Source organism: Saccharibacter sp. EH611, assembly GCF_009834765.1.
Lineage (GTDB): Bacteria > Pseudomonadota > Alphaproteobacteria > Acetobacterales > Acetobacteraceae > Saccharibacter.
Window position 1 is genome coordinate 1 of the sequence record NZ_WVHP01000022.1, and the last position, 57323, is coordinate 57323.

The following is a 57323-nucleotide window of genomic DNA, read 5'->3' on the forward strand; positions in this document are numbered from 1 at the left end:
GTTGCCCCCATTGTCCAATATTCCCCACTGCTGCCTCCCGTAGGAGTCTGGGCCGTGTCTCAGTCCCAGTGTGGCTGATCATCCTCTCAAACCAGCTATTGATCATCGCCTTGGTCAGCCTTTACCCAACCAACTAGCTAATCAAACGCAGGCCCCTCCTAAGGCAACAAAAGCCTTTGACCCTCAGGTATCATGCGGTATTAGCACCAGTTTCCCAGTGTTATCCCCCACCTCAGGATAGGTTCCTACGCGTTACTCACCCGTCCGCCACTAACCCCGAAAGGTTCGTGCGACTTGCATGTGTTAAGCATGCCGCCAGCGTTCGCTCTGAGCCAGAATCAAACTCTCACGTTCAATCCTACCAAAACGCACAAGCATTCAAAGCATCTAAACTATGTCAGAATACATCAACACTTGCGTCCTAGCGTCTAAACACTAAAACGCCGCCAATATATCCCTTCCAGTCTCTTCCTATTCAACTTTCAAAGATCAGCATCTCTACCGGTCAACCCCGCCGCGTTTCCGCTCCAGCGCCGCCGGTGAATGGGCTTATACACCATCAGAAAAACTCAACAACCCCCTAAATGCATTTTTCTTCAAAAAACTGTCATGTTTTTCATATTAGATGGGAAACGCGCTCTCAAAAGGCCCAGAAAACCTTATATTTCTGCTGGTTATTCATTCCCCCTCACCATCACCCTTCAATCAAAGCCAGCAGGATTCATAGGAGAATCGCTTTAGAGAAACCGTGCAGACATAAGACCGAAGCTTATTGTGATGAGGCCTTCGCTCCAAAAGCCGCGCTCTCTACAGAATCCCCCACAACCAAACCAAGACGCTCCGTCGTTCCCCCGGGAAGTTCAAGCACACTTCCAACAATACCATGGCTACTGATAATCCCTTCGCTTAACGGAACCGCATTTTCTTCGATAGCGTGGATACGATGCTCTATGTCGATGAAAACAAGATCAAGCGGAACAAACGTATTGCGCATCCACATCGCACTCTCCTGAGGCTTGCTCCATAAAAAGAGCATTCCATGATCGGGTGCGATATGTTTACGGAACATCTCACCAATCTCTTGCTCTTGGGGGGTTCGAGCAATTTCTACCGTAAAGCGGTGTACTTCTCCGTTATGCCCCGTAATCGTCAGCGCTTCTGTCGGGAGCTCTGACTGAGCCTGTGTAATCTCAGCATCTGCATACCCAGCAGAAAGCGACAGAGTAGCCCCTGCTATTAAGATGCATAGTCCCACGCGTCTTATAAGGCCTCTTCTCATAAAGCGCCCTCCTTTTAAATTATGGTGTGGTTAAAGATAACATCATACTGAACGCCTTCCTTGAAAGGCTGGGTTCGTCCGCCGCTCCGTGCCAATCATTGTTGGCAAGCCATGACCACTTAGAACAACGGTATCATCGGGCAAGCAAAAAAGCTTTTGCTCAATATGACTGAGAAGCTGTTCCATACTGCCGTAGGCAAAGTCTGTTCGTCCAACAGTGCCACGAAACAACGTATCCCCTACAATAGCCCTTTTATCTAGACGGTCGATAAACACAACGTGACCAGGTGTATGACCAGGCACATGGGCTACTTCTATGTCGTGCCCAAGCAACTGTAATGTATCGCCATCGCTAAGATACCGATCCGGCTCAACATGGGTCATACCAGACAAACCAAAAGCAGCGGCTTGTTTCTCGATAGATTGAAGAAGAAATGCATCCTCGCGGGTGGGGCCCAATATTGGAACAGCTTTCCCTTGGCTCATTTTTAGGAGATCTCTGAGAGGCCGCGCCCCACCAGCATGGTCGAGATGGCCATGTGTCAGGAGAATCGCTTCAACATGAAGATGAGCCACCTCTTGAAAGATTCGGTCACTCTCCCCACCAGGATCAATAATAAAAGCATGTCCTGCTTCATTTGAAAAAATCGTACAATTCTGGCGGAGGGGCGTTACCGATAATCTTCGTAAGGCCAGCGTCATCACATTTTCTTTCCTATGTAATCAATAAGATAAGGCCATATTGCCCGTTTCTTTATCCGTCTTAGCAAAAACTGCTTGTATTTTGTGAAGAGGCCAAATGCTCTTATGAAATAACCCTCCATGAATATGAACATCTTTTTGCCATAATGACGGCCAATGAATGGAACATCTCTACCAACAGCAGGAAACAGCCAAAAATAACAGTTTTTTTAGGGAGCGAGCCTTGCTTTCTCAAAGGAAATTCTGATAGGTAGATGCAATCATTTTACATAGCTGGTATGGCGAATTTCGAGCGAATAGGACATCTGCGATGCTGAGACGCGGCAAGAGACTGATTTTTTCTTCCCTAACACTCTCCGCGCTCGTCTTATGCGTTCCTCAGGCTCATGCTCGCCATAGCCAAGTTTTCCATCATCGGCACACATTGCACCACACACGTTCTTACCGTCACGTTCTGCAATGCGTTGGTTTTGTGCATCAAGCGACAGATTTCCATATTCGTGGAAACGCCCGTGACTGGTGGCAGCGCGCAGCTGGCCTCTACGCACGAGGGAACACACCAGCTTCTGGCGCTGTCCTCAGCTTCCTTCCACGACGTCATATGCGCCTTGGTCATGTGGCCGTGGTTCGTTCTCAAGTTGATAGCCGCACAATCCTTATTGACCAATCTCATTGGGGCCATAATGGGATTGATCGTAATGTCCGCGTTGTGGATGTTTCACCAAATAATGACTGGACAGCAGTCCGTGTTGCGCTACGCGGGCACCAAGACAGTTTTGGAAGCATCTATAAAACCCACGGATTTATTTACAACCGCCCAGAAGGCAAAGCTCCTGCCCAGGGGAACATGCAAGACGTCTTAGCTTCTAATAATGACGGGCTACAGACAGCTTCTCTTCCTGATAATGCCCCTACACAGGAAGTTTTTGTTGACGATGCTCCTAATCGCTCCATTCGCTGAAACAGCATATTCCGAAAAGGAAAAGGCCTCACTCCTAGGGAAGTGGGGCCTTTTTTATAACCTCGTCTAAGGGCGTCCGGCCTTGTGATAAGGATGACCACTTAAAATTGCTTGAGCCCGAAAAAGCTGCTCTGCCAACATGACGCGCACCAGCATATGCGGCCAAGTAAGCTTCCCGAGCGATAACAACGCATCAGCGCGCTGAACAACGGCACGATCCAATCCTTCTGCTCCACCAATCAGAAAGCATAAAGGGCGACCTGTTTCCTGCCATCGCTGATAATGTTGAGCTAAGGTGGGGCTATCTATAACTTTCCCACCTTCATCTAAAGCGATAATAAAGGCATTGCTCGGACACGCTCCTAAAAGAGCATCAGCCTCGCGCCGTTTTTGCTCTTGGGCCGCTCCCTTCCCTTGTGCCACCTCCACTACCGTTAATGCAGGACGAAGACGCCCCATATAACGTGTGAGCAAATCGCGCTCAGGGCCCGCTTTCAGCTTACCAACAGCAATAAGCTTCATCAGCTCAACTTAATGTTGTGTTGAAGAAGACTGACCAACGGTGACTTCCTCATCAGCTTGGTCAAAGTCACTGCCCCACATACGCTCTAGGGCATAAAGCTCGCGACTTTCTGGCATAAAGAGATGAACGATCACATCGCCAGCGTCCAGCAACACCCAATCGCTATTCTGGTCACCCTCAACACGCACACGTGCCAGATTTTCTTCTTTCAAACGGCGTTCAATATGCTGTGCCATCGCCGCAATCTGACGTTCAGCAACACCAGAAGCGATGATCATACGGTCTGCAAAACCAGCACGACCGACCAAGTCCAATGTAACGATGTTCTCCGCCTTATCTTCATTTAAGCTTTCGGCAATCACCTCAAGCGTACGAGTAAGGGCCTCTTCTGGAGAAAGATCGGTCTGGATAGGCGATGTATTCATAACAGTGATGATGGCTCTCATGTCTGATCAGCGAGGCGGAAATGCCCAGCCTTACGTAATGCTGTAGAAGATATAGCGTTCTGTGCAGCGGAAAGAAACGTCCATCCCGGTTTCCCATGCGTTTTTAATAAAACAGACGCTTCTCGTGGTCGATGCCGACGATGGCGCAACACAGACGCAGCCGGCCCTCGTAACGCTGGCATAACGCTGCCCGGACGTGGAAACACAACAATAGGAACCAATTCTGCAAGCCGCCTCCAGCGGCGCCAACGTGCGAAATTAGCGAGTCCATCGGCCCCCATTAGCCACACAAATTGGCAATGTGGGAACTGCGTTTTCAACCGGTCAACTGTACGCACAGTGTAACGCTCGCCCATTCTCTGCTCAATATCCGTCGCAACGATGCGCCGCCCATCGGCTATTGCCTGCGCTGTTTTCAGCCGTTCCTTAAAAGGGGCCATCCCACGAGCGGGTTTCAGTGGATTCCCTGGCGATACCATCAACCAGACTTGATCCAACTGCAAACCACTCAGCGCACGCTTGGCAAGCTGTCGATGCCCTTCATGGGCTGGGTTAAACGACCCTCCGAGAAGGCCAATACGCATTCTTCGCCCATCGCCAAAACGCGACACCGCCGTGCAAGAAGGCGCTTTAACCACGCACCTGCCCTTTCCCACGAATTTCGTACCGATAGCTTGTAAGCTGCTCGAGCCCTACAGGGCCGCGTGCATGGAGTCGCCCTGTAGCGATGCCAATTTCAGCCCCGAATCCAAACTCACCCCCATCACAAAACTGCGTTGAGGCGTTCCACATCACAACAGCGCTTTCTATCCCATTCAGAAAGCGTTCAGCCGCGTGTGGATTTTCCGTCACGATCGCCTCAGTATGACCGCTGCCATAACGCGCAATATGTGCAAGTGCTCCCTCCACATCATCCACTATAGCAATCGAAAGAACTGGCGCGAGCCATTCTGTCGCAAAATCATCAGGCTGAGCCGCTGGCAAAGTGGGCACAATAGCTTGAGCGCACTTATCTGCGCGAAAAGAACAGCCCTTTTCACTCATCTCTGCCACTAAAGACGGAAGAAAAACAAGTGCAATGGCACGATCCACCAAAAGCGTTTCTGTCGCACCGCAAATACCCGGCCGACGCAGCTTCGCATTCATGACAATCCGCTGCGCCATCTCTAGGTCTGCGTCCTGATGTACGTAAGTATGACAGAGCCCTTCGGCATGGGCCAAAACAGGCACACGAGCATCGCGCTGTACCCGCTCGACAAGCCCTTTTCCACCGCGAGGAATAATGACATCCACACCATCCACCGCTTGCAGCAACGCCCCGACAAGCGCACGGTCAGCCGACGGAAGAATCTGCACAGAGCACGGATCGAGCCCTTCTTGGCTCAACCCCTCAACCATTGCTTGATGAATAACACGCGCAGAATGCAAGCTCTCCGCTCCACCACGCAAAATGACCGCATTGCCTGAACGAATACATAAAGCCGCGGCATCTGCCCCCACATTAGGACGGCTTTCATAAATCATCCCAACCACACCAAGAGGCACCGCCACGCGTCGGAACTGCAAACCGTTCGGCTGTGTCCACTCTGCGAGCACGCGTCCAAGCGGATCTGGCAATAAAGCAACAGCTTCAACACCGGCAGCCATCGCCTCAATCCGCTCTGGTGTCAGGGTGAGACGATCACGAAACGCCTCGCTACGCTCAACCGATAGACCCATCAGGTCTTTTCGGTTGGCATCTAGCAGGGCATCCGTCTGCGCTCGAAGCGCACGCGCTGCCCCGCGCAAAGCCCGCGCCCGCTGTTCATCAGACGACCGCGACAAAGATACCGCTGCATGACGAGCAGCCTTTGTCAGAGTCGTTAAAACAGCGGACTCGGAACCAGACATAGGGATGATCCCTCAGACATTGAAGCGGAAGAGCAGGACATCACCATCCTGCACCACGTAGCTTTTCCCTTCAATACGAAGTTTCCCCGCCTCACGTGCGCCGGATTCGCCGCCATATTCAATATAATCATCGTAAGCAACGGTTTCGCACGCAATGAAACCGCGCTCGAAGTCATTATGAATAACAGCAGCCGCTTGTGGGGCTTTTGTTCCTTCTGTGATGGTCCAAGCACGCGTCTCTTTTGGCCCAACAGTGAAGTAAGTTTGCAGCCCCAAAAGGCGATACCCCGCCGCAATGACGCGATCGAGCCCACTATCACTCAGACCCAACCCATCTAAGAACTCACCGCGTTCTTCACTATCGAGCTGGCTCACTTCGGCTTCAATCGCAGCAGAGACGATGACCACACCCGCCCCTTCGGCTTCAGCGCGCTTTTTGACCTCATCGGAATAGCGATTCCCGGTAGCAGCAGAACCTTCTTCCACATTGCACACATAAAGCACAGGCTTTGTGGTCATCAGCTGTAACCGTGCGGCTTCACGCTCCTGGCCTTTCGGCACCGCCGTACGCGCAGGCTGCCCGTTTTGCAGAGCCTCAATCAGCGGTTTCATCAGCTCAAGCTGATCTTTCGCCTCACGATCATTCCCACGAGCGCGCTTTTGCAACGTGACTTCCCGGCGCTCAAGGCTCGCAAGATCCGCCAGCATAAGCTCGGTTTCAATAATCTCCGCATCACGCACGGGGTCCACGCCCCCTTCAACATGCGTAATATCGTCATCATCAAAGCAACGCAGCACGTGAATAATCGCGTCTACTTCACGGATATTAGCAAGAAACTGGTTCCCCAGCCCTTCACCCTTCGACGCGCCACGCACCAAGCCTGCAATATCAACAAACTCAAGGCTTGTTGGGACTTCTTTTTGAGAATGGCCAATCCGTGCCAACTCACCCAGACGCGCATCCGGCACCGCAACACGCCCTGTATTGGGCTCAATCGTGCAGAAAGGATAATTCGCTGATTGCGCAGAAGCCGTCTGCGTCAGGGCGTTGAACAGGGTGGATTTGCCGACATTGGGGAGGCCGACGATCCCACAATTGAACCCCATTCGTGCTCTCCATCTTTCTATCAGCGCCATCTAATACAGTGCGCTGTGGTTATCTCTTTTGAAAAACAAGGGCTCTTGCTCTGGAGCCCCTCTATCCGTTTTGGCGACCTAACGCGACCTTCGTCATAAAAGCATCATGCTGCTCTTGCGCGAGCAGAGGTGCCGCATCGGCAAGATCATCCAACCAATAGCCAAGCTCCGTCCGCTCAGCACTGGCAAAATCACCCAGCACGTAATTATGAACTTTATCACGACTTCCAGGATGACCAATCCCCAAACGAACACGCCAATAATCTGGCCCGGGTAGGGATTTATCCATCGAACGCAGCCCGTTATGACCTGCAGCCCCTCCGCCACGCTTAATGCGCATACGGCCGAAGGCTAAGTCCAGCTCATCATGAAAGACGAGAATATCTTGCTGGTCGATTTTATAAAAACGAGCGGCTTGCTGAACACTGTCACCCGACAGATTCATAAAGGTCATCGGCTTAAGAAGGATGATTTTTTCCCGCCCAATCACGCCTTCAGAAGTTTCCCCCCGGAAACGCTTACGCCACGGGGAAGTCCCGTGGCGCGCAGCGATCGTATCGACCGCCATAAAGCCGATATTGTGGCGGTTGCGGCTCATCCCTGACCCAGGATTGCCGAGTCCGATCCAGAGCTTCACAACCTTATGCCCTCTTACTTATCGCCTTCAGCACTTTCTGCGGATGCCGCTTCGGCTCCTGCCGCTTCAGCAGCATCAGCCTCTTCGTCCACTGTTGGTGGTGCGATAGACGCGATCACGAAGTTCGGGATCTGAAGCATTGGGGTCGCTTTTTCTGTACCCTTCAGATCATCCCAACGCACATTGTCATGAATGTCGAGCTTGCTGACATCAACAACGAAGTGCTCAGGAATATCTTCCACAGGAACACGCACATCAACAGTGTGACGAGCGATGTTCAATGCACCACCACGTTTAATGCCTGGGGACTCTTCTTCACCTTCAAAGACGATACCGACCTGAACATGAACCTTCTGGCCAGCAACCAGACGCAGGAAGTCGATGTGCAATGCTGCATCGCTAACAGGGTGGAACTGAATGTCACGGATCAGGGCACGAACTTCTTCACCACCGATCTCGAAACGATACAGACGGGACTGCCAACCACCACGCTGCAACTCTTTCATGATGATGCGCGGGTCGATCGAAATCAGGGTCGGCTCTTTTTTACCGCCGTATACCACGCCTGGCACCATGCCATCACGTCTCGTGGCGCGCGCTGCCCCCTTACCTGCTTTCGCGCGCTCGGAGATATTGAGGTTTGTCAATTTAACCACTTTATTACGCTCCTGCGTCTAAAAAATCCAATTCCTATGGCCTCCAGGGGTGCCAATAGGTGCGTTCGCACTAAACGACTTTGAAGAAAAAAACAATGTTTATTCGCTCATCCCCCGCGAAAAAGCCCGGATCGCAGAGAGCTGACGCCCTGTGCGGGCATCCCCTGCTAAGCACGCTTGGCGATGGCTAAAGAAGCGTGCGTCGTCACGCGTATCCACCCCCATGTTTTCAACCTGCACATCTGCACAAAGCTGCAAACGCCACGCACAAAACCCAGGCAGGTCAAAGAAGACATGATGCGCCCGCACAGCAGGAACAAAAAAACGCTCTGCTTGAGGATGCTGTGCGATGATCTCTGTCTTCATCTCCTCACCAATTTCATAAGAACTTTGGGCAATAGATGGGCCAATAACCGCTGTGATCCTCCCGGCCCCGAGAGCACGCATGTTCTGTACCGTTGCCTCAAGCACCCCTCCAACGGCACCGCGCCAGCCCGCATGGGCGGCACCAACAACACGCCCATCATGGGACGAGAACAGCACAGGCGCACAATCGGCTGTCATCACCGTCAACACCACATCTGAACGCGCACTCACCAAGGCATCAGCTTGCGGCCGCTCTGCCACAGACCATAACGGCATTTCGTCATCCACAGTGATAACGTGGACGCCATGCACCTGCTCCATACTCAGCAACGCTTCCGGGAGCACACGCATATGCGCGGCATAGCGCCGCCAGTTTTCCGCGAGAGCATCGGGATGATCGGCCGTGTTCCAGCCAGCATTCAACGTCTCATAAGGCGGGGCTGACACACCCCCCTCTCGCGTGAAAAACGCATGGCCTACCGGCAAAGAAGACGCTGCTAAACAGGGCAAAATACCCTTCATGATGGCTCATCCAACGCTAAAGGCGTACGCTTAAATGAGCTGCTCATGAGCCATAGGCCAAACAGCGCCATCGGAATACAGAGAAGCTGCCCCATCGTGATGTGACCCGCTAGGAAACCAATATTCGCATCCGGCTCGCGGAAAAGCTCACAAAAAGCACGGGCACAGGCATAGCCGAACAGAAACAAGCCCGATAGAAAGCCTGGACGCTGCCGGATCGAGATTTTCCCAGCTGTCAGCAACATGACGATTAAGAGCAACACGCCTTCGGTCAGAGCTTCATAAAGTTCAGAAGGATGACGCGGTTCCGGCCCAACAGCAGGAAAGACCATCGCCCATGGCACGCCCGGCCCTGCTGGACGCCCCCACAGCTCGCCATTGATGAAATTCGCACACCGTCCCAAAGCCAAACCAACCGGCACAACCGGGACAATACGATCTGCAAACGCCAAAAAGCTAAGCTGACGCCGCCACGCAAAAATCGCCATAGCGATAATGACACCCAGCGCCCCACCGTGGAAGGACATACCGCCCTTCCATGTTTGCACAATCTCTAAAGGATGGTGGAGGAAAAAAAGTGGACGATAAAAAAGCACATAGCCCAACCGTCCCCCAAAAAGAACGCCAAGCACGGCATAGAAAAGGAAATCATCCACCGCTTCACGGTCTGCCACCTTTGGTGGAAGCGCCATAAGAAGACGCGCCACAGGAAGCGCCATAATGAACGCCACGATATAGGCCAAAGCGTACCAACGTACGACTAATGGGCCAAGGTGAAACGCAATTGGGTCAATCGCAGGGAAGATCAGCGGTGCGCTCACAAATAGTACCTTTCATTGGCAAGATAATGGTCAATATAGCGAGCGACCCCTTCTTCAAGCGAGGTAAAACTCTCTTGATAGCCAGCACGCCGCAACGCGCTCATATCAGCGCATGTATAGGACTGATATTGCCCACGCAAAAAAGCCGGCATGTCGATAAACTCAATATCACGCGCTTTGCCAGCGGCATCACACACCGCATAGGCAAGGTCACGATAGCTTCGCGCTTGCCCTGTGCCACAGTTAAACAAGCCACTGACAGAAGGATGCTCCCATAGCCACAGCAAAACCTTGACCACATCACCAACCCAAATAAAGTCTCGCTTTTGCTGGCCATCCTCCAAGCCCGGCACGTCAGAGCGGAAAAGGCGTGCGGCTTCCCCGCGCCTTAACTCATCATATTTCACCTTAACGACCGAAAGCATCCTGCCCTTATGATATTCATTAGGGCCGTAAACATTGAAAAATTTTAGCCCCGCCCATTGAGGGGGATGAGGCAGGCCGCCCTCAATTTGATCTCGCACCCAAAGGTCAAACGCCTGTTTAGACCAGCCATAAAGATTAAGCGGTCGCAGCGTATCAATAGTCCCAAACCCATCACAGAATCCGCCGTCATGGCTTGCACCACCATAGGTTGCCGCTGAGGAAGCATAAATAAAAGGCACTTGCCTATGCGTGCACCAAAGCCACAAAAATTGTGACAAAGCGACGTTACTTTCCCACACGAGGTCACCATCACGCGCGGTAGTCGCGCTGATCGCTCCAAGGTGGAAAACAGCCGTGATCTCCTCTGCCTCTTCCAGAAAAGAAGGAAACGCTTCAGGGGACACAAGTTGATGAGGTGGATGCGTCGCTAAATTGCGCCACTTCCCCTGATCACGCAAACGGTCCACAATGACAATTTGCTCCCCTCGCTGATAGAGGGCTTCCTGAAGACACGAACCAATGAACCCGGCACCGCCGGTGACGATAATCATTCTTGTTGTATAGTCTGGACATCCGCAGGTTCCAACAACCAACATAGGCATGCGTCCAGCACGGACATTAAGGAGAGTTTTCTATGGCTGACCGTCCCCGTTTTTTTGATGATCTCACCGGTTTTGCCGGTACCGCCTTTTCCGCTATGACAGGAGCACGTGAAGAGGTGCATTCGCTCGTTCGTAGCCGCGTTGATGAAATCCTTTATTCTCTCAACCTCGTTCGTCGTGATGAATTTGACGCCGTCCAAGAAATGGCTAGTCGCGCGCGTTTGGCTCAGGAACGCAGCGAGAGCCGCCTTACTGAACTCGAAGACCGCCTTAATGATTTAGAACAAACGCTCACAGAACCTTCCTCGGAGCGTTAAGTTCACTCTCCTTTTCCCCCTTTTTGTTGGAGACACTCTTATGACCTCCCCAAACGTGCTTCTTATCGGCTGTGGCAAAATGGGCGGCGCCCTTGCACAAGGCTGGATGGCCGCTCAAAACCCACCAAAGCTCATGGTGTTAGACCGCAAGCTGCAACAAGCCCACGGTGGTAGCCCCATTGTCCGCACAGCATCAGACATTCCTGCCGATTTCCAGCCTGACATCATCGTTCTCGCTGTAAAACCAGCTGGTGCCGATGCTATGCTGGCTACTCTCCGCGATGCCCTTGGAGAACGCCTCCATAAGTCTGCACTCCTCTCTGTCATGGCCGGCAAAACATGCGACCACCTCGCTAAAGCGTGCGGATGGGATGATATGGCCGTCATTCGTACAATGCCGAATACCCCATCCAGCGTTGGAGCCGGCACGACGGGTCTCTATGCATCCCCTCATGTCTCTGAAGCACAAAAACAAATTGCGATCACGTTGATGCAACAGGTCGGCACGGTAGTTCCCGTTTCACGTGAAACCGACCTTCGCAGCGTCATCGCCATTGCAGGTTCTGCTCCAGCTTATATCTTTTTCCTTACCGAACTGCTGGAAAAAACGGGTGTTGAGCTGGGGCTAACAGCTGAACAATCGCGTGAATTAGCCCGCAGCATGATGTATGGTGCTGGCAAAATGCTACATGACCTTCCCGAAGACGCGTCAACATTGCGCAAAAATGTCACCAGCCCAAATGGCACAACCGCTGCTGCTTTGGCCGTCTTTATGGACGAGAATAACTGGCCACGCACAGTAAAACTCGCCGCCCAGGCCGCTGTGCGCCGGTCAGAAGAACTCGATAACTGACCTAGAGGAGCCCCCATCGCCATGACGGCTGCAATTGATCCTAAAGTGCTCGACCATGCCTTGATCGAATCTGCCCTCTTCTTGGTTGGGCAGCACGGATGGCACCGCCTGTCTCTCGTTGAGGCTGCACGCGATGCAGGCCTCCCCGTTGACCAAGTGCGGGCACGCTACCCTTTCAAAGCATGCGTGCTTACAGCGCTCAGCCGTCTGGCCGATGAGGCCGCTTTACAGGGAGATCACGAAGGCCTTCCCCTTCGTGATGTGCTCTTTGATTTACTCATGCGTCGTTTTGATGTTTTCCAAGAACATCGCACAGGCTTGCGCACGGTGCTGCACACTCTTCCGCGAGACCCAGCCCTTGCCGCTCTTATCGCTACAGCGACACTCGACAGCCTTCGTTGGGTAGCAGACTATGCAGGGCTAGACCGACGCGGTCTCAGTGGAGCAATACGCCTCAACAGCTTGGGTGTTGTATGGACACACGCCGTTCGTGCTTGGGAAAAAGATGATACGTCTGACCTCAGCAGCACCATGAATGCTCTTGACCATGCCTTAAACCGCGCAGAACGTTTTGGCATGCTAAAATCTCTCTATACGCAAGAGACAGAGGGAGACACGGAAGAAGACAGTGGCCTACCAGACTACGTCCCAGCTGACGATGAGTAACAGCTTTATGGACGTATTTTTTCTAAAATAATATTTTCTTCCCCCTTTACGGCGCGATAGGTTCAAGCTAAAAGATCCTCATCGTTGGGATGTAGCCAAGCGGTAAGGCAGCGGATTTTGATTCCGCCATGCGGAGGTTCGAATCCTCCCATCCCAGCCAATTTTCCTAAAAATATCATCAGAAGATGCGAATTCCCCAAGGGAATATCGTTATGCTCGTTTCTTCTAACCTAATACGTTTAGGCGACAGGCTTATTCTGAGCATAAAAAAGCCCACCACACATAGATGGCGGGCTTTTAGCCGTATATCTCAACCAATTTCAGAAGAATCTACGGATTAAAATCCGTGGAAATCCGTTGGTTTCAGATGCGTTGTATGTAGGAAGGTGATCTTTGTCTGATCATCCAAACTAATCGTCGTATCACCACCACTCACAGTGGCAGAATCGAGGATATGCTGGATATTCCCCATATTCGAAGACGAAATACCGACAGTATTTCCAGCAGCACTGCCGAAGTCCGTAATCGTGTATTGCCCGCCTTTGTCATTCAGGAACTGGAACAGGTTTGGCGCCCCACTTCCTCCTGACAATGTCGCAGCATCGTGTTCGTTCATATTATGAACACTGATCGTGTCGGAGGCAGAACCACCCTGTATGGTGTCCCCGTTGCCAACATTCGCAACAAGGGAATTATGCGACGACGACGCGTCAAAGAGAATATGCCCTCCGCCTCCGGTCGTATTTTTACTATCAAAATGAGTAATCCCCTTAGAATCGGGCTGCTCACCATTGAAGTAAAGCTGCGTCGCACCTTGGTTCGTTCCGACATAATGGTAGGTACTATTGCCCGTCCCATAAATGGTTGCATTCTCGGACTGAAGAACGGTATCCCCTGAGCCACCCAAGAACGTTAGCGGCCCATTAACGGTGATATGGTTACTAACTCCGCCGTTAACCTGAAGATTGCCCGCAGCAGAAATTGTATCCTGAACCCCGCCGGTTATCGTATCATTGACGCCAGCATTAAGGTGGTTTCGGCCTGAAGAGTTATCAGCAACAGCAACGTCGTTCCCACCAACCGCAAAGACACTATTCCCCTGCGTAATCGCCCCCGGCGTTGTATCCGCACCAGCAGCCGCAGACGTTCTGTCATCTGACCGCGTTTCTACAGCAGATCGCTCAAACGCACGCCCCATCGAACGCTCAAACGCGCGCCCCATACGGCTTGAACGCTGCCCAGAAAATGGAACAGAGAACGGCCTGTTAGAACCGCCGATAACAGTGACGACTGGCATAAACCCTCCTCTTTCATTAATGAGCAACGCCCGACAATAAGGCATCTTCCCTCACAGGGAGACACGAATGACAAAAGCCATTATGGGCAAATTTTATTGGGTGAACTAGCCTATAATAGCGCTTCCCTGCAAGGGATTGTTTCACGTCACTCTAATGAATTAGTACTAAGGTAGTCGGTAAAAAGAAATTTTCAAGCTTCTAACATCAACTTTACAAAAACCGAGGAGACAGTTGCTGCCCATAAAAGGATTTTAAAGACACACCCAATCTCTACTGTTTTTGTCTGGGAATTACCCTTCTTTCATTCACGAGGACTTCCTTCGCAAATCCCGTCAAGAGACCGCAGCCATAAAGACGCCTGCCCATCTGACGGCGCACGCCAATCACCACGTGGTGAAAGAGACCCTCCTGCAACCACTTTCGGCCCATTAGGCATTGCTGAACGCTTAAACTGGCTACTCCCAAAGAAACGCCTTACAAAAACCCTCATCCAACGCACAATGTCAGAAAGCTCATAGGAAACACGCTTATCAAGCGGGTAATGTACAGGCCACTCCCCTCTTGTGACGTTACTCCATGCTTTTTCCTGCAAAAAAGCAATACGTCTGGGAGAGAATCCGTAACGCAGCACGTAATAAAGCGTGAAGTCTTGAAGCGGATACGGCCCAATCATCTGTTCTGTACTCTGCATGCCCGCCCCTTGGTCGGGCACAAGCTCAGGCGAGATCTCTGCATTCACAACTGCCTCAAGCGCCTCACGACATTCTTCTGAAAAATGACCATCCTGACGCGCAGCCCAGCGGATCACGTGTTGGATAAGCGTTTTTGGCAAACCCGCATTGACATTATAATGCGCCATCTGGTCGCCCACACCATAGGTGCACCACCCCAACGCCAGCTCCGACAAATCACCCGTGCCAATGACAATCCCTTGATGATGGTTTGCTAAACGGAAAAGAAAGTCCGTGCGAAGCCCCGCCTGAACATTTTCAAAGGTCACGTCATACACAGCTTCACCACGCGCAAAAGGGTGCTCAATCGCTGCTAACATCGCCTGTGCTGTGTCGCGAATATCCAGCACGCCTCCATCAACAGAAAGGCTATTCATGAGCTGATGAGCGAGACGTAAACTCTCTTTCCCCGTTGCAAAACCCGGCATTGTCCGCGCTAAAATCGCCTGCCGTGGCCACCCCATCGCATCGGCAGCCCGTACGGCAACAAGCAACGCTAACGCACTATCCAACCCACCAGAAACACCGATGATCATCCGTTTCGCATGAGCAGCCTTCAGCCGTTGGCACAAGGCTTGCACCTGAATATGCCACGCTTCCTCACAGTCCTGATCTAAACGCTGCACCTGCAACGGCACGAAAGGGAACCGCGCGATCGTGCGCATCAAACCACGATCCTTCACTTCTGGCGCTAAGGTAAACTCAATACGTCGATACGTATCGTCTTTCGGTGCAAAATACCCGCTACGCGTCCGCTCCTGACGGAGCTTAACTAAATCAACATCGGCCAAAAGCTGCATCGCATCTTCTTGAAAGCGTGGAGAAGAAGCCAATATTTCGCCCGCCTCATGCACCGTCAGCTGCCCATCCCAAGCCAAATCTGTCGTGGATTCCCCCACACTCGCCGCCGCATAAAGATACGCGCTCATAGTGCGCATCGACTGTGACGCACAGAGAAGAGCACGCTCTTCTGCTCGCCCTACCGTCACAGGAGAAGCGGAAAGATTAGCCAGAACCGTCGCGCCAGCTTGGGCATGCTGCGTACTAGGCGGTGACGGCGCCCAAAGATCTTCGCAAATCTCAACGCCCAGCGTCAGGCTGTCCACATCCTTTGCCGCGAAAAGCAAATCCGTTCCAAAAGGAATATCCTCTCCACAAAGACGAATTGTTCCCCGGCACTCTTGCCCACTTGAGAAATAACGCGGCTCATAAAACTCACGATAGCGCGGCAAAAAGCTCTTCGGCACCACTCCTAAGAGACGCCCACGATGGATAATTACCGCACAATTATACAGCGCATCTCCGCGCCGTAAGGGGGCCCCTACAACCGCCACACTCATCAAAGACCGGCTTGCATCAACCAGCTCCGACAAAGCGTGCTCAACACCCTCTTGGACAGCTTGCTGAAAATGAAGATCGTCCAACGTGTAGCCACTCAAGCTCAGCTCAGGGAACACGGCCACCGCCGCCCCTTGCTCCGCACAGCGTCGCCACGCGTGCTCAATCGTGCGGGCATTATGCTGCGGGTCAGCCAAAACCACAGGCACTGTACAGGCCGCAACACGTGCAAAACCTTGTTGATAGAGACAATGGAAACGCGACGCTGTCATAAACCGTGCCTTATTAATGCTGACGCTTCACGTCACGAAAGAGGTGGCGCAACCCCCATAACGACAAGACAAAAACGCCGAATGCATAAACCCCCGACAGGATCGTAAGAGAAATCGGCAATCCGAAAGGATAATCGGGGAGGTCGCAGGGTTTCGCAGGACGAAGCGGCATCGTCTGCATCCAATTTTCAAAGCTCTGACCATACACAACATGGGCCTGACACTCCGCAGCCGGGCTAGGCCACCATCCCTGCTCGACACCTATATGCATGGCAGACAACCCCACGCTGACCAACACACACAAAACCCCAAACAACGCAGGCCACCGCGCGTAACGTGGGCCAAGCACAAGAACGAGCACGCCAAAAGCGATCAGCACCTTCCAAGGCCGCCGCTCCCACAAACACAGCTCACATGGTTCAAGGTGCAAAATATGCTCAGCACCCATCGCTACAAGCAACGCGAAAAGGCCAGACAGCACAAAGAGACCGCCAATCATCCATACGCTTTTGAACTGACCTGCTTTCAATAACAACATCGCGCTTCACCTCTCACTCTTATGCCTTACTCCCAACAGACTTTACCGCCCGCTTGTAGGAGGAGCTCCTGCGCTCGGTGGCGCTGGTGGCGGCAATGGAGCCCCACCGGTCGACGGATCAGGTGCTACGGGTGGCAACAACGACATAGGGCCACCTGTTGATGGTGTTTGAGGCGGCTGAGGAGGGTGATAAGCCCCATCCCCCTGTGTTTCCTGATGATCTGCATCCATATGAGGCGTCACAATCGCCCCAAGAGATGGCGCTTTAGTTGGCGGCAATGCTCCCGGCTGTGGCTCCATATTTTGACCTTGGCAGCGCACTGCCTGCACATCATAGAGCGGATTACCATACACCCCAAGAGACGGCTGCGTCGCGAGCATCCATCCGTCAAAAACCGGGACATTCTGTGCTTTCATCTCCTCAATATGAAGATGCACAGCAGACTCCGCCGGTAAGGTGGGCGGACGTTGCACACAAGCCACCACACGCACCGTTAGGCTGCGGTATGTCACTTCTTTCCCAACAGGGATCGTCACGTCATTCACATGTGAATCGAGGCGATTAAGCACACGCACTACCGCTTCTGAACGCCCCTGCCACGCCGTGGCAGGGTAAGTTGCCGGCGGAGCAACGCCATACACCCCCCCTCCATCGCCAGCCCAAGCACCATGAAGAGCACTTACACTGCTCGCCAGCGCTAAAAGCGGGAGAAGCCTCATCACACGCTGTGTCATGACGGATCCTCCGTTGTTGCGCTATCTGCTTCCTTTTTACGGAAAGGACTCTCCATTTTTTCCACCAAAGCCCCAAAACGCGCCTTGATAATCAATGGATCAACCCCGAAAAGAAGCGCATCTTCGTAAGCATCCTGCATCACCTGATGCAGTTCGCTTTCATTCTCGCGCAATGTCCGAAGTTTCTCCGTACATGTAAGCTTTTGCCCGTGCTCATCAGCCCAAAAAGGCATTTTATCATCGTTGCTCACGGCGTTTTTGTCCCCGTCGTTGTCTCTCCCGCCCCTCCTGATGAAGGAGAAGCGACAGCAGGATGATCTTTCTTTTGTAATGAATCCGTTACTGAAAAAATAAACTTGCTTAATAGCTGCTCAAGGCTAATCGCCCCCTGCGTTTCACTCACCATGCTTCCAGCATGCAGCATCGCCGTGTCACCACCGGGGTTAAGCGCGATATATTTCCCCCCCAACAAGGAGTCCGACGTAATAATAGCACCACTATCAACAGGAAGCTGCACGTCTGGTGCGACAGAAAACGTGACTTGTGCCTGATAATGACGCGGATCAATGGCTGTGCTCACCACGTGCCCAACTGTCACACCCGCAAGCCGTATGTCAGACCCGACCGACAAGCCATCAATATGACTAAATGCGGCCTGAAGCACATAACCCTGATCATGCGATTGATGCCGCCCCAACAAAGCCATCGCCACTAAAGCGGCTAATGCTATCGCAACAACCAAGCCCACACCAAACTCTAAACGTGTCTGTCGGGCCTGTTTTGTGGAGAGCCCGTCGCTGGAGATCCCTGTCACCATGCTTCCTCTCTTACGTTCTGACTGTTTCTATGTGCCTCATTGGCTTCCATAGCAGCAAGAGACGCCCTGCCTATTAAGGCTCTAGCGAACTCTACAGCACACGTCCAATCATCCCTCTTTTATCATTCTTTGCAGGTTATCCCCTATATCCCCATCTTTATAGCTATCTTTTCCCAAGAATACTGCTCTCCCACGGTTTGCGTCAGCTATTTTGAGTACTAGAATCATCCTTATGAAAGCGCACCTTCACTGGAACGGCGTTCGTATGAGAACGCTTCAGATCAGCACGGACCCGGACAGCGCCGCATTGCGTTCGGTCACGCTCCCGTCTGCCTGGGGCGATAACGCCGCCCAGGCGCTCACTCAACTGACACCGACATGTGGCGGCCCGCTGCGCCTCTCTACCGAGGCAGCACGCTGGGTTGATATGATCGACGCAACCCCTCCATTACCAGGCACTCCCAAAGAAACCCCATCTCCTGGGCGGAGCTTGTCGTGCCTTCTGCTCATGCAGCACATGGCTCCCAACCTCGCCCTTTGGCGACGCCAGCCCGACGAACAGCCTGGTTTTGTCGTCCGCCTTTCAGGCTTCGTGCAAGAAAACTGCTTCTCACCTGAACATTTTGTAGCCTGCCTCACACTCGCCTGTGACAGCTTACGCCGTCTCGACGCCGCTCAACAGGCAGAACAAAGTGGCGAACTCCCTTTGTTTGATGACACGCCACCCTACACAGCATCCCACCATCCTGCGGGGATCGTGCTCCTTACCGACCTAGATGCCTGCCTCGCTGCTATCGGTTTGGACTATGATAGTGATGAAGGGCGACAGATGGCACGCGCCATTACCGGCCTTGCACGTATCGTTGCACGGGCTGGAACAAAAGAACCAGCTCCCCTCTTCTCGACCCCCAATTTTCCTGAATTCGAGCGCGTTGCCGTTTCCGTCTCAACAGCAGCGGCAGCCCACTCTGATCGCGCGCCCGTCGAAACGGGCTTTTCATCACCCGGGCCAAGTGATGCACTCTTAGAGGTGGAAGCCTGTGGCCTCGCACCTATCTTCTCTCTCCTTGACGATGAAGGGCATCTCCGCCCTTCTACTCTCAATCGTCTCGCCCACCGCGGACTCACACCAGAAAAAGCCTTGGCATTAGCTCTGGGAGGCACACAGCCGCTTCCTCTAACAAACAGCCAAGGCCATGCCCGTATGCAAGACGCGCTGTCCGGCCTCTGTGACTATCTACCACAACGGCCTGAACCAGAAACTGAAGCGACTATGAGCCGTCTTGAACGAGGCGTTAGGCGCCACCTCCCCATGCGTCAGGGTGGCTTTACCCAACGTGCCTCTATCGGTGGGCATCGGCTCTTTATGCGTACGAGCGAATTTGAAGACGGCTCTCTAGGCGCTCTCGCCCTCTCCCCGCCACGCGAAAGCCCTATGGCCCGCGGCTTAATGGAGTGTTTAGGCCAAGCTGTCAGCATCGGTCTTCAGTTTGGAGCTCCTCTTGAAGCTTTTGTCGACCAGTTCTCCTACACACGTTTTGGCCCCGGCGGCACGGTTGAGGGAGACCCCGTTGCTACTTATGCCACGTCTATGCTTGATTACGCCTTCCGCGCCCTCTCAGAAGCGTATCTTGGGCAACACATGCCAGATGCGCCTATAGATAATAGCACAGAAGATGACGGCCCTCCGATGTTGCCTTTTGGGGGAGAAGAAACCCCAGCAAATGGCAAAACATCGACAAAACGTCGTCTTCGTCTTGTTGGTTAAATAGCGTTTAAAAAGGGGTCGTAATGAGCTCTTTTAATGCCCATCTCTACTGGGTTTGTGGCCAAAGATTGTTGACATTTACCTCTTGCAGTGTCTAGCTAACTCCCCGTAGAGGAGATGTTAAGTTCCCTCCATTTTTAACGGAGGGCTCTTGCCTCTTTCACATCGCAGGGGTTTGGGGGAATAACCGTGGACCATCTTTCTTCTAAAGAGGAACGTCGCTTTGAAGAGCGCCTTTCTCAGGCAGAAAGTCGTCGCGTTCCTCAAACAAAAGCACGCCGTAGCTTTATGGGCGGAGGAGAGAACTCCTCTTTCGGTATGGCTCTACGGATTGGCAGTGACATGATCGCCGGGATCGCCATTGGCGTAGGCATCGGTTATGGCCTAGATCGTTGGACAGGGCATCTGCCCTTGTTTTTGATCGTCTTTACCCTGCTTGGTTTTTGTGCCGGCATGAGAAATGTCTGGCGGGTTGTGAATGCTCCGATACCTGATGTCGGAGCGAAGAAAGACGGGAGAAGCCAGCGTGGCCAGCGGATCAACGATTGACGCGCTCGGACAGTTTGAACTGCATCCGATTCTTGGTTCTTTCGGTGAGACTCTGTGTCTGTCCCAATCCCCGCTGTTCATGGTGATTGCAGTCGCACTCGTTCTTGCCTTCCTTTATATAGGCATGCGTCCTGCTGCTGTTGTACCAGGCCGGCTGCAAGCTGCAGCCGAAGTGGGATATGACTTTGTTCGCGATCTCGCCGTCAGCACTATTGGTGAGAAGGGCACAGCGTTTTTTCCTTTTATCTTTGCGCTCTTCTTCTTCATTTTGGCTGGTAATTATCTCGGCCTGTTACCTTTTTCATTCACGTTCACCAGCCACATCGCTGTCACACTTGCGATGGCTCTGGCTGTGTTTGTGATCTCTATCCTGACCGCATTACGCTTTCAGGGGCTAGGCTTCTTCAAGCATTTCATGCCTGAAGGCGCGCCAATGGCTTTGTCACCGATCCTGATTCCGATCGAGATCCTGTCATTCCTGTCACGCCCAGTTAGCCTGTCTATTCGTCTGTTTGCCAATATGGTAGCAGGCCATGTGCTGCTGGAAGTTTTTGCAAGTTTTACGATTATGCTTGCCGGTCTGGGGGTCGTTGGCCATGTTTTGGCTGTCGCTCCAGTCGCGATTAACATCGCTCTAACGGCACTCGAGCTGCTAGTGGGTTTTCTGCAAGCCTATGTGTTTGCCATTCTCACTTGCATTTACCTGAGCGAGGCCACCTCACACTGAGGTGCCCCTCGCCCTTACCGCTTTTGTCATTGACCTGACTTAGAGGAATCTGACCCATGGACCTCCTTCATCCCGCTCGCGAAATTGGTGCCGGTCTTGCTGTTATCGCTCTGGCTGGCGTTGGTGCCGGTATCGGCAATATCTTCGCCGCACTGGTGAACTCCATCGCACGTAACCCTGCCTCCCGTCCGCATGTGTTCGGTCTTGGGATGCTTGGCTTCGCCCTGACAGAAGCTATTGCTCTCTTCGCCCTTCTGATCGCCTTCCTTATCCTCTTCGTCTAAGGATCTAATGAGATGCGCCTGACGCCTCGTTTCCTCCTGTCTGCCGCCCCTCTTGCGGCCTTGCCGGGCCGGGCCGTGGCGGAAGGCATGCCCCAGCTTCACTTCGGTGACCCTCTCTTGCAGGGACAAGTGGTCTGGGGAGCACTCATCTTCATCATCTTCTACTTTATCCTCAGTCGCTCGGCATTGCCGCGTGTCGCACGGGTAATTGAGAAGCGTGATGCACGGATTAAAAAAGACCTCGACCTTGCCCGACAGAGCAAGAAAGAGGCTGACCGTGCGCATCAAGAACTCCTTGATGCGAAGGAAAAAGCTGCTGAAAGCGCCCGGGCGGATATTCAAAGCATTCGTGACAAAGCCAAGGCCGAAGCTGACGCTCAAAGTGCCGAAACTGCCTCACGTTTGGATCAAGAAATCCGCGCAGCAGAGAAAGAGATTGCCAAAGCTCGTAGTGATGCTCTTTCCCATCTGACAGACATTGCTTCAGCTACGACAGCAACACTGACAGAACGGCTCTTGGGCCATTATGACAGTGACACTGTGACTAAAGCTGTTGAGCGTGCCCGCAGCTGAAGGAGAGATTATCATGTTTCATGAACCACGCTTTTGGGAATCTCTAGCCTTTGTTCTGTTTTTCATCATTTTTGGCCGTGTGCTCTGGCGTGCAATTACGTCTAAGCTCGACGAACGTGCTGATAACGTGCGAAGCCATCTTGATGAAGCAACGCGCCTACGGCGTGAAGCAGAACAAATGCTTGAAGATGCCAACCGCGAGCGCGAGCATGCTTTACAAGACGCAGAGCAGCTGATTGCAGCCTCAAGAGCTGAAGCGGCCTCCTTAAAGGAACGCGCAGCCCGTGAAGCTCAAGAGACTGTTGCGCGCCATGAAAAGCAAGCACGCGAACGGATTGAAATTGCAGAGAAAAATGCTCTGCTTGATATCCGCAATGAAGCAACACGCGTCACCATGAAGGCGACACGTGATGTTATCACTGAAAAACTCGCTCAAGACCCTGAACTAGCCCGTCTTCTTCTGGACGGTGGGCTAGACAATTTGTCTAAAAACTTACGCCGCCAAGCTGCGTAATCTATGATGACGGCCGAGACGCTTTCTTCGCCTCTATTGGCTGTCGTCATTACAGTCCTCAACGAGGCTGACAATATTCTTCCTGTCTGTCAGGAATTAGCGTCAGCCTCAGAGGGCTTCCCCCCCCATGAAATTATTATCGTTGATGATGGAAGCTCAGACGCTACCTTGGGGCGGCTTTTAGAAGCCCGGCGCTCTATTCTTCCACAATTGCGTATCCTCACCCATCCTCATTGCCTTGGAAAATCAGCTGGTCTGCATACAGCCATTACAGCAGCCCGTGCGCCTTGGATCGCAACGATGGATGGTGATGGACAAGATGACCCCCGCACCATAAGCACCATGCTTGATGAAGCCATCACATGTGCTTCACACGATGAAACACCCTTAGTCGTCGGCATACGCCGGAAACGGCGTGATCGCTTTTCACGTCGCCTTGCCACACGCCTTGCTAATGGCCTGCGGCGGCGTCTTCTTCATGATGGTTGTCCAGATACCGGAGCCCCCCTCAAACTTTTCCCTCGAGAGCTTTTCCTCTCCCTCCCACAATTTGAGGGGCTGCATCGTTTCCTTCCTGCTCTAATGGGCCGTTACGGTGCCCAGCTTATTTGCCTTGAGACAACTCATAGGCAACGGCTCCACGGAAGCTCCAAATACACGAACTTTAACCGTGCTCTCGTGGGTATTCGAGACCTCCTTGGGGTGATGTGGTTACAAGACCGTGCACGCCCTACCACCCGTCCACCAACAGAATTATAACCTTCCCTACCCTATATTGAGAGAAAGCCCGTCATTGTGACACTTCAGCGGAAGCATTATCTCCTTCTCGCCTTGCTGGCTTTTGTTCTTGCTCTTCCCGGTCGTATGGCCCTCCCCCCGCTTGACCGCGACGAGCCACGCTATATGGAAGCCACGGAGCAAATGCTCAGCTCAGGGAACTATCTTGATATTCGCTTCCAAGACCATCCACGCTATCTTCAGCCGGCTGGTATTTATTGGCTTGAGGCAGGGTCTGAGAAAATCAGTGAGTTCGTTTTAGGGCCAGAGATACGCCACCAAACATGGCCCTATCGCCTCCCCAGCCTTCTTGCTGCAAGTGCGATCGTCCCTCTCACCGCTTGGCTAGGGGCCTCACTCTTTAGTAGCGGCGTTGGACTATTAGCGGCCTTTCTTCTCATGGCCTCCACATTGTTTGCCGCTGAAACACGCATGGCCACAATTGACACCGTACTGCTGCTGGATATCCTCTGCGCAGAAGCCCTGCTTTGGTGCCATATTCGCGACCGTCATAGCGTACGACCAACACCACGCTACGTAACATTGGGATTCTGGCTCGCTCTTGGATGCGGCCTTATGCTTAAAGGCCCTATTGTCCTAATTCCCGGCCTCGGCACAGTATTGGCTTTTAGTATAGCAGAACGTTCAACAGCTCTTTGGCGTCGCCTTCACCCTCTATGGGGTGTGCCCGCGATGCTCACTGTCGCTTTGCCTTGGTGCATCGGGATTGCTCTTGTCAGCCATGGTGCTTTTTTTACCAACGCGGTGGGGCATAACCTCTTGGGTAAAATTGGCCACGCACAGGAATCTCACGGTTTTCCCCCCGGCTATTATCTCCTCGTCTTTTTACTCAGCTTTTGGCCAGGGGCACTCTTCGCTGTTCGCGCTCTCCCCAGTATTTGGCACCATCGACGGTGCCACTCTGTTCGCTTTCTTCTATGCTGGATTATCCCTCATTGGGTCTTTTTTGAGCTCCTCGCCACAAAGCTCCCCCATTATGTACTCCCTACATTCCCAGCGATTGCTCTACTCACAGCAGCTTCGCTCATCGCTTGGCCCCAACATCATTTTTCACGATGGGGAAAAACCTTGCTCAATCTTTATGGCGGATTATGGTCAGCCCTTGGGCTGCTCTTTTGCTGTGCTGGCACAATCCTGCTCGCGCGTATGGAGCATCTTCTCTCTATTCGTGCCCTTATCGCTCTGCTGAGTAGTTTACCGCTTATGCTCAGCGCAATCTGGTATTTCTATCGTCAAAAACCTCAGGAATCCGCCTATTGTGCCATAGGAACAGCCTTACTCATTCATGTAGGGCTTTTTCTAGCCGTCATCCCTGCTCTTTCCCAGATTCAGCTTTCACCCAGAATAGCGCAGGCCTTTAACCAATGGCGCCCGTGCCCCTCAAGCGTGCTTATTTCAGCTTCGTATCACGAACCAAGCCTTGTCTTTTTGGCAGGAGAACAGACGCGCCTTTTGTCTCCGTCCCTTGCCGCACAAAGCCTGAAAGCCCATGCACGTTGTGACCTTTTGCTGACAGACCGTAAAGACGCCCCTACTCTCACAGAAAACCTTCGCCACATGGGTATAGGAACTCAGCAACTCACAGAGATTTCTGGACTGAATTACTCAAACGGCCATCACCTTCATTTACAGCTGATACAAGCCACTCCGTCGTCCATAATGCCTTATGGAACGCCCACTGCACCGCAACATGATAACAGGTGAATTCATGGTGGAGCTGAGGGGAATCGAACCCCTGACCTCCTCATTGCGAACGAGGCGCTCTACCAACTGAGCTACAGCCCCATGAATAGTAATATTTCATCACGATCACTTAGACCTGTCAAGAGAAGTGCCCAACATCATGCTTGTTCTCCCGTCTAAAAAACGATAGCTTTTTGCAGCTATATTGTTAGGGTGCATGTCTTCGCCATTACAAATGGCACTCCCCGATCGCTCTCAATGAGGTCAATTTGTGAACATCATTCTGCTTTATGCCCAACTGATGAAAATCATCATGGCACTTCTTCAAGTGTATGTATGGATCATCTTGGCCTATTGCGTTGCCTCTATGGCTGTCGGGTTCGGTATTCTCGATATTCGTAATAATCGCTTTTTAATGAGCGCCTTTGCTACGCTTGTTCGTTTGGTTGAACCCGTTCTTCGCCCTATTCGCGCTATCCTGCCAGATATGGGAGCGTTGGATTTATCACCTCTTATCCTGCTGCTCCTCATCGAATATGGCATTCCCTATCTTTTGAGAATGATCTTTCGCCTTATTTATTCCTCTCAAGGCCTGTAAGAAAAGAGCCTCCTTCCTCACTTTAATGGAAGGAGGCAATCATCCTCTTACAAACGCGCAATGAAGGTTGAGGGCGTGCCTTCATCCGGGTTCACAAACACGACATCATCTGGAGCACGTCGCGGCGTATCAATAGAAAAGAACACAACAGGCCCTTTGATAATACGCGGAACGGAATGAACCGCTCGCCTAGGAAAAATGATCACCTGTCCTGGCGCGAAAGGCGCTTCTTTCTCAGGATCATCAATCCAAAATGTTCCCTCTCCTGAAAGAACATACAAAACTTCGTCGCATTGATTATGATAATGTGCCGGAACATCACGATAAATCCGGAAAACCCTTATGCTGGCTTCTGGTTTATCCGACACATAGGTATCAAGCAGCATTGTATCTGCTGTTGGAGGGAATGATTGGGCAATTTCGTATAAATCAAACCGTCCACTCGCCTGCTGTAATAGCGGCGATACCGTCTCTTTACTCATAACGTTACTCCTATCGATCCTCTCTCATTATAATATTAAGAGGACTTTATTTTTCTGACATCAATAAACTGAAGCCATGTATCTAATATTGTTTGAATTCTCCCTTCTTTAAAAAACGTGCGATTTCGTTAAATATTTCCACGCCAGAGCATAAATTCGCGTGCTATGCACGTAATACAGTACCTGATAGGGATTGTTATTCTACGCTTCGGGAAAATTATTTTAAAATATGACCGAAAGCAGAACACTGTGATTCTATAAAATAGGTCGCGCCTTTGTAAAGCTGAAACCTCTTTTGCCACTAACTAATGATGATCATGACGACATCAGTCAGTCTTTTAGCGCAATAAAAATTGTTCCGGCTTACTTTGAGAGCCGCTGCATAAATCTTACATAAACGTAATACATCAATATAGCTATCGCTTATCCAGCCTCGTAACCAAACGAGGGCATGCCAAAATCGAATTAAATTTTCTGTAGCGGGTAAACATATTCGCCACATATCTTGGTTGGTCAGCAACTAAAAAGTTTAAACAGCCTCCAAACGACCGCATCCCAGTTCAGAAGAGATGAAACGCTATTAGTCCCATGTTTATCACGCCATCAAATAGCTAAAATAGCCTGTTTCAAATGACGGGATGCTCTGTTTGTTATGATGGTTCTCCAACACTAGGAAAGTGACTTACGCTAATGTTTTCCCTTCTAAGGAGCAGATAACGAAAAGCCGCCCCCTTAGGAGCGGCTTTTCAAGGCATATATAATAATGAACGACGTGCTTAGAACATCGCAAAAACAGCGCATTGCGGTGAAATTGAACGCGTTGTGTTATGACCAGCGACCGGCAGAATCACACCAACAAGCGCTCCAACATCAGCAGAGAAGTTATATTCAATCGCGGGCCCCACATTAAAGGCACCAGACCACCCTGTCCGTGAATGAATATTCATCCCCGTATTGCGATTATACCCACGCAAGGTCGTTGACGATGACCACGTATGATACAAATCCATGGCGAAAACCCAGCGCTTGGTAATTCCCAGCTCAACCGATCCCCCTTCATTCCCAAAAGGCCCTGGGTGAGCGCGTCCAGAGAAGCCCATCTCTGTCCCATAGCTTGAAATGTTGCGTAACCGCGCACTCGTCACAGGCTGCCGCCCCTGCGCCCAAAGACGAATACGCATCGCATGCTTAAAGAAAGGCAACGCAAATTGCGTGTGCAACCCATAACGGATAAACCACGCCCCCTGCCCCACACCTTCTGATGCATTGGCAAGATTGCTATAATCCCCTGTTGGAGCATTAAATCCCAGATACACCGAAACGGAAGGTGTATAATGCGGTGTCAGACGATACTCGAACTCAACAGGCAGGTCATTAAATTTTAGACCTGACCTCTTCGCATGATTCCCCCAACTGTAACTGTAATCCGGCAACAAATAAAAAGACAAATGGCTCGTTAAACCATATTTGAACAATGTATACTGAGAAATAGACTTTTGAGAGCCTACATTCTTATTCAAATGCCCGTTTGAACCAAAAGCGCCTGCAGGCAAACCTGCCGCGACATAAGGTTCTACAGCAATCATACCAGGAGCAGGCAAAGCTGGAGAAGGGGAATAAATCGACCCCGTATACCATTGCTCCGGAAGCGGTTTGTCCGCGCTTGTGTTCGTTGCTGCCGGTGTTGTTGCTGTTGCCGTATCAGCAGCTTGGGCTATGCCGACACAACCAACTGTCCAAAGAGTTACTCCAGACAGCACCAACGACATCCACAGGGATTTGTTCATATACGGACAAACCTTGTTAAAGAAAAATTTATGAGAGTTAACGATTACGCCATCAAAAGAATTAAGATGCAAGTCCCCCAACCGTTAAACCTTCAACTTTCATTACAGGCTGCCCCACGCCAACGGGCACACCTTGCCCTGCTTTGCCACATGTGCCGATGCCCGGATCCAGTTTCATCTTAGGCCCAATCATTGAAATACCGCGCATTACTGCCGATCCGCTGCCGATCAATGTGGCACCTGTTACAGGTGTTGTAATTTTACCATCCTCAATCAAATAGGCTTCAGATGTAGCAAAAACAAATTTTCCAGACGTAATATCGACCTGCCCGCCTCCAAAATTGACGGCATAAAGTCCTTTTTTGGTCGAGCGGATCATCTCTTCTTCAGAGGATTTTCCTCCTGTCATTACTGTATTTGTCATACGCGGCATCGGCGCATGTGCATAGGATTCTCGACGTCCATTTCCTGTTGAAGACTGTCCCATCAACCGCGCATTAAGACGATCCTGCATATAAGAGCGCAAAATTCCATCCTCAATCAGCACAGTACGTTGTGTGGCTGTTCCCTCATCGTCCATGGCCAGAGAACCTCGCCGTTCAAAAAGCGTACCATCATCAACAATCGTCACCCCAGGAGAGGCCACACGCTGGCCGATCTTACCGCTAAAGACAGATGTGCCTTTGCGATTAAAGTCACCTTCTAATCCATGTCCAACAGCTTCATGCAGCAAAATACCGGGCCAACCTGCCCCCAACACGACCGGCATATCCCCTGCAGGAGCTGGCACGGCCTCCAAATTCACACAGGCTTGACGGAAAGCCTCTCGCACCATGCTTTGCCATGTCTGCGTTTGTATAAGGCGTGCAAGATTATAACGCCCCCCCTGCCCGGAACGCCCACTTTCACGCCGTCCCGCTTGCTCGACAATAATCGTTATATCCAACCGCACGAGAGGCCGCACATCCACCATAGGAGTCTCACGACCACCATTGAGGAAGTCAGGACGCATCACGCGCACAACCTGCCACTGCGTATGTAGAGTGGCATTAACCTGGACAACGCGCGGATCTAACCCACGCCCATAGGCATCAATCTCGCTTAAAAGAGAGGCGCGATCAGCAAACACACCATCTGTTAACGGGTGATCAGCCTTATAAAGCGCCTCACAGACGGGGATATCACTCTGTAATGATGGTTGCCCCACCCCTTCCTGAGTTGTGAGAAGCTGCAATCCCTCTGACGCGCGCTGCAACGCCTCTAGGCTTAATGTCCCAGAGTGGGCAAAGACAGTTTGCTCTCCTTGGACACCACGCAAACCAAATCCAGATGAACGCTGGAAGCCCGCTTGCCGGAGCACACCATTATCAAGGCCCAGTGTTTCACTCTCACGATATTCTAAAAAGAGCTCACCATCATCCATGCCCTTGAGGCGCCTCTGAAGCACCCCATCGACCTCGTCAGGGGTCCATGAAACAGCCGGATTGTTAAAAAAAATGTGATCCGAAACGTCGGATGCATCAGAAGAAAAAGACAAAACCATGCGGGAAACTCCAGCGAAAACAATGTGTAAAGAAAAAATAATCTAAAGGAAAAGATTCTTTCATAGGAAACATCATGGGCGCAACCTCTCGACATCAGCGCCAATGTCGCCTAATCGTTTTGGAAGCAGTTTAATCATGCGAAGGCACAAACCCATGGCCAAAAAAGCAACATCCTCCTCCAAAAAAAGCGCTCCTAACAAAGCCGCTATCCAGCGCGTCTTTGATTTAATTGAAGAACACGGCGTTGAATTTGTTGATCTCCGTTTTACCGATCCCAAAGGGAAATGGCACCACACCACCCAAACGGTCGCCACCATTGAGGAAGATAGCTTCAAAGATGGTTTTATGTTTGATGGCTCCTCCATCCAAGGATGGAAAGCGATCAATGAATCTGACATGGTTCTCCTGCCAGATCCAGAAACAGCCGTTATGGACCCGTTCACGGCGCGTCCACAGCTTATCCTGTTCTGCGATATTGTCGATCCACGCTCTAAAGGGTTCTATGCGCGCGATCCACGCTCCACAGCGCGTGCAGCAGAAGAATATCTGAAAAAAAGCGGCTTAGGCGACACAGCCTTCTTCGGCCCCGAGGCAGAATTCTTTATCTTTGACAATGTCGTCTTTGGCTCGGGTGAAAATTACAGCACCTACCGAGTGGACAGCATTGAAGGGCCCGATGCCCCTCTGAAAGAATACCCAGAAGGGAATATGGGCCATCGCCCTGGTCGTAAAGGCGGGGATTTCCCTGTCCCACCCGTGGATAGCGAAAATGACCTCCGTGCAGAAATGCTGGCGACAATGGGCGAGATGGGTCTTTCCATCGAAAAGCACCACCACGAAGTGGCTCGCAGCCAGCATGAGCTCGGCACCAGCTTTGCAACATTAGTGAAGTCGGCTGACTTCATGCAGATTTATAAATACTGTGTGCATAACGTTGCCCATTCCTACGGGAAAACAGCCACCTTCATGCCAAAGCCCGTTGCTGATGATAATGGCACCGGCATGCATGTGCATCAGTCCATCTGGAAAGATGGCAAGCCTTGTTTTGCAGGAAAAGGCTATGCTGAGCTTTCTGATGAAGCCCTGTATTATATCGGTGGGATCATCAAGCACGCTAAGGCACTGAACGCGTTCACCAACCCGTCCACAAACTCCTATAAGCGTTTGATTCCAGGGTTTGAAGCACCAGTGCTGTTGGCGTATTCCTCAGCGAACCGCTCTGCGGCGTGTCGTATTCCTCATTCGGTTGGCCCAAAAGCCAAGCGCGTGGAAGTCCGCTTCCCCGACCCAACGGCTAACCCTTACCTCGCCTTTAGTGCGATGCTGATGGCCGGCCTAGACGGGATCCGCAACAAGATCCACCCTGGCGAAGCGATGGATAAGGATCTTTACGCGCTGCCCCCTGAAGAGCTTAGCCAAATCCCAACGGTTTGCGGTTCTCTGCGTGAAGCGCTGGAAGCTCTTAAAGAAGACCACGCCTTCTTGCTGGAAGGAGATGTCTTCTCCAAAGATCAGATCGAGAGCTATATCGACCTGAAATGGGAAGATGTGTATCGCTTCGAACACGCTCCACACCCTGTTGAGTTTGAGATGTATTACTCCGTCTAATCCTTATCGGGAAAAAACCTGTAAAACATCTATAGAAACCCCCGCCTTTCTGTTGAGAGGCGGGGGTTTTGTAATCAGAGATAATTCTATCACTCTTCTGCCTGTCTGGCAAAACACTACCTCAGCGTCCTGTATCTCCGATCATAGGCTCGTCATTCACTGAGAACGTTCATAATGCACGCATAATATTTTGTTCACGATACTCCATGCTAATCGCAAATGCGTAAACAGGACTCCTCTCTTTCCTCAGCTTTAACATACAAAAAGTGCATCATGAGAGTTCTCGTCTTTCAGACGCTGTACAATTCGCCCAAGCCCTAAGCATCATCACAGAACGCCCCTGCAACAAGCAGGCTAAACAACGTCGGTCAGCTTTCCACCCAATATAAAAAAGGCGTGCTCGGGAAAAAGAGCACGCCTTTTAAGCATAACCACCTGCGAAATCAGACAATCCTTACTCTTCAGTCGGAGCGCCTGTTTCACTGACATCCCACAACCAAGCAGCCCCACGCACGCCAGAGCTATCGCCGTGACGATTTTGCACGATTGGCGTTGTGCAAGGAGAGGTAATCACATGCCGTGGTAACAGCTTCGGCACGCGCTGGTAGATGGATTGGAGGTTCGACACTCCACCACCCAGCACAATCACGTCTGGGTCAAGGAAATTGACAATCTGTCCGCAAGCCCGAGCAAAACGATCCATGTAGAGATCTAACGCACGGATAGCCGCTTCATCTCCATTTTTGGCGGCATCCTCAATCCCATTAGGGGAACGGTTGCCTTCGCCTTTCCATTCCGCAGCGAGCGCTGGGCCGCAAAGATAACGCTCCTGACAGCCTTCATTACCGCAGAAACATTTCCGCAAAGGAAGGTCATCCTTCGTTGCCCATGGCAAAGGAATATGGCCCCATTCACCTGCAATGTGATGATGACCTGAGAGGATGCGTGCATTCGCAACAATGCCGCCGCCCATTCCGGTGCCAATGATTACACCCAGCACAGTCCCATAGCCGGCACCAGCACCATCCGCGGCCTCTGACAGCGCAAAGCAATTTGCATCATTTTCAATGCGTACGGGACGGTCGAGCGCTTTTTCAATATCCGCTTTAAAGGGATTATTATTCAGCCATGTTGCATTGGAATTACGCACCAACCCTGTCTCAGGCGACAGAGATCCTGGAATACCAATGCCCAGCGTAGAAGAAGGCTGCGTTGCTGAAATGCGGTGAGCCGGAACGCAACCGATCGTCTGCTCTGCTTTGAGCACGAGGTCACGCACAGCCAACACAGCTTCATCATATTTGCCGGGGTTGGGCACACGCTCACGCAGCACTTCTTTGTCTGCACGATCAAGGGCGAGCACTTCAATCTTTGTGCCACCGAAATCAATTCCTAGGCGATAATCGGCCATAGCCTGTTACCTCCGTCTTATGCTTTTGGTTCAAGTGGTTGTGTTTTAAACACGTCTAGCTGAGCGCCCTGACTCTTCACTTGCTCGACCAATTCACCAAAGTGAGCGGAAGCAAGATGCGTTTCAAAGCCGGACTGTGACGCCCAAATTTCACTCACAGTAAAACGACCGACCTTTTCAAGATCCCGTGAAATTTCATAGCGCTTGCACGCCTCTTCTTTCAAAGAAAAAGCAGCGCAGCGTTGCACGGCTTGTTCTAACGCAGGAGCTTTATCCGCATCCGTCGTAACGATAGCGAGAATATGAATAGCGTCACTCATGGTGAAATATCCTTTCCTATAGTGCTCTCCCTGCATGGCCTGCTTTCACGTCAGTGACAAGCACATGATTGGGATAACATCTATTGATGGCACAACACGCCCAGCGCGTTTGCCTAGTTCTGTGTATCCGAAACATAAGAGGCAATATCAGGGCAGGAACAAATCAAATTCCGATCACCCCAGACATTGTCAATCCGCCCCACAGCTGGCCAATATTTATCAATCTCTGTTCCAGCAGGATAGACCCCCTCATAGCGACTATAACGCCGCGGCCATTCAGACGTGAGGTCAGCCGCCGTATGAGGGGCATAGGAAAGAGGCGTTTCCTCATACGAACGTTCTCCCGTTTCAATCAACGCAATCTCTTCACGGATAGAGAGCATCGCCTGACAAAAACGATCCAGCTCCCACCGGCTTTCAGACTCGGTTGGTTCAATCATCACCGTTCCCGGCACAGGGAAGCTGACGGTTGGCGCATGGAAGCCATAATCAATGAGACGCTTGGTAATATCATCAACCGTCACCCCGGCTTTTTCCTTAAGCGGACGCAGGTCGAGGATACATTCATGTGCTGTAAAGCCACGCTCTCCACGGAAGAGCACCTCATAAGCCCCTTCAAGCCGTTTAGCGATGTAGTTCGCATTCAGCACCGCCACAATGGAGGCTTGGCGTAAGCCTTCATCGCCCATCATCATGATATAGGCAGCTGAAATCGGCAGAACTGACGCAGACCCATAAGGGGCCGCTGAAATACGCGCACCATCAGCCTCACCTGTAGGTAGATAAGGGGCAAGATGCGCCCCCACGCCAATCGGCCCCATCCCCGGGCCACCGCCACCATGAGGAACGCAGAAGGTTTTGTGCAGGTTAAAGTGAGAGACATCCGCTCCATACTTCCCCGGGCGCGCTAAACCAACCTGCGCATTTAAGTTGGCCCCATCAAGATAAACCTGTCCGCCAGCCTCATGCACCAACGCGCAGATTTCTGTGATGCGTTCTTCAAACACACCATGAGTTGAGGGATACGTCACCATCACAGCGGCTACCTCGCCTTCATACTGAGCGAGCTTCGCTTTAAGATCGGCAACATCCACATTCCCAGCGTCATCACAGGCTACGACAACCACTGTCATCCCTGCCATCTGGGCAGAGGCCGGGTTCGTGCCATGAGCTGATGCCGGGATAAGGCACACATGGCGCTGTCCTTGGCCATGAGCCCGATGATACGCCGCAATGGCCATCAGCCCAGCAAACTCACCTTGAGCACCAGAGTTGGGCTGTAACGATACGGCATCATAGCCTGATAGCGTGCACAGTGCTTTTTCAAGATACGCATACAGCTCGCTATAGCCTTGCTTTTGATCCTCTGGCGCAAAAGGATGAATACGCCCAAATTCTGGCCATGTAATCGGCATCATCGCTGTGGCGGGATTGAGCTTCATCGTGCAGGAGCCTAAGGGGATCATGCTCCGATCTAAAGCGAGATCCTTATCCGCCAAGCGACGCATATAGCGCATCATATCTGTTTCAGAATGATAACGATGGAAGATAGGATGTGTTAGAAAGTCTCCCTGACGGCACAAAGGCGCTGGAAGCCCTTCGTCGCCTACGGAAAGCTCTTTTTCAAAGTCTGCTAGACGAGCATCATCAGCCCCTGCACAACGCCATAAAGCACGGATCGTCTCTACCTGCGTGGTTTCATCACAGGAGATACCAACGCGCCCAGCGCCCATATCACGCAGATTAATGCCGGCCTGGCGCGCTTTGTCCAAAAACGCTTCAGCCTGCGTGCTGAGCTCTAACGTGATGGTATCAAAGAAGTGCGTGTTACCGCGCGTTATCCCAAGCACCTTAAAACCAGCCGCTAGAATAGAGGTGAAACGATGGATCCGCGTTGCAATCGCCTGCAATCCTTCTGGCCCATGATAAAGCGCATAAAAACCTGACAACATGGCTGGAAGCGCTTGAGCCGTACAAATGTTGGAGGTCGCCTTTTCACGGCGAATATGCTGCTCACGCGTTTGCAGTGCCAACCGTAACGCAGGCTTACCTGCACGATCACGCGACACACCAACGATCCGCCCAGGAATAGAGCGCTTATACGCATCCTTTGTTGCCATAAAGGCAGCATGGGGCCCACCGTTGCCCAGCGGCATGCCATAACGCTGCATAGATCCCACAGCAATATCAGCACCTAATGCTTGCGGGGATTCCAGCAACACAAGCGCCATGGGGTCACATAGAAGCGTTACGATGGCTTCTTGCTGATGCAGCGCGTCGATCCATGCACGTGGGTCACGCACCTCCCCCGATGACCCCGGATAAGACAACAACGCCCCAAAGAACGGCCTTTCTGGGATGCCACCTTCGAGGGACGCTACCTCAATCTCCCACCCTTGAGGGCGGGCACGCGTTTGCATCACAGAGAGCACCTGCGGATGAATATCTTGATCCACAAGAAAACGATTGGAGCGTTTTTTCCCCACACGATAGGCCATTGCCATGGCTTCCGCACAGGCTGTTGCATCATCGAGCAAGGACGCATTGGCAACAGGCATTCCCGTTAAGTCACTGACCAGGGTTTGGAAGTTAAGCAGCGCTTCCAAACGCCCTTGGCTGATCTCTGGTTGGTAGGGCGTATAAGCCGTGTACCAGGCAGGGTTTTCCAACACGTTACGCATCACGACGGACGGCATAAACGTATCGTAATAGCCCTGCCCAATCATAGACGTCATGGGGCGGTTCTTCCGCGCCATACGCCGTAAACGTTCAATGGCATCTGCCTCACTCACCCCCGGGCCAATGCTCGCCCCTTTGATGGACGGGCGAATGCTCTGAGGCACGACCTGATCAACCAGCTCATCAAGGTTTTTTAAGCCCAGTATCTGAAGCATCTCCTGCTGATCCGCAGGGCTGGGGCCATTATGGCGCCGACTGAAAGGAACGATTTGTTCAGGCCAACAAAGAGACATCGGGGCTGCTCCACCAAGGGGGGGGGTAAAAGAACGATAAGCTTCTTAGAGTTTCTTATAATCTTCCGCACTCAGCAGCGTGTTAAACGCTTCTGGGTCGTCCAGCTTTACGGTCAAAATCCACCCTTTCCCCTCTGGATCACCATTGATCAAAGCAGGATCATCCGTCAGCGCACTATTGAAGCTCTCCACCGTTGCGGCCAAAGGCGTATAAATATCGGAAGCCGCTTTAACAGACTCCACAACGGCAACCGCTTCTCCGTCTTTAAGGTGCGTGCCAACATCTTTGGCTTCAACAAACACAACATCGCCCAGCTCTTCAGCGGCATGGGCCGTAATCCCGATGGTTGCCGTATCGCCATTTTCAAGACGCACCCATTCATGCGTTTCGGTATAACGTGTGGTCATAATAACCGTCCTTATTGTGAAAAATTAACGCTTAAACCCAGCGGGGACAAACGGCATACGACGCACGACAACCGGCACCATACGCCCACGCAATGACGCAAAAAGCGGCGTATCAAGCACTGCCTTCTCCTTGCTGACATAGCCCATCGCAACAGGGCCACCGACCGTCGGGCCAAAGCCCCCAGAGCTGACACGACCAACCTTTTCTGTCCCGGCCTCATCAGAAAAGAGCTCCACCCCCGCGCGAATAGGCGCACGCCCTTCAGGGAGAAGACCAACGCGTTTACGATACACGCCTGTCTCTAATTGCTGAGCGATCGTCTCTGCTCCAGGATACCCTCCTGCTCGCTCTCCACCGGGACGGCGGCTCTTTTGGATTGACCAAACAAGTGACGCTTCAACAGGGGTCGTCGTGGTATTCAGATCTTGACCATAAAGACACAACCCCGCCTCTAGACGGAGTGAATCCCGAGCCCCCAAGCCAATCGGCGCAACATCAGGATAGTCTAACAGCTTTCGAGCCACAGCCGCCGCTTGATCGGCAGGTAGCCCCAGCTCAAAGCCATCTTCACCCGTATAGCCTGAACGCGAGAGCGTCACGGCAACACCATCAAGGGTTGTATCCACACAATCCATAAACCGCATCGCGGCCGCTTGAGGGAAGAGATCAACAATGACATCCACCGCTTTCGGCCCTTGAAGAGCGAGAAGAGCGCGATCAAACTGTCGAATGACGTGGCAGTCTTCTGCCAGCTGCTTTTCAATATAAGCAGCGTCACTATCCTTATTGGCTGCATTAACAACAGCGAATAGATCACCCGCTTGCCGCGCAACCATCAGATCATCACGAATGCCACCCTGCTCATTGGTCAGAAGCGCGTAACGCTGCCGCCCTTCAGGCAAAGCGATAAAGTCCATCGGCACAAGCGTTTCAAACGCTGCGGCAGCCTCAGCTCCGCCGCCAGAACGCGGGCGAATACGAAGCTGCCCCATATGAGACACATCAAACAATCCCGCCTTATGGCGCGTATGCTGATGTTCTTCCATCACACCCATCGGGTATTGAACGGGCATCTCATAACCCGCAAAAGGCACCATTTTGGCACCAAGTGAAACGTGGAGATCGTAAAGAGGTGTGTGCTTGAGAGGTTCGTTCATCAGAGGGATGACCCCGGCAAAAATTGGACAAAACCACATCGCAGACTTTTTCAGCCTGCGACACAGCCCCTTCTGTCCTTCTGCCTGAGATCATTATCCCATCGGCGGATGCTAACGCACCTCTCTCCAGAATAACCTCTCGTTTCGGTTCATTTGCCTGAGAGTTTCCGGGGCGGTTGCTCCTTCGGCGCTGGCATTGTTAGCCAGTCTCTCCCGTAACGAGAGCTTCACTGTGCCAGTATCTCCAGAAGCTGACAATCTCTCTTCTCTTTATTTTGAAGAAGAAATATCTTTTTTAAGCTCTGCCAAAACCTCTGGATTCATTTTTGTACTCTGCGCCGCCGTGGGAAAACTGCCCTCTTTCACTTGTTCGGCATAATGGCGCACCGCCTCTTCCATCTGCGGGCCAATTTCAGCAAAACGATGGGCATGGCGTGGGGATTTACTATCAAATATTCCCAAAAGATCGTGCCAAACTTGCACTTGGCCATCACACCCCACACCAGCGCCAATCCCAATGGTTGGAATCGTCAACTCACTCGACACAAGCTCGGCCAATTCTGCTGGGACAAGCTCTAACACCACCGCAAAAGCACCGGCTTCTTCAAGTGCGCGGGCATCGGCTAATAATTTACGAGCAGAACGCACTTCTTTCGCCTGCACACGCAATCCGAGTTGATGCTGTGATTGAGGCGTGAGACCCAAATGGCCCATAACAGGCACGCCCATTTCTGTCAGGCGCCGCACGATGGGGGCAATTTCTGCTCCACCTTCAAGTTTGAGGGCCTGGCCGCCTCCCTCTTGCATAACACGTCGCGCTGCTGTGACAGCATCTTGCTCCGTTGCGTAACTTAGAAAAGGAAGGTCAACCACAACCAAAGCATTCTGGCTGCCGCGCATCACCATCTGAGCATGGAGAATCATATCATCGGCTCGGATCGGAAGAGTGGTGCTATGACCATGCACAACCATCCCGAGGGAATCCCCAACCAAGACAACCGGCACGCCAGCCCGTTCTGCAATCAACGCAGAGGGGTAATCATACACCGTCACCATAGGGATGCGGCGCCCCTCTGCCTTCATTTTCAGAACATCAGAAACCGTTACGCGACGAACCATACTCTTCATCCTTCAACCCATTACCCCTGAACGGCGGGGAGATGCTCTGCAATATAGGGAGGAAGAGCGAATGCGCCTATATGCACCTCTGGTGTCCAATAGCGGCAACTCTCCAAAAGCCCCGCTTTTTGAGCACGTTGTCTGATCTGCTCTACATCAAGCTGATGCGGATTCTTGCCTTTTTTCGCCATACCCAGCGTCATAAAGCCACCGACATAGGTCGGAACCGCAGCGACATAGGCCGTTACATGCGGGAAGAATTTTGCACGACGTGCACTCGTTTCATGCAACTCGTCAGCCTGCATGAACGGCACACCACATTGGTTCACGATCACGCCTTCATCAGAGAGAATCCGTTCACAATCGCGGTAAAATTCATCTGTAAACAGCACCTCACCGACACCAATTGGGTCTGTGCTATCAACAATGATCACGTCAAAAGAAGACGGCGCCGCTTTAGCGACATAATCAATCCCATCACCAATAATCACGTCAGCACGTGGATCATGCCACGCATCACCAGCGATCATCGGCATATGCTCTTTAGCAAGCTCCACAACGCGGCCATCAATCTCGACCATCACAGCCTGCTTAACCGTATTATGTTGCAGAACGCGCTTAAGCACGCCTCCATCTCCGGCACCAATAATCAACACACGCTCTGCGTTTGGATGTGTCAGCAGCGGCACATGAGCCAGCATTTCTTGATACACGAACTCATCGCGCTCAGTAATCTGGATCACACCATCAAGCGCTAAAACGCGACCATGAGAGGTGCTTTCAAAAACCACAATATCCTGGAAATCAGAACGCTCTCGTGCGAGCTCACGCACCGTCTGAAAACGCTGGCCCCAATCAGGGTAAAGACTCTCATTAAGCCATGTATCGGCCATATCCGATCCTTCCACACATCACCACGACATGACGAAGCCGTTCAAAACAGCTTCGCCACATCTTCTACTTATTTTTTGCTGAAATACGCGTTACTTACGCTAGGTCTTTCATGCGTTTTTGGACACGCCCTCGACGGAAAGCATCCATCTCAACCCGCCCTGCCTGAAACAACTCTTGCATGACAGGAAGTGAGAGATGTGGATCACAGGCGCCGCACATGAACACATCAACCGCAGCAAATTGACGCTCAGGCCATGTGTGAATAGAAATATGGCTTTCCGCCAAAACGAGCACGCCAGACACGCCCCCATTGGGGGTAAAATGGTGAAAATGGCCGTGCAAAATCGTCGCCCCTGCTGCTTCTGCAGCGCGACGTAAAATATCGTCAATCCGTTGTGGATCATTCAAGTTCTGGGCGTCCCAGAAATCAATAAGCAGGTGGTTCCCTGCAAACTGCTCGCCATCGCGCGAGATAAAATAGTCCTTACATTCGGCCTCAGCCGGGACTGTGTTAGCGTTCTGGATATCTCTCGGACATTCCGATACCATCCCCAGTTGAGCAAGTGCGTTCATGACGTACCCCCAAACCAGTAGACAGCCTGTTGGGCATAGTGCCCCCTTGGGCTAAAGAAAGCCGCTTGTTAAACACCCTTTCTCCTAAATGCAACCTTTAAATGTTAGAAAGACTATTATCGTATAAAAATTAAGTATTTGTTAGACAAAAGCCTCTCTTCTCACCTGAAAAACGTGAGAAGAGAGGCTTGTGCATAGAGAAGAAAACCCAACGATTAATTGCGTGTTTTATCGACCAGCTTGTTTTTAGCGATCCATGGCATCATCTCACGCAGCTTCGCGCCCACTTTTTCAATCTGGTGCTCATCATTATGACGACGTGTCGCTTTAAACGTCACATTGCCTGACTGATTTTCCAAAATGAAGTTCCGCACGAAGGTGCCATCCTGAATGTCACGCAGAACCTTACGCATTGCATCCTTTGTTTCAGATGTAATCACGCGTGGGCCACTGACATACTCACCATATTCAGCCGTATTGGAGATGGAGTAGTTCACGTTGGAAATCCCACCTTCATAAAGCAGATCCACAATCAGCTTCATTTCGTGCAAACATTCGAAATAAGCCATTTCTGGAGCGTAACCACCTTCAACCAACGTCTCGAACCCTGCACGGATCAGGTCGATCGTGCCACCGCACAGAACGGCTTGCTCACCAAACAGATCCGTTTCCACTTCTTCACGGAAGGAGGTTTCAATCACACCCGCGCGGCCACCACCGTTAGCAGAGGCATAGGACAGAGCCAGTTCCAGTGCATGACCGGACGCATTCTGCTCCACAGCCACCAGGCATGGCACTCCGCCGCCCTTTTCATATTCAGAACGCACCGTATGGCCGGGGCCTTTTGGTGCGATCAAGAACACATCCATCTCAGGGCTTGGTTCAATCAGACGGAAATGGATCGCCAGACCATGAGCAAACGCCAGAGCTGTGCCAGGCTTCAGGTTAGGTTCCAGATGTTCTTTATACAGAGCAGCCTGCCCCTCATCTGGGGTTAAGATCATCACAACGTCAGCCCAAGCTGCAGCTTCAGCAGGTGTCACAACCCGGAAACCGGCAGCCTCAGCCTTTGGTGCAGCCTTAGAGCCAGGGCGCAGAGCCACCACCATCTCACGCACACCGCTATCACGCAGGTTGGTCGCATGAGCATGGCCTTGGCTCCCATAGCCAATGATCGCCACTTTTTTATTTTGGATTAAATTGATATCCGCATCACGATCATAATAAACACGCATAACTTGCTCCTTTTAGCCCCTCAAGGCCATCTTTACGGGGCCCACCAGCCCCCAACAGTGTCGAGGAGGATACCCCCGACCTCACCATTCATTTTTTAAGAAAGACGCTATCGTTTTAAACGAGGCGTTTCCCCTCTTCCGTTAGCTCCGCCCCACCGAATACTTTATCCGGCCCAAGGAGCATCTGGTTATGGGTCGCACCCGACGGGATCATCGGATAGCAGCTTTCTTCAGCCGTAACGTGCACATCCACGAGCACTGGCCCATTATGAGACAACATCTCTTCAATCGTACTATCGAGCTCACCAGCCGACGTTGCACGCAAGCCTTTAATTCCGAAAGATTCTGCGAGTTTCACAAAATCCGGCAATGCATCGCTATATGATTCAGAATAGCGCTTGTCGTGAATCAGCTCCTGCCACTGACGCACCATGCCAAGATAGTGATTATTGAGGATGAAAATCTTCACCGGAAGACGATATTGCGCCAACGTTCCCAACTCTTGAATATTCATCAAGGTTGACGCTTCACCGGCAATATCAATCACCAAGGCATCTGGGTGAGCAACCTGTGCCCCTTCAGCAGCAGGCAAGCCATAGCCCATCGTGCCAAGCCCACCTGATGTCAGCCAACGACGCGGCTCATCAAAGCCGAAATGTTGAGCGGCCCACATTTGGTGTTGCCCCACCTCTGTGGACACGAAAGTGTCACGTCCTGTCTTGTGAGACAGCGCATAAAGCCGATCAATCGCATACTGCGGTTTAATAAGCGCTTCAGACGCCGTGTCTTGCTCATAACCAAAGCCGTTCACCTGGCGCCATTGGTCAATCTCTTTCCACCATGGCGTGAGGTCTTCCGCTTTCGCATCACCCCAAGCGTCGAGAAGAGCCTTCAGCGTTGCTTTCAAATCCCCTTGAAGGGTCACATCAACGGGAATGATCTTGCCAAATTCGCGAGGGTCAATATCCGCCTGAATTTTGAACGAATGCGGTGAGAAACCATCAACACGCCCCGTGACACGATCATCAAAACGTGCACCAAGGCAGACCAACACATCACAATCATGGGCCGCCATATTGGCTTCTACCGCCCCATGCATTCCCAGCATACCAAGGAACTGGTCGCTTGAACCAGGGAACGCCCCTAGCCCCATGAGCGTTGAGGTAACGGGGAAGCCTGTGCGCCGTGCCAGCTCACGCAACAAAGCCGATGCTTCATCACCCGCGTTAATCACGCCACCACCTGTGTAAAGAAGAGGCTTCTTCGCCTTCTTCATCGCCTCAACAGCCTGTTTGATCGCAGACTTATCAACGGAGGCAACGACTTCCTGCTTTTCTGCATGAGAAGCTGGCGGGAAAGGTGCTTCTGCCACAGTAATGTTCTTAGGGAGATCCACCACAACAGGCCCTGGACGACCACTCTGGGCAATCTCAAACGCTTCACGCATGGTCGGTGCCAGCTCAGCGCTATCACGCACCATGGTGCTCTTCTTCGTCACCGGGCTGGTCATCGCCACGATGTCTGCTTCTTGGAAGGCATCCTTGCCGATCAAAGGCACGGGCACTTGCCCTGTCAGGCACACAAGCGGAATAGAATCCATTTTTGCGTCTGTCAGACCCGTGATAGCGTTTGTCGCTCCCGGCCCTGACGTTACCAACACAACGCCCACTTTCCCTGTTGAGCGTGCATAGGCCTCCGCTGCATGCACAGCAGCCTGCTCATGGCGAACAAGAATATGACGAATCTTTTTCCGCTCAAACAACGCATCATAGAGAGGCAGAACAGCCCCACCGGGATACCCAAAGATAACCTCTACACCATACTCTTCGAGAACGCGAAGAACGACCTCAGCACCGGTCGAAAGCATCGGTGATGTCGCGGCTGTCTTATGAGCAGGCATAGGTGGCTCCTATCCAAGAACGAAAAAAATACTCTTCTCCTCTAGAACGCTATCCTAGGACGGGTCAATTCGGTTTTGAATAAAATTTTCAATTTTTTGCATTTCTCTTTTCAAAAGTTGCGTACTTTCGCTCATTCTGTGAAATGAAACCATGTCATCACCCTCTCGACCAAGGCGATGATGGCGGAACCAGGTGGCCTGCCTGCGCGTATAACGCCCAATGGCACGAACCGCAGTTTCTCGCGCTTCTTCTAGGGAAGACTCCCCACGCAGCACGCGTGCAAGCTCGGGAACACCATGCGCCCGCATGGCTGGCACAGTGTCAGGCAAATTCTGAGCAAGCAACGCGGCGACTTCATCGCAGGCCCCCGCCTCAAGCATAGCATCAAACCGACGTGCAATCGCCGCACGAAGCTCGTCGCGCGGAGGATCAAGGCGAACAGAAACAAAACGACACGGTGCTGCTGGAAGAGCCGGCTCTCGCTGCCACGCGGCCAAGCCACGTCCCGTGCCCATGCGCACCTCCCACGCACGTGCAATACGTTGAGAATCATTGGGCTTGAGGCGCGATGCTGTTTCTGGATCCATCTGGCTCAAACGCTCATGCAAAGCTTCTGGGCCTATGTCTGCCAAAAGAGCCCGTGCTTGATGGCGCGCTTGATCTCCGGGGTCTGGCACTTCAACCAAGCCATCCGTCAAAGCACGCAGATACATGCCTGTGCCTCCACACAGAATGGGCAAGCGCCCTTCTGCCCAGCACTCTTGCATGATTTTTAGTGCTTGTTGTCGCCACCATGCCACACTTCCTGGCTGGGATGCCTCCAAAACACCGTAAAGACGATGGGGAACAGCCGCTTCATCAGCCCCCGTAGGGCGAGCTGTAAGGATGTGTAAGTCGCGGTAAACCTGCATGGAATCCGCATTAATGACGACACCGCAACACTGCCTTGCCAAATGAAGCGCTAATGCTGACTTGCCCGAACAGGTTGGGCCGGCCACAATGACCGCGTTATCAGGAGCATTCATCGTGCTGTTCTGCCATATCTTCTGAGCTGTTAGCGAGAGCTGTCATGTCCCTTCCCTATGTCCTTACCCTCGTTGCAAACCGCAAACACGGTACTTTGTCCAACGAAGCTATTGATATTGCGCGCAATTTGGTCAAAGGCGAGGCCCCTGTCACCCTGTCTGAGGGTGAAGCGGTCGATATCCCTTGCCCAACGCCAGAAGCTGGCGCCCCAACGCCGGAAACAATCCGCGCAACATTATCCCCTTTTAAAGTTGATGCGATTCTCAACAAAACCCGTGGCCGCCGCAAAGCCGTGCTGATCTCCGATATGGACAGCACTATTTTTGCTGGCGAAACGTTGGATGAGCTCGCAAGACGCACCGGCACAGGCGAGAAAATTGCCGAGATTACCAATCGCGCCATGAATGGTGAGATGGATTTTGCTACTTCCCTGCGTGAGCGCACCATCGTGTTGGCAGGACAGCCTGAATCCCTGCTCGACGAAGTACTGCATGCTCTCAATTTTACCGAGGGTGCGCATGAGCTGGTACAAACCATGAAAGCCAACGGCGCTCGCACAGCGCTGATCTCTGGTGGGTTTGACTGGTTTACGGCCCGTGCTGCGCCACTTTGTGGCTTTGATGAACATTACGGCAATGATCTTGAGATCAAAAACGGTGTCATCACCGGTCAGCTTCTCGGCCCGATCCTCGGCCCAGACGAAAAGAAAACACACCTCGAACGCCTCTGCGCTGAGCGCGGCGTAAAGCTGCAAGCCTCCATCACCACAGGGGATGGCGCAAACGATATCCCGATGCTGAGCGCTGCGGGAATGGGGATCGCCTATCACGCAAAGCCAAATGTTCGTAAAACCATCGAACGTCAGGTGAATTTCTGCGGAATGCGTGCCCATCTCTTTGCACAGGGCTATCCCGCTTCTGCCATTATCGGTAGTGAGAACAGCTAAGAGCGGCGATCTTTTGAGCGGGCAGCAATATGCCCGCCAAGGCGCTCAAGCGCGTCTCGCACAGGCCCCTCTTCCATTTCTGGCAATGTTACAGAGGTGGGGGAGGCGGCCTTTTTTGTAACGGGTCGTGCAGCGGCAATCTTCCGGTCTTGCACGAGCTTAATCTGCTGGATCGCCCCCTCCCCACGCAAACCACAGGCTGTATTAATCCGCTCTAAAAGCTGGGGAATAGCGTATTGAATTTCCATCGCCATTGGGCCAGAACAGCGAAGCGTCAGCACCCCCGGTCGCAATCGGCATGGTTCGCTTTGCTGGGCCATAGAAGGCCCGACGATAGATTCCCAATCCAAAATAAGCCGCATAAAAAGCGGTGATTTCCGCTTAAAGGCTGGTTTCGTTACTGAAGGAACCAGCGCACCAATCATCATCCCCTTCCGTGTCCGTGACGGCGGCTGAGAAGCCGAGCGTTTTTTGGCAGACGTAGAACGCATTGATTTTAGTTTTTGGTTCTCACTCTTGTCGGACGTCTGTTTTTTCATCATATCCACCTGTGTGACACCCGATACATCTTCTCTTCTCCGTTGGTATGACCGTCACCGGCGTGATTTACCGTGGCGTGCCAAACCCGGCCAGACAGCCAACCCTTATCATGTCTGGTTGAGTGAAATCATGCTGCAACAAACGACTGTGCAGACGGTTACACCTTATTATAAGCGCTTTCTCGAAAAGTTCCCCCAGATTACGGATCTCGCTTCCGCACCGCAAGACGAGGTTTTACGCTTGTGGGCTGGGCTTGGATATTATGCCCGTGCACGCAACCTCCATGCTTGCGCCCAGCGTATCGCTGAAATGGGCTCTTTCCCTTCAGAGCTTAACGCGCTTTTAGCGTTACCCGGAATTGGTGCCTACACAGCTCGCGCTGTTGCTGCGATTGCCTTTAACCGTCCTTTTGTCCCCGTTGATGGCAATGTTGAACGTGTCACCGCACGCCTCTTTAACATTTCCGACCCGCTCCCAAAATCTCGGCCTTTACTGGCACGAAAAGCGGCAACGCTTAACGAAGGTGCTAGCGCTCAACAACGCCCTTCTGACTTTGCGCAGGCCCTTTTTGACCTTGGCGCAACAATTTGCACGCCACGTCAGCCATCATGCCTTACCTGCCCATGGCACCTCACGTGCCAAGGACACAAAGCAGGCCAAGCTTCTCTCCTTCCTCAACGCGCCCCTAAAAAACCACGCCCCAATCGCTATGGCGCGCATTTTTATTTAATAGACCAAGAAGGCAATATCCTTCTCAGACAACGACCCAATAAAGGACTATTAGGCGGAACAGATGAATTACCCGGTACACCTTGGACAGATAAGCCATGGACTCCCTCAGACGCATTCCATTACGCTCCATTAGATAGAAAATGGGAGTATTGTGGACAAATTCGTCATATTTTTAGCCACTTCACCCTTTATCTTGACATATACAAGTATTATCTATCTGCGCAGGTAGGGAATGGGATTGATCCAAGTTTTGGAAGTTTCCGCTCCTCTGAGAAAGCAGCTTTATCTGGTGTTATGATGAAATGCCTTCAAATCAGCCGATAAGTTGCTTCGGTATCGTGGAATAACAATATAAATTCTGGAGGAATTGTATATGAGTGATTCAGTATCCCTGACCCGTCTATGGCTAATCGATTGGTTTGGTCATATTATTGATCACGACCCGATCCGTGATGAATTGATCCGTCGTCCGTTCACACCTAATGAATATCCAGACCTTTTTGCTTTAGCCCCTGTACCGTTGAACCTCCCATCAACAGCAGTGCTGCGCAAGCGCTCTTCTCTTCCACGCTCCCTGCCAGATATTGAAATGGTCGATGCAGGTGACAATCTGATTGGCCTGCGTGTTAAAGACCGTGACACATGGTTCAGTATCAACCCACGCAATGAGCTGACCCATTTTAATGCAGCCAGCCTGATGGGGTGGGAAAAGCTGACACCCATGACCTTTGAAATGCTCAATGGTTTGTCGGCATTGTTCGACCGTACTGTTGCAACCGTGTTGGATGCCAAAGGTCAGGAATGTGAGCCTGCTCATTTCCGCCCAGAGGGGGATAATGTCGTTGTGCTAAACGACTTCCAGTTCATGATGGGCCGCGAAGCTGATCAGCTTCGCGCCATTGGCGAGCTTGCTCCTGGGAAAGAGCTGCGTGTTACGCTGAAGGGCTGGGAAGGTGATACTCAACAAACCTTTACGGTTAAACGTCTTAAGGAAGGAGCTTCCGTTGCAGGAGCTGACGCTTAATTAGACGTTCTTTTAGAAAAGAGAGTAAAGGCGGGGAATTCCCCGCCTTTACTTTATTGAAATATTAGAAAGCAGCCTGAAAGCGTGACCCAATCATATTAATGGTTCGCCCCTGATTATTGGTTGTGCCGACCGTTCGTGAAGGTGTCGCGTGAATATGACTATATTGAACCTGAACGCGATAATGACGGTTAAGATACCAGTTTAAACCACCAGAAAGCACATTCTGCTTTCCACCCTGCACGCCGCCTGTCAATGACGGTGAAGCGCCTCGCTTGAGGCCACTATTAAAATCCATCACACTCCAGCGTCCGACCACCTCAAGTGCTCCCCAATGACCTTTTGTCGGGTCAAATTCATCTATTGCTTGTGGAGACGTAAAGGCAGCGGATGAATCACGATAGCGACGTGAACGCCCAATGAGCGTATACCCTGCGGAAACATAATAGCCATCAAAACCAAGATGAGGCGTCGGCTGTTGGCGTTGCTGCTGCTCACGTGTAACACCAACATGATAATATTCAGCCTGCAATAATAAAGACTGATACCGTAAGGCAATTTCTGGCCCTACGGCCCACGCATTTTTAACCCCTAACAACGTCCCTGTGCCGACAAGGCGTTCGTTGGTTAATCGCGTTTCAGGACGATCCGTTAACGCCAAAACACGCCCCTGCGCATTTTGATTACGTTTAAAGGACATGGTGGCAGATGCACCAAGATGGAGATCCCAATCTTTTGAGTGAACAGGCCGCCCCGCAACACGCAATACCGACCCCACTTGGCTATCTGAGATCGTCGGATCTGCTGTGCGATCCCCATATGTTTGACCTGTGAGATAGGCGCTGGCAAACCAATCTTTCCCATGGGTTTTACCACCGATCGTCATACGCGCATCACCCGCAGAGATAAGGCGCACAACCTCTGAAATAGCTGGGCGTTCCATCAGTTGGAAATCGTTAGAGCTCTCAGAATCATAAAGCGTCACACGTGGCTGGTAATAACCTAAGACAAGCTTGCTGTTTTTAAAGCCCGTATAGGTCATATTCGCTTCGTAAAGCCCAGCTGTTCCATCAACAGTCCGTCCCCATTCGGGGGTGAGAGAAACGATGAAATTATTATATCGCCAGCTTAAAGGTAGACGTAGGCGACGTGCATTTTCATTCAGCTTCGCAAAACGTCCTACCCCGCCATAACGCTGTCCGTCTGACGAGGGGAAACCACCAATATCAATATGCGCGACAAGACCGACTGAAAAAGCGTAGCGTCCATCTTTCGATGAAAGAGTCGGACGACCTGAAGGAAAGCCAATCCGCATTCCACCAATTTCCATCACTTCAGCTTCTTCGGTGGCCTGTTTGAAGTCTGAAAGAGAAAGGTCTAACCCATGATCTGGTGGAGTATTACGCCCTTCTACCCATTGATCAGATCGTGAAGGACGCGTCCATACGGGCATTAACGATGTATTTTTCGGCGCTGCTGGAGAAGGAGAAGGCTGCTCAGAAGACACAAACTGCGTCTGTGCGACCTCATCATGAGGGTGTTCATGATGAGCCTCCTCCCTCTTCTGCGCGACAACAATGGACGCTGAAGATGCTGGTAAGACCATACGCGTGCGGACTATTATTGGCCTTTCTACATTTTGCTTCTTTGTGGACGTCGTTGGACGTAACGAAGCCGTTTGGTTGTTCAACCGCTTTTCCATAGCAACAAGAGACGCATGTTCACGCTCTCGAAGCGCATGTTCGCGTGCTAAATCTTGTTCGAGATGATTAATTTCACCTTGCATCTGTGAACGCATCTCTTTGACTTCACGCTGAAGCTCTTTGATGGCTTCTGTTCCATCTTCTGCCCACGCAGGAAGAGGAAATGCCAAAGCAGCTAGAAAAGAGACAGCCTGCATGTCACGCACACACACCATAAAGCTTTGCACCCTTTATGAGGAAAACAGTGAAAGGCGCTTATAAAATAAAATTTAATTTAAATCTTTGAAAAAGGCCCTCCCTAAATGTTTCTCCTCTAAAAATCATAAACCTGTCATACAAAAACCCTCCCCCAGAGAAGCTGGAGGAGGGTTTCTATGTGTCTTTCTTACGCGGCAAAGCCTGCTTTCTACAAAGCCTTAGCCTGCGAGTGCTTTGCGCACCCCTTCAGCCCACGCTGGATCAGCTTTTTCAAAATGACCAAGCTGACGGTCAATAATGTGCTGCGGTACACCTGCCATCGCACCTGCGATGTTGTTGAAGAAGCGCTGCTTCTGAGCATCATCAAAGAGACGGAAGAGATTACCTGCTTGAGTATAATCATCTCCATCTGAGCGATGTTCGTAGTAAGCTGCGTCACCACTGACACGCAATGGCGGCTCAATGGCGCTTTTATCCTCAACAGGCCCACCGAAAGAATTAGGCTCGTAAAAGCCACCATCCCCAGTTTTTGGCTCATCAAAGCGCATGGCACCGTCCTTGTGATAATTCTTCACAGGGAACTTTGGACGGTTAATGGGCAGAGATTCGTAATGTGTGCCAACGCGGTAGCGATGGGCATCCGCATAAGCAAAGATACGACCCTGAAGCATTTTATCAGGTGAGAAACCAATCCCAGGCACGATGTTCGATGGGGAGAAGGAAGACTGCTCAACCTCAGCAAAGTAGTTGTCTGGGTTACGGTTAAGCTCCATCACGCCCACTTCAATCAGAGGATAGTCCTTGTGCGACCAAACCTTTGTCACATCGAATGGGTTGAAGTTAACGCGTTCTGCTTCTTCTTCTTCCATGACCTGAATATACACGTTCCAACGTGGGAAGTCGCCACGCTCAATCGCGTTATACAAGTCAGCTTGTGAGGATTCACGGTCTCCCCCAACAACCTTAGCGGCTTCTTCGTTCGTATAGAACTCATGCCCTTGTTGGGTTTTGAAGTGGAACTTCACCCAGTAACGCTCACCCTTTTCATTCCACAAAGAATAGGTGTGGCTGCCGTACCCATTAATATGACGATAGCCTTTTGGAAGACCACGGTCAGACATCAGAATGGCAACCTGATGCAAGCTTTCTGGTGACAAAGACCAAAAGTCCCACATCGCTGTTGCTGAACGCATATTAGTGCGTGGATGACGCTTTTGCGTATGGATAAAGTCTGGGAACTTGATTGGATCACGGACAAAGAAAACGGGGGTGTTGTTCCCAACAAGATCCCAGTTCCCTTCTTCCGTATAGAACTTCATCGAGAAACCGCGAACGTCACGCTCAGCATCAGCTGCGCCCATTTCCCCTGCGACGGTTGAGAAGCGGATGAACATATCCGTCTTCTTCCCGACTTCAGAGAAAATCTTAGCGCGCGTATATTTGCTGATATCATTGGTGATGGTCAGCGTTCCGTGAGCACCGGAACCTTTCGCGTGAACGGTACGTTCTGGAATACGTTCACGATTCTGGTGAGCCAGCTTTTCAAGAAGTTGATAATTCTCTAATAAAAGCGGGCCACGTGGACCAGCAGACTTACTATCTTGGTTGCTCCCCCAGGGAGCACCTGCTGTTGTGCGTAGTGTATTATCAGACATTTAAGGTCTCCTACCTTTCTATCTGGTCTTGACTGTAATCATGACCACTAAAGAGTAAAGACAATTGATCCTGTTTCTCTAATCGACCGTTCTGATTTTTCGCGGAAAGGATATCATCCTTCTACACAGATGGGATCACATCAAGCTTCTGTCTATAACGTGATCGAAAAAATACGCTCTTTCCGGTAAAAGAAGTACAAACTCACCCCTACAGCAAACGAGCTAACTTCATAAAAATAAAGGTCACAGCCATAGAAAGAAAGCAGCACCCCCCAGCGAGCACAGTTCCCCATCCACCCTCAGCAAGGAACATGCCTCCCGTGTTCATGCCAAAGAATCCAGTCACAAACGTTGCTGGAAGCATGAGCGTCGTGACAATAGTGAGAATATAAAGACGGCGGTTAGTTTCTTCAGCTTGGCCTGATGCGAGCTCATCTTGCAGCGAACGCGCACGGTCTTGAAGCGCAATAAGGTCGTCAAGCGCTGCGTGAATTTGCTGTTCAGCGCGGTCGCGCAAATCATCTTCGGCCCATTCAGGCAGTTCCAAATCTTCATCACGCAGCACACGATCAATCGGCATCACCACACGCCGAAGCTCCGTCGCCCGGCGCCGCACTTTACCAACAATGCCCCCCAAATGCCCAAGGTCGGAGCCATGCTCAATGGTCAGCAAAACATCCTCAGCACGGTCAAGCTCATCATCAAGCTGAGCCAACTGACGCCGCACCGTGCCTGTAAAATCACGCAATACACGGTCAATAACACCAGCAGGATTAGGCGGAATACCACGCCCTCGTAATGACCGATAAGCCGTCCCTAACACTGGGATTGGCGTGCGGCGCGTTGTAATGAGCAGCTCCTCGCTCATCGCAAAGCGCCATGCACAAATCTCACGGTCTTCTTCAGCAAGAGCATCATCAAAAGCAGGCAAAGCGCCCCATACGCGATCATCTTCTGCTTCAAGAGCAATGCTGTAATCCGTTTCAGCCAGCATGGCCCCGGCTTCTTCGGGAAAATCTCTAAGTTGTGCGACATGGGCGCGTGCTGAACTATGCACCGTATCAAAATGCAGCCACGCCCAGTCCCACCCTCGGGTTGCTCTATCCAGATAAGCATTTGACGACGGAGAGGGAGCAAGAAGCGCTTGAACGGTCTCTGCATTTAAAGAGTGAAGCTCTTGCCCAGGGGAGACACCAATCGCCCAGACAAGCCCGTGAGCAATCGTGGGCTTTTTACCCCCGCGCAGCGATGGATCTAACACTGTGAAGGGAAAGTTGCGGGCAGTGTTATCGGACACGGCATCCTCCCTTCATGGCAGAAACATCACCAAAAACATTTATAGAATGAAGATCTCCACGTCATAATGGTCTTCACTCCATATAATCTTCCGGTCTCTGACACGTCATATCGTCAAACGCAATATTAAATACATTTTTTCTGAATGTTCTGTGGAAGAAGCAGCCTCTTCTTTCCACCTCTTGAGCAAAGCTTTATAGTTCTCTCTATCGTTATGGGGACTAGAAGAGCGTTTACGTTCTGCTCCATTTCCATCAACCCAATGACTGACAGATAAGGAATATGTCATGGCGACACAGGACTATAAAGTTCGCGATCTTTCCCTTGCGGATTGGGGTCGCAAAGAAATCTCCATTGCTGAAGGTGAAATGCCAGGTTTGATGGCTCTTCGCGAGGAATATGGTGAGAGTCAGCCTCTCGCAGGGGCACGCATCGCCGGTTGCCTGCATATGACTATTCAGACCGCTGTGCTGATTGAAACGCTCGTCGCTTTAGGGGCAAGCGTGCGTTGGTCTTCTTGCAATGTGTTCTCTACACAAGATCAAGCTGCCGCTGCTATTGCCGCTGCTGGGGTGCCAGTCTTCGCTTGGAAAGGTCTAACAGACGAGGAGTTTTGGTGGTGCATTGAACAGACCGTCAAGGGCCCTGATGGGTGGACACCTAACATGATCCTTGATGACGGGGGTGACCTCACCACATTGATGCATGAAAAATATCCTGAACTCCTCAAGGATGTGCGTGGTCTGTCTGAAGAAACAACCACGGGTGTGCATCGTCTGTGGGAAATGGAGCGCGAAGGAAAGCTGAAAGTCCCTGCCTTCAACGTCAATGACAGTGTCACAAAATCCAAGTTCGATAATCTTTATGGATGTCGTGAAAGCTTGGTCGATGCCATCCGCCGTGGCACCGATGTGATGATGGCCGGTAAGGTTGCTGTTGTTGCAGGGTACGGTGATGTGGGTAAAGGCTCTGCTGCCTCCCTCCGCAATGCAGGTTGCCGTGTTCTGGTGACAGAAGTCGACCCTATCTGCGCTCTTCAGGCTGCCATGGAAGGTTATGAAGTCGTCACAATGGACGATGCCGCTCCACGTGGCGATATTTTTGTCACCTGCACAGGTAACGAAGATATCATCACCATTGAGCATATGCGTGCCATGAAAGACCGCGCTATTGTTTCTAACATTGGCCATTTTGACAGCGAGATTCAGGTCTCTGCCCTGCGCAACCATAAATGGACTAACATTAAGCCACAGGTTGATGAAATCGAGTTAGCACCAAACCGCCGCATTATTCTTCTTTCTGAGGGCCGCTTGGTCAATCTGGGGAATGCGACAGGCCATCCATCCTTTGTGATGTCTGCTTCTTTCACCAACCAGACATTGGCTCAGATTGAGCTTTGGACATCAGAACCCGGTACGTATGAAGCTAAAGTTTATACGTTGCCTAAAATCCTTGATGAAAAAGTTGCTGCCCTTCACCTTGAGAAGGTTGGTGCGAAACTTTCTAAAATGACCAAAGCCCAAGCTGATTATATTGGCGTCTCTGTCGAGGGGCCTTTTAAACACGATCTTTACCGTTACTAAGTCATGATCATGCCTTTCCTACCTCTTCTTCGGTAGGAAAGGTTTTCTGTCATGACAAAGGAGTTTTCTCATGGGATTGTTTAGCGATATCGTCTCTAAGGTCGTTCATTTCGCTACGGGGTCTTCCTCCGCTCAAGCGGCTGAAGCACCACAGGCTGCGTCAGCTCCTTCTGCTGAATCTGGCACTGCCGCCCCTTCTGTTGCGCAGGTCGATGTTGAAGCTGTGCTTAAAGACCTCGCGGCTAAAGCTGGTCAACCTTCGAATTATCAGACCTCAATTGTGGATCTGCTGAAACTTCTTGGGTTGGATAGCTCTCTGACAGCCCGTCAGAAACTTGCTGATGAACTTCATTATAGCGGTGATAAAAATGATACCGCGACAATGAATGTGTGGCTGATCAAGCAAGTCTACTCAGAACTCGCTCAAAATGGTGGAAAGCTTCCCTCAAACTGGGGCCACTAAGCTTTTCGTGCCCATCTAGGCATCATTCGTTAAAAAGCCCGACCCTTCAGAGATGAAAGGTCGGGCTTTTTTATACGCATAACAGTAGCTTATAAATCCAAGAGAAGCCGTCTTGGGTCTTCAATCAATTCTTTAAGCCTTACTAAAAAACTCACCGCTTCACGCCCATCAACCAGTCGATGATCATATGTCAGTGCCACATACATCATGGGACGAATCACCACCTCGCCATTGCGTGCAACAGGGCGTTCTTGGATGGCATGCATACCTAAAACCCCCGATTGAGGGCCATTGACGATCGGAGTGGACAAAAGCGAACCAAAAATACCGCCATTAGTAATGGTAAAGCTTCCCCCGCTTAATTCTTCGAGAGCGAGCGTCCCTGAGCGTGCACGCTTGCCGTAATCAGCAACTTGACGCTCAATCGACGCGAAACTCAGTGTCTCGGCCTGTCGTAACACAGGCACAACAAGCCCCCGTTCTGTCCCTACCGCAATACCGAGATTGACATGATCACGGTAAACGACTTCATCGCCATCAATACGGGCATTCAAAGCTGGGTAATCTTTTAACGCACCCGTCACAGCTTTTGCGAAAAAAGACATAAACCCAAGGCGCGTGCCCTCATGTTTTTCAGCGAATTGATCCCGATACAGCGCGCGTAGCTCACGCACAGCGGTCATATCGACTTCGTTGAATGTCGTTAAAAGAGCGGCTGTGTTCTGTGCCTCTTTAAGATTGCGTGCAATGGTTTTACGCAATCGGCTCATAGGCACCCGTCGTTCGCCCTCTGAGGGATCTGACGGCAGGACAGGTGCGCTGGGCATTTTCTCCTCTACAGGTGCCTCAGGCGCCTTTTGTGGCGCTGAGGGAGCTTCTTGTGCAGGAGATGGCGCATCTTCTTTCTCTGCTACAGTCTTCTCAGCATTTTGGGGGGCAGTAGGAGGCGTGGCATCTTCATCAATTGTTGCCAACACATGGCCAACGTCCACATCCTCGCCTTCAGGCCGCCCCTTTTGAAGCTGGCCTGACGTAGGGGCAGGCACATCAAGCGTTACTTTATCGGTTTCAAGCTCAACAATGGTCTCACCAGCCTGCACATACTCTCCGGGCTTTTTTAACCAGCGTGCCACTGTTGCCGTGTTGAGGCTTTCACCCAAAACGGGCACCTGGATTTCAACCGTCATTTTAGCTCCTGTCGTGCAGACATTAACATTAAAAGAAGAGGTTTTTCTTAAAGGAGAAGATCTCTTCCGGTTCACGATACCGTATTTTTCAGCCAAACGGGAAGAGTTGTTCCATGATATCTTCTGCAATGGTCTCTTTGCTATGTCTCTAACCTCATCTTCTTTCCTAGAATCAGCCCATCTTTCATCACGTACCCGTGCTTTGCTTTTGCAGCGTATGGATAGTTCTCACAGAGAACCTCGCCATCTATCACACGATGCTTTTTTGCTTTTAGAGCGAATCTGTGACGATATTCTTCCCCAACAATTTCTCCTACCCGATGGGATAAAAGTGCCATTAGCATCTCTTCTTGATCAATCCTTAGAAGGATTACGGGATGGGTGGCGTTATGCTGATCTCCCAAGAGATCAAGAGGCGTGGGAGAAAGGTCTACAAACCATAGCTGTGCATGCACAAGCACATTATCACCGAACCTATCATGAACTTTCAGAGGGTCAACGTGGAGCCTTGCTTGATCAGGCTTTAGACGGCTCTCTCTCTAAGGACGTATCTGCACCTTTATCGCCGTATCAGATGTCTTTGTGGAGTTGTGATCTTCGCGCTGATCTTATGAGCTCTTTTCTTGCTCATCCGTTTGTTCAAGACGCGCTAGATATTTCAGCTCTTCTGACAGGTGGGGATGACCATCTTCAAGGCTTCCAAGCGGTTGGGGTAAACCAACGTGATCTCTTTGAAGGATTGTAAGTGTGAGATGATCAACGCACAGGAAAGTGTTCTCTCCCTAATAATAAATATAAAAAGAGAAAAAGATGGAGATGAAGAAGAACCCTGTGAGTACTGTGGTACCCGGCTTTCTAAAAATGTACCCCAGCTTACTCACACTGTGTACAACTCTAAGGCTAAGCATTCTCAAAGGCTGCAGCACGTTATCCAGAATTGTCCACAGTAAGGCTGTGTACAATCCCCTTTTTATAACCGGGTACAGTACCGTCCCCGGTACTCGGTACCCACACGGTCATGGGGGCGTACAATCCCCATGTACCCCAGTACACACACATCTACGGAAGTGCGTTCATGAATGAGACAATGACACGGTTTTCTGCCAATAAAGTCGTTGATACCGTTATCGTCGGTACGGGCGCAGGTGGCGCGCCATTAATGGCCGAACTTGCCCGGCAAGGACGCACGGTTGTGGCTTTAGAAGCTGGGCCTAAATTTGACCCAAACCGCTATACACCTGATGAAATGGGTGCTCAGGAGCTCTATTGGCGGCATGAGCGCCTCTCTGGCGGTACAACACCCCAAGCCTTTGGCGGCAATAATAGTGGCACGGGCGTTGGTGGGTCGCTGCTCCATTATGGTGCTTTTTTGCCGCGAATGGACCCGCGTGATTTTCAGCTTAAAACAGAGACAGGAGAGGGCGAAGATTGGCCTTTCGGTTATGATGAGCTGCTCCCTTATATTGAGCGGGTTGAGGATTTTATCGGGGTGAGCGGTCCTGCATCTTATCCATGGGATGCGCAACGACGT

At 51.5% G+C, this 57323-nt stretch carries 58 protein-coding genes, 2 tRNA genes, 1 rRNA gene and 2 riboswitches (1 of these 63 running past the window's edge); of the genes, 22 read left to right on the plus strand and 39 right to left on the minus strand.

All coding sequences use genetic code 11. The features are described 5' to 3' along the window. The 3 genes from GS535_RS07180 to GS535_RS07190 all read right to left on the minus strand — a co-directional run. A 16S ribosomal RNA gene (locus tag GS535_RS07180) occupies positions 1-354 on the minus strand; the annotation flags it as partial. Positions 355-769: 415 nt separating this feature from the next. Next, positions 770-1279: a DUF192 domain-containing protein gene (locus GS535_RS07185; RefSeq protein ID WP_160791742.1), complete on the minus strand. Its 510-nt coding sequence runs from the start codon at positions 1277-1279 to the stop codon at positions 770-772. 42 nt (positions 1280-1321) lie between these two features. Continuing rightward, complete coding sequence (locus tag GS535_RS07190) at positions 1322-1981, minus strand: MBL fold metallo-hydrolase (protein ID WP_160791938.1); 660 nt, start codon at positions 1979-1981, stop codon at positions 1322-1324. A 310-nt stretch (positions 1982-2291) separates the two neighbouring features. Between GS535_RS07190 and GS535_RS07195 the strand changes: the two genes are divergently transcribed. Continuing rightward, on the plus strand, positions 2292-2942 hold the full coding sequence (locus GS535_RS07195; RefSeq protein WP_160791743.1) for a CHAP domain-containing protein: 651 nt from the start codon (positions 2292-2294) through the stop codon (positions 2940-2942). Positions 2943-3008: 66 nt separating this feature from the next. Here GS535_RS07195 and GS535_RS07200 read toward each other — a convergent pair whose 3' ends face one another. The 10 genes from GS535_RS07200 to rfaD all read right to left on the minus strand — a co-directional run bounded on the left by GS535_RS07200 (position 3009) and on the right by rfaD (position 10917). Continuing rightward, on the minus strand, positions 3009-3464 hold the full coding sequence (locus GS535_RS07200; RefSeq protein WP_160791744.1) for a 23S rRNA (pseudouridine(1915)-N(3))-methyltransferase RlmH: 456 nt from the start codon (positions 3462-3464) through the stop codon (positions 3009-3011). 9 nt (positions 3465-3473) lie between these two features. Further along, the gene (rsfS, locus tag GS535_RS07205; RefSeq protein ID WP_160791745.1) at positions 3474-3890 is read right to left on the minus strand and encodes a ribosome silencing factor; all 417 of its coding nucleotides are present in this window, start codon (positions 3888-3890) and stop codon (positions 3474-3476) included. Positions 3891-3907: 17 nt separating this feature from the next. Next, positions 3908-4549 carry a nicotinate-nucleotide adenylyltransferase gene (locus GS535_RS07210; protein ID WP_160791746.1) on the minus strand — a complete coding sequence of 214 codons (642 nt, stop codon included), beginning with the start codon at positions 4547-4549 and terminating at the stop codon, positions 3908-3910. Further along, a complete protein-coding gene (locus GS535_RS07215) occupies positions 4542-5801 on the minus strand; it encodes a glutamate-5-semialdehyde dehydrogenase (protein ID WP_160791747.1) in 1260 nt (419 codons plus the stop codon). The genes GS535_RS07210 and GS535_RS07215 overlap by 8 nt, the downstream gene beginning before the upstream one ends. Before the next feature lie 12 nt (positions 5802-5813). Further along, positions 5814-6908, minus strand: a complete 1095-nt coding sequence (gene ychF / locus GS535_RS07220) for a redox-regulated ATPase YchF (protein ID WP_160791748.1) — start codon at positions 6906-6908, stop codon at positions 5814-5816. A gap of 91 nt (positions 6909-6999) precedes the next feature. After that, positions 7000-7575 carry an aminoacyl-tRNA hydrolase gene (gene pth / locus GS535_RS07225; protein WP_160791749.1) on the minus strand — a complete coding sequence of 192 codons (576 nt, stop codon included), beginning with the start codon at positions 7573-7575 and terminating at the stop codon, positions 7000-7002. Positions 7576-7589: 14 nt separating this feature from the next. Next, complete coding sequence (locus tag GS535_RS07230; RefSeq protein ID WP_160791750.1) at positions 7590-8231, minus strand: 50S ribosomal protein L25/general stress protein Ctc; 642 nt, start codon at positions 8229-8231, stop codon at positions 7590-7592. A 99-nt stretch (positions 8232-8330) separates the two neighbouring features. Beyond that, a complete protein-coding gene (gene pgeF / locus GS535_RS07235; protein ID WP_160791751.1) occupies positions 8331-9119 on the minus strand; it encodes a peptidoglycan editing factor PgeF in 789 nt (262 codons plus the stop codon). Then, positions 9116-9940, minus strand: a complete 825-nt coding sequence (gene lgt / locus GS535_RS07240) for a prolipoprotein diacylglyceryl transferase (RefSeq protein WP_370518143.1) — start codon at positions 9938-9940, stop codon at positions 9116-9118. The genes pgeF and lgt overlap by 4 nt, the downstream gene beginning before the upstream one ends. Continuing rightward, entirely contained in the window at positions 9937-10917 is a 981-nt protein-coding gene (rfaD, locus tag GS535_RS07245; protein WP_160791940.1) for an ADP-glyceromanno-heptose 6-epimerase, read from the minus strand. Before rfaD ends, lgt begins: the two co-directional genes overlap by 4 nt. Positions 10918-11000: 83 nt before the next feature. Between rfaD and GS535_RS07250 the strand changes: the two genes are divergently transcribed. The 4 genes from GS535_RS07250 (at position 11001) to GS535_RS07265 (ending at position 12964) form a co-directional block, all read left to right on the plus strand. Then, entirely contained in the window at positions 11001-11285 is a 285-nt protein-coding gene (locus tag GS535_RS07250) for an accessory factor UbiK family protein (protein ID WP_018979944.1), read from the plus strand. Between the two features lie 40 nt (positions 11286-11325). Then, entirely contained in the window at positions 11326-12138 is an 813-nt protein-coding gene (gene proC / locus GS535_RS07255) for a pyrroline-5-carboxylate reductase (protein WP_160791752.1), read from the plus strand. Positions 12139-12159: 21 nt separating this feature from the next. Then, positions 12160-12804 (plus strand): TetR family transcriptional regulator, encoded by a 645-nt coding sequence (locus GS535_RS07260; protein WP_160791753.1) that lies wholly within the window; start codon positions 12160-12162, stop codon positions 12802-12804. Positions 12805-12889: 85 nt separating this feature from the next. Further along, positions 12890-12964, plus strand: a tRNA-Gln gene (locus GS535_RS07265). Positions 12965-13141: 177 nt separating this feature from the next. On the opposite strand, the gene GS535_RS07270 is transcribed toward GS535_RS07265, so the two are convergent. From GS535_RS07270 to mlaD, 6 genes are all read right to left on the minus strand, one after another. Next, positions 13142-14101: a hypothetical protein gene (locus tag GS535_RS07270; RefSeq protein ID WP_160791754.1), complete on the minus strand. Its 960-nt coding sequence runs from the start codon at positions 14099-14101 to the stop codon at positions 13142-13144. 302 nt (positions 14102-14403) lie between these two features. After that, a complete protein-coding gene (locus GS535_RS07275) occupies positions 14404-16443 on the minus strand; it encodes an NAD(+) synthase (RefSeq protein ID WP_160791755.1) in 2040 nt (679 codons plus the stop codon). 13 nt (positions 16444-16456) lie between these two features. Beyond that, positions 16457-16981 carry a disulfide bond formation protein B gene (locus GS535_RS07280; RefSeq protein ID WP_160791756.1) on the minus strand — a complete coding sequence of 175 codons (525 nt, stop codon included), beginning with the start codon at positions 16979-16981 and terminating at the stop codon, positions 16457-16459. Positions 16982-17023: 42 nt separating this feature from the next. Then, positions 17024-17716, minus strand: coding sequence for a DUF2155 domain-containing protein (locus tag GS535_RS07285; RefSeq protein WP_160791757.1), 693 nt, complete (start codon positions 17714-17716; stop codon positions 17024-17026). Continuing rightward, complete coding sequence (locus GS535_RS07290; protein ID WP_160791758.1) at positions 17713-17967, minus strand: hypothetical protein; 255 nt, start codon at positions 17965-17967, stop codon at positions 17713-17715. The genes GS535_RS07285 and GS535_RS07290 overlap by 4 nt, the downstream gene beginning before the upstream one ends. Next, positions 17964-18533 (minus strand): outer membrane lipid asymmetry maintenance protein MlaD, encoded by a 570-nt coding sequence (gene mlaD, locus GS535_RS07295; protein WP_160791759.1) that lies wholly within the window; start codon positions 18531-18533, stop codon positions 17964-17966. Before mlaD ends, GS535_RS07290 begins: the two co-directional genes overlap by 4 nt. A gap of 232 nt (positions 18534-18765) precedes the next feature. Between mlaD and GS535_RS07300 the strand changes: the two genes are divergently transcribed. The 8 genes from GS535_RS07300 to GS535_RS07335 all read left to right on the plus strand — a co-directional run bounded on the left by GS535_RS07300 (position 18766) and on the right by GS535_RS07335 (position 25450). Beyond that, on the plus strand, positions 18766-20301 hold the full coding sequence (locus GS535_RS07300) for a vitamin B12-dependent ribonucleotide reductase (protein ID WP_160791760.1): 1536 nt from the start codon (positions 18766-18768) through the stop codon (positions 20299-20301). A 189-nt stretch (positions 20302-20490) separates the two neighbouring features. Next, positions 20491-20850, plus strand: coding sequence for an AtpZ/AtpI family protein (locus GS535_RS11290; RefSeq protein WP_370518144.1), 360 nt, complete (start codon positions 20491-20493; stop codon positions 20848-20850). After that, the gene (locus GS535_RS07310) at positions 20828-21577 is read left to right on the plus strand and encodes a F0F1 ATP synthase subunit A (RefSeq protein WP_018979932.1); all 750 of its coding nucleotides are present in this window, start codon (positions 20828-20830) and stop codon (positions 21575-21577) included. The genes GS535_RS11290 and GS535_RS07310 overlap by 23 nt, the downstream gene beginning before the upstream one ends. A gap of 56 nt (positions 21578-21633) precedes the next feature. Then, on the plus strand, positions 21634-21861 hold the full coding sequence (locus tag GS535_RS07315; protein ID WP_018979931.1) for an ATP synthase subunit C family protein: 228 nt from the start codon (positions 21634-21636) through the stop codon (positions 21859-21861). Between the two features lie 12 nt (positions 21862-21873). Continuing rightward, positions 21874-22434 carry a hypothetical protein gene (locus GS535_RS07320; RefSeq protein ID WP_018979930.1) on the plus strand — a complete coding sequence of 187 codons (561 nt, stop codon included), beginning with the start codon at positions 21874-21876 and terminating at the stop codon, positions 22432-22434. A gap of 13 nt (positions 22435-22447) precedes the next feature. Then, positions 22448-22948, plus strand: coding sequence for an ATP synthase F0 subunit B (locus tag GS535_RS07325; RefSeq protein ID WP_160791761.1), 501 nt, complete (start codon positions 22448-22450; stop codon positions 22946-22948). A 6-nt stretch (positions 22949-22954) separates the two neighbouring features. Continuing rightward, on the plus strand, positions 22955-23707 hold the full coding sequence (locus GS535_RS07330; RefSeq protein WP_160791942.1) for a glycosyltransferase family 2 protein: 753 nt from the start codon (positions 22955-22957) through the stop codon (positions 23705-23707). Positions 23708-23743: 36 nt separating this feature from the next. After that, a complete protein-coding gene (locus GS535_RS07335) occupies positions 23744-25450 on the plus strand; it encodes a glycosyltransferase family 39 protein (protein WP_160791762.1) in 1707 nt (568 codons plus the stop codon). A gap of 5 nt (positions 25451-25455) precedes the next feature. On the opposite strand, the gene GS535_RS07340 is transcribed toward GS535_RS07335, so the two are convergent. Then, a tRNA-Ala gene (locus GS535_RS07340) sits at positions 25456-25531 on the minus strand. Between the two features lie 169 nt (positions 25532-25700). On the opposite strand from GS535_RS07340, the gene GS535_RS07345 reads away from it, so the two are divergent. Next, positions 25701-26027: a YggT family protein gene (locus GS535_RS07345; RefSeq protein WP_370518145.1), complete on the plus strand. Its 327-nt coding sequence runs from the start codon at positions 25701-25703 to the stop codon at positions 26025-26027. 47 nt (positions 26028-26074) lie between these two features. On the opposite strand, the gene GS535_RS07350 is transcribed toward GS535_RS07345, so the two are convergent. The 3 genes from GS535_RS07350 to tldD all read right to left on the minus strand — a co-directional run bounded on the left by GS535_RS07350 (position 26075) and on the right by tldD (position 29839). Then, positions 26075-26509: a cupin domain-containing protein gene (locus tag GS535_RS07350; RefSeq protein ID WP_160791763.1), complete on the minus strand. Its 435-nt coding sequence runs from the start codon at positions 26507-26509 to the stop codon at positions 26075-26077. A gap of 776 nt (positions 26510-27285) precedes the next feature. After that, positions 27286-28296, minus strand: a complete 1011-nt coding sequence (locus tag GS535_RS07355; protein ID WP_237442237.1) for a hypothetical protein — start codon at positions 28294-28296, stop codon at positions 27286-27288. Positions 28297-28357: 61 nt separating this feature from the next. Then, entirely contained in the window at positions 28358-29839 is a 1482-nt protein-coding gene (gene tldD, locus GS535_RS07360) for a metalloprotease TldD (protein ID WP_160791764.1), read from the minus strand. A 154-nt stretch (positions 29840-29993) separates the two neighbouring features. Between tldD and glnA the strand changes: the two genes are divergently transcribed. Beyond that, positions 29994-31448 (plus strand): type I glutamate--ammonia ligase, encoded by a 1455-nt coding sequence (glnA, locus tag GS535_RS07365; RefSeq protein WP_160799186.1) that lies wholly within the window; start codon positions 29994-29996, stop codon positions 31446-31448. Between the two features lie 454 nt (positions 31449-31902). Here the strand turns inward: glnA and GS535_RS07370 are convergent, their stop codons facing one another. The 11 genes from GS535_RS07370 to miaA form a co-directional block, all read right to left on the minus strand. After that, complete coding sequence (locus GS535_RS07370; protein ID WP_160791766.1) at positions 31903-32859, minus strand: ROK family protein; 957 nt, start codon at positions 32857-32859, stop codon at positions 31903-31905. Positions 32860-32876: 17 nt separating this feature from the next. Continuing rightward, positions 32877-33179, minus strand: a complete 303-nt coding sequence (locus tag GS535_RS07375) for a putative quinol monooxygenase (RefSeq protein ID WP_160791767.1) — start codon at positions 33177-33179, stop codon at positions 32877-32879. 113 nt (positions 33180-33292) lie between these two features. Next, positions 33293-36151 carry an aminomethyl-transferring glycine dehydrogenase gene (gcvP, locus tag GS535_RS07380; protein ID WP_160791768.1) on the minus strand — a complete coding sequence of 953 codons (2859 nt, stop codon included), beginning with the start codon at positions 36149-36151 and terminating at the stop codon, positions 33293-33295. 45 nt (positions 36152-36196) lie between these two features. Continuing rightward, positions 36197-36559, minus strand: coding sequence for a glycine cleavage system protein GcvH (gene gcvH / locus GS535_RS07385; RefSeq protein ID WP_160791769.1), 363 nt, complete (start codon positions 36557-36559; stop codon positions 36197-36199). 24 nt (positions 36560-36583) lie between these two features. Continuing rightward, on the minus strand, positions 36584-37717 hold the full coding sequence (gene gcvT / locus GS535_RS07390; protein ID WP_160791770.1) for a glycine cleavage system aminomethyltransferase GcvT: 1134 nt from the start codon (positions 37715-37717) through the stop codon (positions 36584-36586). Positions 37718-37787: 70 nt separating this feature from the next. Further along, a riboswitch (glycine riboswitch) is annotated at positions 37788-37849 on the minus strand. 3 nt (positions 37850-37852) lie between these two features. Further along, positions 37853-37943: riboswitch (glycine riboswitch) on the minus strand. Positions 37944-37987: 44 nt separating this feature from the next. After that, the gene (gene panB / locus GS535_RS07395; protein WP_160791945.1) at positions 37988-38836 is read right to left on the minus strand and encodes a 3-methyl-2-oxobutanoate hydroxymethyltransferase; all 849 of its coding nucleotides are present in this window, start codon (positions 38834-38836) and stop codon (positions 37988-37990) included. 20 nt (positions 38837-38856) lie between these two features. Then, a complete protein-coding gene (gene speE, locus GS535_RS07400) occupies positions 38857-39729 on the minus strand; it encodes a polyamine aminopropyltransferase (RefSeq protein ID WP_160791771.1) in 873 nt (290 codons plus the stop codon). 94 nt (positions 39730-39823) lie between these two features. After that, the gene (speD, locus tag GS535_RS07405; RefSeq protein ID WP_160791772.1) at positions 39824-40303 is read right to left on the minus strand and encodes an adenosylmethionine decarboxylase; all 480 of its coding nucleotides are present in this window, start codon (positions 40301-40303) and stop codon (positions 39824-39826) included. Between the two features lie 215 nt (positions 40304-40518). Further along, a complete protein-coding gene (ilvC, locus tag GS535_RS07410) occupies positions 40519-41538 on the minus strand; it encodes a ketol-acid reductoisomerase (RefSeq protein WP_160791773.1) in 1020 nt (339 codons plus the stop codon). Between the two features lie 115 nt (positions 41539-41653). Continuing rightward, positions 41654-43438, minus strand: a complete 1785-nt coding sequence (gene ilvB / locus GS535_RS07415) for a biosynthetic-type acetolactate synthase large subunit (protein ID WP_160791774.1) — start codon at positions 43436-43438, stop codon at positions 41654-41656. Between the two features lie 54 nt (positions 43439-43492). Then, positions 43493-44464, minus strand: coding sequence for a tRNA (adenosine(37)-N6)-dimethylallyltransferase MiaA (gene miaA / locus GS535_RS07420; RefSeq protein WP_160791775.1), 972 nt, complete (start codon positions 44462-44464; stop codon positions 43493-43495). A 44-nt stretch (positions 44465-44508) separates the two neighbouring features. Between miaA and serB the strand changes: the two genes are divergently transcribed. Continuing rightward, positions 44509-45411 (plus strand): phosphoserine phosphatase SerB, encoded by a 903-nt coding sequence (gene serB, locus GS535_RS07425; protein ID WP_160791776.1) that lies wholly within the window; start codon positions 44509-44511, stop codon positions 45409-45411. On the opposite strand, the gene GS535_RS07430 is transcribed toward serB, so the two are convergent. Next, on the minus strand, positions 45408-45902 hold the full coding sequence (locus GS535_RS07430) for a DUF721 domain-containing protein (RefSeq protein ID WP_160791777.1): 495 nt from the start codon (positions 45900-45902) through the stop codon (positions 45408-45410). The two genes, serB and GS535_RS07430, sit on opposite strands and share 4 nt — an antisense overlap. 61 nt (positions 45903-45963) lie before the next feature. Between GS535_RS07430 and mutY the strand changes: the two genes are divergently transcribed. Next, on the plus strand, positions 45964-47007 hold the full coding sequence (mutY, locus tag GS535_RS07435) for an A/G-specific adenine glycosylase (protein WP_160791946.1): 1044 nt from the start codon (positions 45964-45966) through the stop codon (positions 47005-47007). A gap of 49 nt (positions 47008-47056) precedes the next feature. Continuing rightward, the gene (locus tag GS535_RS07440; RefSeq protein ID WP_160791778.1) at positions 47057-47707 is read left to right on the plus strand and encodes a hypothetical protein; all 651 of its coding nucleotides are present in this window, start codon (positions 47057-47059) and stop codon (positions 47705-47707) included. Positions 47708-47771: 64 nt separating this feature from the next. Here the strand turns inward: GS535_RS07440 and GS535_RS07445 are convergent, their stop codons facing one another. From GS535_RS07445 to GS535_RS07455, 3 genes are all read right to left on the minus strand, one after another. Beyond that, a complete protein-coding gene (locus GS535_RS07445) occupies positions 47772-49625 on the minus strand; it encodes an OprO/OprP family phosphate-selective porin (protein WP_160791779.1) in 1854 nt (617 codons plus the stop codon). 201 nt (positions 49626-49826) lie between these two features. Continuing rightward, the gene (locus GS535_RS07450) at positions 49827-51263 is read right to left on the minus strand and encodes a catalase (RefSeq protein WP_160791780.1); all 1437 of its coding nucleotides are present in this window, start codon (positions 51261-51263) and stop codon (positions 49827-49829) included. A 208-nt stretch (positions 51264-51471) separates the two neighbouring features. Then, a complete protein-coding gene (locus tag GS535_RS07455; RefSeq protein ID WP_160791781.1) occupies positions 51472-52560 on the minus strand; it encodes a CorA family divalent cation transporter in 1089 nt (362 codons plus the stop codon). A gap of 286 nt (positions 52561-52846) precedes the next feature. Here GS535_RS07455 and ahcY point away from each other — a divergent pair, with 286 nt between their 5' ends. Then, positions 52847-54142, plus strand: coding sequence for an adenosylhomocysteinase (gene ahcY / locus GS535_RS07460; RefSeq protein WP_018979903.1), 1296 nt, complete (start codon positions 52847-52849; stop codon positions 54140-54142). A gap of 70 nt (positions 54143-54212) precedes the next feature. Beyond that, entirely contained in the window at positions 54213-54605 is a 393-nt protein-coding gene (locus GS535_RS07465; protein WP_160791782.1) for a DUF3597 domain-containing protein, read from the plus strand. 89 nt (positions 54606-54694) lie between these two features. Here the strand turns inward: GS535_RS07465 and sucB are convergent, their stop codons facing one another. Next, positions 54695-55792, minus strand: coding sequence for a dihydrolipoyllysine-residue succinyltransferase (sucB, locus tag GS535_RS07470; protein WP_160791783.1), 1098 nt, complete (start codon positions 55790-55792; stop codon positions 54695-54697). Positions 55793-55934: 142 nt separating this feature from the next. On the opposite strand from sucB, the gene GS535_RS07475 reads away from it, so the two are divergent. Together GS535_RS07475 and GS535_RS07480 are read left to right on the plus strand one after the other, a co-directional pair. Next, positions 55935-56537, plus strand: a complete 603-nt coding sequence (locus GS535_RS07475) for a gluconate 2-dehydrogenase subunit 3 family protein (protein ID WP_160791784.1) — start codon at positions 55935-55937, stop codon at positions 56535-56537. Positions 56538-56867: 330 nt separating this feature from the next. Continuing rightward, positions 56868-57323 carry the start of a GMC family oxidoreductase gene (locus tag GS535_RS07480; RefSeq protein WP_237442238.1) on the plus strand. It continues 1089 nt past the right edge of the window, so 456 of the gene's 1545 nt are visible here — the first part of the coding sequence; its start codon is at positions 56868-56870; the stop codon falls past the right edge of the window.

Coding starts and splice junctions, on each gene's coding strand:
- GS535_RS07185 (WP_160791742.1), bottom strand. CDS start 1,279: ATGAGAAGAGGCCTTATAAGACGCGTGGGACTATGCATCTTAATAGCA.
- GS535_RS07190 (WP_160791938.1), bottom strand. CDS start 1,981: ATGACGCTGGCCTTACGAAGATTATCGGTAACGCCCCTCCGCCAGAAT.
- GS535_RS07195 (WP_160791743.1), top strand. CDS start 2,292: ATGCTGAGACGCGGCAAGAGACTGATTTTTTCTTCCCTAACACTCTCC.
- GS535_RS07200 (WP_160791744.1), bottom strand. CDS start 3,464: ATGAAGCTTATTGCTGTTGGTAAGCTGAAAGCGGGCCCTGAGCGCGAT.
- rsfS (WP_160791745.1), bottom strand. CDS start 3,890: ATGAATACATCGCCTATCCAGACCGATCTTTCTCCAGAAGAGGCCCTT.
- GS535_RS07215 (WP_160791747.1), bottom strand. CDS start 5,801: ATGTCTGGTTCCGAGTCCGCTGTTTTAACGACTCTGACAAAGGCTGCT.
- ychF (WP_160791748.1), bottom strand. CDS start 6,908: ATGGGGTTCAATTGTGGGATCGTCGGCCTCCCCAATGTCGGCAAATCC.
- pgeF (WP_160791751.1), bottom strand. CDS start 9,119: ATGAAGGGTATTTTGCCCTGTTTAGCAGCGTCTTCTTTGCCGGTAGGC.
- rfaD (WP_160791940.1), bottom strand. CDS start 10,917: ATGATTATCGTCACCGGCGGTGCCGGGTTCATTGGTTCGTGTCTTCAG.
- GS535_RS07250 (WP_018979944.1), top strand. CDS start 11,001: ATGGCTGACCGTCCCCGTTTTTTTGATGATCTCACCGGTTTTGCCGGT.
- proC (WP_160791752.1), top strand. CDS start 11,326: ATGACCTCCCCAAACGTGCTTCTTATCGGCTGTGGCAAAATGGGCGGC.
- GS535_RS07260 (WP_160791753.1), top strand. CDS start 12,160: ATGACGGCTGCAATTGATCCTAAAGTGCTCGACCATGCCTTGATCGAA.
- GS535_RS07270 (WP_160791754.1), bottom strand. CDS start 14,101: ATGCCAGTCGTCACTGTTATCGGCGGTTCTAACAGGCCGTTCTCTGTT.
- GS535_RS07275 (WP_160791755.1), bottom strand. CDS start 16,443: ATGACAGCGTCGCGTTTCCATTGTCTCTATCAACAAGGTTTTGCACGT.
- GS535_RS07280 (WP_160791756.1), bottom strand. CDS start 16,981: ATGTTGTTATTGAAAGCAGGTCAGTTCAAAAGCGTATGGATGATTGGC.
- GS535_RS07285 (WP_160791757.1), bottom strand. CDS start 17,716: ATGACACAGCGTGTGATGAGGCTTCTCCCGCTTTTAGCGCTGGCGAGC.
- mlaD (WP_160791759.1), bottom strand. CDS start 18,533: ATGGTGACAGGGATCTCCAGCGACGGGCTCTCCACAAAACAGGCCCGA.
- GS535_RS07300 (WP_160791760.1), top strand. CDS start 18,766: ATGAAAGCGCACCTTCACTGGAACGGCGTTCGTATGAGAACGCTTCAG.
- GS535_RS07315 (WP_018979931.1), top strand. CDS start 21,634: ATGGACCTCCTTCATCCCGCTCGCGAAATTGGTGCCGGTCTTGCTGTT.
- GS535_RS07320 (WP_018979930.1), top strand. CDS start 21,874: ATGCGCCTGACGCCTCGTTTCCTCCTGTCTGCCGCCCCTCTTGCGGCC.
- GS535_RS07325 (WP_160791761.1), top strand. CDS start 22,448: ATGTTTCATGAACCACGCTTTTGGGAATCTCTAGCCTTTGTTCTGTTT.
- GS535_RS07330 (WP_160791942.1), top strand. CDS start 22,955: ATGACGGCCGAGACGCTTTCTTCGCCTCTATTGGCTGTCGTCATTACA.
- GS535_RS07350 (WP_160791763.1), bottom strand. CDS start 26,509: ATGAGTAAAGAGACGGTATCGCCGCTATTACAGCAGGCGAGTGGACGG.
- GS535_RS07355 (WP_237442237.1), bottom strand. CDS start 28,296: ATGAACAAATCCCTGTGGATGTCGTTGGTGCTGTCTGGAGTAACTCTT.
- tldD (WP_160791764.1), bottom strand. CDS start 29,839: ATGGTTTTGTCTTTTTCTTCTGATGCATCCGACGTTTCGGATCACATT.
- glnA (WP_160799186.1), top strand. CDS start 29,994: ATGGCCAAAAAAGCAACATCCTCCTCCAAAAAAAGCGCTCCTAACAAA.
- GS535_RS07370 (WP_160791766.1), bottom strand. CDS start 32,859: ATGGCCGATTATCGCCTAGGAATTGATTTCGGTGGCACAAAGATTGAA.
- GS535_RS07375 (WP_160791767.1), bottom strand. CDS start 33,179: ATGAGTGACGCTATTCATATTCTCGCTATCGTTACGACGGATGCGGAT.
- gcvP (WP_160791768.1), bottom strand. CDS start 36,151: ATGTCTCTTTGTTGGCCTGAACAAATCGTTCCTTTCAGTCGGCGCCAT.
- gcvH (WP_160791769.1), bottom strand. CDS start 36,559: ATGACCACACGTTATACCGAAACGCATGAATGGGTGCGTCTTGAAAAT.
- gcvT (WP_160791770.1), bottom strand. CDS start 37,717: ATGAACGAACCTCTCAAGCACACACCTCTTTACGATCTCCACGTTTCA.
- panB (WP_160791945.1), bottom strand. CDS start 38,836: ATGGTTCGTCGCGTAACGGTTTCTGATGTTCTGAAAATGAAGGCAGAG.
- speE (WP_160791771.1), bottom strand. CDS start 39,729: ATGGCCGATACATGGCTTAATGAGAGTCTTTACCCTGATTGGGGCCAG.
- speD (WP_160791772.1), bottom strand. CDS start 40,303: ATGAACGCACTTGCTCAACTGGGGATGGTATCGGAATGTCCGAGAGAT.
- ilvC (WP_160791773.1), bottom strand. CDS start 41,538: ATGCGTGTTTATTATGATCGTGATGCGGATATCAATTTAATCCAAAAT.
- ilvB (WP_160791774.1), bottom strand. CDS start 43,438: ATGCCTGCTCATAAGACAGCCGCGACATCACCGATGCTTTCGACCGGT.
- miaA (WP_160791775.1), bottom strand. CDS start 44,464: ATGAATGCTCCTGATAACGCGGTCATTGTGGCCGGCCCAACCTGTTCG.
- serB (WP_160791776.1), top strand. CDS start 44,509: ATGTCCCTTCCCTATGTCCTTACCCTCGTTGCAAACCGCAAACACGGT.
- GS535_RS07430 (WP_160791777.1), bottom strand. CDS start 45,902: ATGCGTTCTACGTCTGCCAAAAAACGCTCGGCTTCTCAGCCGCCGTCA.
- GS535_RS07440 (WP_160791778.1), top strand. CDS start 47,057: ATGAGTGATTCAGTATCCCTGACCCGTCTATGGCTAATCGATTGGTTT.
- GS535_RS07445 (WP_160791779.1), bottom strand. CDS start 49,625: ATGGTGTGTGTGCGTGACATGCAGGCTGTCTCTTTTCTAGCTGCTTTG.
- GS535_RS07450 (WP_160791780.1), bottom strand. CDS start 51,263: ATGTCTGATAATACACTACGCACAACAGCAGGTGCTCCCTGGGGGAGC.
- ahcY (WP_018979903.1), top strand. CDS start 52,847: ATGGCGACACAGGACTATAAAGTTCGCGATCTTTCCCTTGCGGATTGG.
- GS535_RS07465 (WP_160791782.1), top strand. CDS start 54,213: ATGGGATTGTTTAGCGATATCGTCTCTAAGGTCGTTCATTTCGCTACG.
- sucB (WP_160791783.1), bottom strand. CDS start 55,792: ATGACGGTTGAAATCCAGGTGCCCGTTTTGGGTGAAAGCCTCAACACG.
- GS535_RS07475 (WP_160791784.1), top strand. CDS start 55,935: ATGTCTCTAACCTCATCTTCTTTCCTAGAATCAGCCCATCTTTCATCA.